The following is a 57,671-nucleotide window of genomic DNA, read 5'->3' as shown; positions in this document are numbered from 1 at the left end:
TTATTGGCACGCATCAGCTGGTCAATAAAGCGGTAAAATTTAAAGATCTTGGATTGCTGGTCGTGGATGAAGAACAGAAATTTGGTGTAGCCGTAAAAGATAAACTGAAGACGATCAGGGAAAATGTAGATACGCTTACGCTTACCGCGACACCAATTCCGCGTACGCTTCAGTTCAGTTTGATGGCAGCACGAGATCTTTCAACTATTACTACTCCCCCGCCAAACCGATATCCCATCGAATCGCATGTCATCAGGTTTTCAGAAGAGACTATAAGAGATGCTATCTCTTATGAAATTCAGCGTGGCGGCCAGATCTTCTTTATTCACAATCGGGTTGAAAACATCAGGGAAGTTGCCGGGATGATCCAGCGACTGGTTCCGGATGCCAAGATTGGCGTGGGCCACGGACAAATGGAAGGTAAGAAATTGGAGAATTTAATGCTCAGTTTTATAAATGGAGAATTCGATGTGCTGGTTTCCACCACTATCGTGGAGAGCGGCCTGGATGTGACCAATGCGAATACCATTTTCATCAATAACGCCAATAATTTCGGACTTTCTGACCTTCATCAAATGCGCGGAAGGGTGGGAAGAAGTAATAAAAAGGCTTTCTGTTATTTTATCACTCCGCCTTTTTCGGCTATGACCGAAGATGCCAGAAAACGTATTACTGCGCTGGAACAATTTTCAGAACTCGGCAGCGGTTTCAATATCGCCATGAAAGACCTTGAAATTCGCGGTGCCGGAGACCTGCTCGGCGGCGAACAAAGCGGATTTATCAATGAGATAGGATTTGATACTTATCAGAAAATATTGAATGAGGCGATTGAAGAGCTGAAAGAGAACGAATTCCGGGATCTTTACAGTGGGCAGGAAGATCTTGAAACCAAAGAATTTGTGAAAGAAACGCAGATAGATACCGATTTCGAACTTCTATTCCCCGACGATTATATCAATAATATCACCGAAAGGCTGAATCTTTATACCAAGCTCAATGATCTGAAAACCGAAGAAGAACTTGAAAAATTTGAGGCAGAACTTGTAGACCGATTTGGAGAATTGCCTACTCAGGCTGTGGATCTGTTGAACAGTGTGCGCATCAAATGGATCGCTTCCCATATTGGTCTGGAAAGAGTGGTGATGAAAAAAGGAAAATTTGTAGGATATTTCATTGCTGACCAGAAATCAAGATTTTATCAAACAAATAATTTCACAAAGATCCTTCAGTATGTGCAAACTCATGCAAATACCTGCAAGATGAAGGAAAAGGAAACCAGAAACGGACTACGGCTGTTGCTCACTTTTGAAAGGATCACTTCCGTGGAAAAAGCCCTGAAAGTATTGCAGCCGCTGGATTTCAGAAAAAAGGAAGAGGTAGAAACCTAGCTCTTCTGTAGGCTCAAGCCAAAAAATTCATAGAATCAAAAGCTCCTCTCCTTTTAGGAGAGGTGTCCGCTTATTGCGGACGGAGAGGTCAGTTAACTCTTAAAACTGGCTTTTATTCTCTCTAAAACTTCGGGAAGATTCTCGAAAACCATTCTGTTTTCAAACCTAATAACTTTAATTCCAAGTTGATTTAATTTTTCCGTGCGTATTTTATCACTTTCCGTGGCAATTTCATTAAAGTGTACCTGTCCGTCCAATTCTATACCAAGCATTTCTTCATAACAGAAAAAATCAAGAATAAAATTCTCGACGCTGTGCTGCCTTCTAACCTTTCTTCCCTCAAGCTTTTTATTCTGAAGCTGCTTCCATAGAAAAGCTTCTGCCGGAGTAAGAGATTTTCTAAGCTTTTTTCTATAAGGTTCTAAATATTTTCGGCTGTGAATTCTGTTCTGCATACATATTTTTTTTGATCCTTCTGTCCGCCCAAGGCAGACGTCTTCAAAAAGGGAAGAATAAAGAGCCTTTTTGTTAATTTCCAGTGATTCTAATATTATCCAGATCATAGGTCGTGCTTTTATCAGGATCGGCGCCGAGATACTGGAATCCGATCCAGACCTTTCCTTCCATACAGGAAATATCGATTTTAGAAGATTTAAAAATCGTTGCAGAAGTATTTGAAGGCCCTAATGGGATATTTGCATCCAATAAGGTCCAGGCTGTAGTCTTTGGATTCCCGGTAAAATTATTGGTTATAAATGCTTTAATGATCATACTATTATCATAGGAAGCGCGCAGGTCAAAACTTAGAACTTCCTCAGTCGAAGTATCCAGATTAACAGGCGGGGTAACCAGCCAAACTTCTACGGGGCTTTCATGAGTATTATAGGCCGATACCCTTAAAATACGATTCCCACTTGCCAGCGTGGGCTTAAATTTGGTCTCGCCTCCGCTCACATTCACATTCGTCCAGTGTCTAGAATTAAGAGTGGTCTGGGAAGTAACCCCGTCAAAATTTTCATCGAAAAGAAGCCTGGAACCCATTGCTGTATTCTCACCACAAGCCAGATATTGTGGATCACAACGCCCACCATTTAACTGTAATTTTTCTGGAGAATTAAGGACAATAACATAGTTTTCATCATAAAAATCGCGGGTAAGCACACCTTCCACACTCCCCGAGCCCTGGGGTAATAGCAGCATTTTAAAATTTGAAAAAGTACTTGTACTTAAAATTAAAGTTTCACCGGTTTCGCAACTTAGCATCTGTCGGGCGCCATCATATTGATCTACTGAATTTGAAGCAAACGAAAAAAGATCATTATCACGCACCAGGCTTTTTTCAAATTGAACATGATCTATCTTTACATACAAATTAGAATGTTCCGGAGAAAAATCAGCGATTTTGAGTGGTAGAGGCCTGATCTCTAAAGTACTTTCGGAACGTACCACATGATCATCAATCAGTGATTTTGGAACTGCCACGATATCGCCCCGGTTCTGGATCCCCAATTGCAAAACACCATTATTAAAGCCAAGGCTTAGACCATCGAGTTTTATAAATACCTTTCTTCCGAAATTATAGGTTTCAAAAAGAGAATTATCGTCCAATAAAATCTGAATTCCCGCTGTAGGATTTTCCGGCTTATCCTGCAAAACCAGTTTCTTGTAAAAATTCCCGGCAGCGTCGCTGGAAATCACATACCCCGTAAACCAGGTATTGGTTTCCTCGAAATTGTAAATTTCACCGGTAGAAAAATCGAAATTCCCTTTTACAGCGGCAATACTGGTCAGGTTTCCATCTATTTCAACGGAAGGATTCTTTAATTCCGGTGTCTCGAATTCATCCGAAACACAGCCACCCAAAAGAATGGGCATCAAACCTATAATTAAAAATTTCACCTTCATAGTCTTAAAATCGTAAGTTGAGATTGATAAAAAAGCTGGTTCCCTGACCGTACCAGTATTTAGCGGGGAAAAGTGGATATTCCCTATCTGTGTCCTCTTCCAGTTCCCGATAATTCGAGTTTCTTGCCTGCTCATAGCCGCCCGATTTATATAGCGTATTCAAAATATTATTCAGGCTGGCGAAAAGGCCCAGATATTTATCTTTTATCCTCCAGGATTTACCCCCTATCGCATTCCAAATAAAATAATCATCGAATTTTTCCTGTTTTAGTAATTCGGAAGCTATCTCCGGATCGTAATCAAGCAAAGGCTGATTATCAAAATCTATTTGAAAATTCGCCGTTCTGCTCAGCGGATTGATATCTATAAAAGCATTGGCAAAATAATTCAGACTTGTTCCAAACCACCAGAAATCGGGATCGCGATATTCTAAGCCTAACTGCGTAGCGGTTTGCGGTCCCCCCGGCAAACGATAATTTTTCAGGTAGGTCTTTCCATAATCCAGAACTCCTTCAAAAGCGGCAGAGGTGAGCATCAAATTGGGATTATTTGAATAAAAATATTCTCCGAGGCCAGCGGCAGATTTAATTTTGATGGTGGAGCTAAGCTGATATTCGGCACCGAACTCCAGGCCGTAATAGCGCTTATCCATACCGCTCAAAACCTCCTGAACAAAAGCAGTGGTAGTCTCCCGTTCCAGGCCGGAAAGGCCTTCAGCATAATAATAGGAGATTTCTGTAATGTCTTTGATATTTGTATAAAAGCCGGTGATCCTGGTATTGAAAGCCGAAGATCGATAACGATAGCTGAGATCTGATGAAAGAATTTTTTCCGAAGTAAATCGGGGAACTGTAAAATTGTTCTGCCGCGGATTGACGAAGGCATTCTTAAAGCCCGGAGTTTTGGTAAAATAACCAGCATTAAATTCAATATTCTGTCGGTCGGAGATCTTATAAACTGCGCCAGATTTCATTCCAAAATCGGTAAGGCCGAGCTTTTTACTCCAGTCCAGGGAGGTTTCAGGATAAAGTCCGTTTTGATAATTGCCAAAACGCTGGTAAGAAGTTTGAGCAATTTTACCGGAAATAAATAATTCCCATTTCCGATTTTCATATTGAAGCTGAGAAAAAAATTCAGAGTTAACCGATTCCACTTCATAATCATATTTATAGTGTTCGCCTTCAGAAACAAGACGATTAAAATGATTAAGATCGCTTTGATTTGGAATACCCGAGCCGTCATTATTGGCAAAAACATCTATGTCGAGAAAATATTTTCCTCCTAAAAGGTCCTTTATTCTGCCAAAATTCTCAGTTTTCAGTTTATAAAAACTTAAAGAAGAATTCAGTTTTAAATGATCATTTATGACATATTCGAAGATCGAATTTGCCCCCAGTCTATGATCATAATTTACATCTTCAGCCAAAGCATAGATAGAATTCATGCCGTTTTCACCGGCCTGCGCATTCGCTGAATAAAGTGCATTCCAATCTAAGCGCCCCTTCTCCATTATATCTTTCTGTGCTCTCCAGGCCACTTCGTATTTTGGATTATCGCTAAAGCGCAAAAAATAGGAGGGTAATTTTTGGTAATAGGTCGGATCAGGGTTTTCACCGGAAGCGGTATAGCTAACCTGGTTGTTGAATTCAACCGCTGATGCTCCTAAATAATCGATGCGGGAATTGGAAATTTCACCAAACTGGTACATCAAATTGGTATTCAAACTTGCTTTCTCGCCTAATTTCAAAAAATGATTCAACTGGAAGAACGGCTGATTGATCTCACGCATTCGTGAATTTCTGATTTCGTTATCCTGGTAACCCCAATAGGGATTATATTTTCGGCCCTTAAGATCGAAAACCTCCTGAGTCAGGGCTGCCGTTTTTCCTCTTCGGTTTGGGGTATATACGACGGAAAGATTGAGGGAATGATTGTCATTAATTTTCTTTTCAACTGAAACAAAAATTGAATTCGCATCGTAAACGGTGCCCTCCACATATCCTTCTTCAGCATAACGTCTGCTTGCGGAAAACACATAATACCAGCCATTTTTTTCTTCGCCGGAAGCGTAAGTAGCCATCAGCCTGCCGGTATAGCTCCGGTTAGATGCGGAGGCAGAAATGCGGCCGCCTTTTTGATATTTTGAGGCACGCATGATGATATTTGTGGTTCCGCCGAGGCCGCCAAATTGAAAATCATTTTCGGTAATTCCGGGATTGAAGATCTGATTACGCTGAACGTCGTTAAGTCCGCCCCAGGAATTCCATTGCGGCCTGCCATCAAAAGCCTGGTTCATTTCGATACCGTTAATAAGGACTTTTCCATATTCGGAACCCAGCCCGCGGGGACGATAGAATGTCTGGCCAAAATCGAAAGCCGCGGCATTGAAATAGACATCACGGCTGGATTGAAGAATTCCGGAGATATTATCGAATTCAGTTTCCTCTGAAAGCAGTTCGGCATCAGAAAGCGAAATGGTAGCATTCTGATTTTGCTCAAAAGAAAGATCAGCTTGCAATTGAACAACGGCAAGGGATCTTTTTTCCGGTGAAGACCGAATTGGAATCCGCTTAAGAAGATATCCCGGTTTTTCTATTTTCAGAATATATTCACCGGAAGGAACTTCTTCAAGTTCCAGATGAAAAAAACCATCGGAATCGGAAAAAACTTCGCTAACAAAACCTTCAATTGAAACTTTTACCTGTGGTAAGGGCACTTCGGTAAAGGCATCAGCAAAACGACCTTCGATGTCGATCTGCTGGCCGTTCACAAACATGCACAAGGGCATGGCTGCGAATACCAGAATATGCTTTATGTTCATTAATGTGCCCCAATTATATTTTTTAAATTTTTTTAAGAATCAAATATATAACAAACTTAAATTCAGTAATTTAAAATTTTGAAAATAATTTTTTATACGTGAACGTTAAAATTATAAAGCTCAGTAAATTCAGGATATTTTCAATAATAATTTTTTTATGGTTCCATTTTTATTCGCAGGAAAAAAAGAGTTTTGAGATCGAAACTATCGCTTTTTATAACCTGGAAAATTTATTTGATACCATAAATAATCCTGAAACCTTCGATGACGATCGTACACCTTTGGGAAAAGATGTTTGGAATGGGGAAAAATACAGGCGAAAACTTGAAAATATGAGCCGGGTCCTCGCTGATATCGGCAGGGATCAAAATTCCAAACCCCCTGTGCTTATTGGAGTTTGTGAGATTGAAAACCGGCAGGTGCTGGAAGATCTGGTGGCAGATGAAAAGCTTGCTCCTTTTCATTACGGGATTGTTCATTACGACTCACCCGATGAAAGAGGAATCGATGTGGCTTTACTATTCCAAAAAAGGTATTTTAGGGTTTTGAGTTCACAGCCTAGAAAACTGGTGATCTATGAACCTGATCAGCCTTCAAAAAGGGATTATACCCGCGACCAGTTGGTAGTTACAGGTTTACTGAACGATGAAGAAATAAATTTGATCATCAATCACTGGCCCTCCAGGGGAGGCGGAGAATTAAAAAGTTCCTATAAAAGAGAAAAAGCAGCGGCCCTGAACAAACGTATCATTGATTCGCTGCGGAATATCAATCCAAAGGCGAAGATCATCGCAATGGGTGATTTCAATGACGATCCTACCAGTAAAAGCTTTAAAAGAGTACTCCAAACGAAGGCTTCAAAAAAAGATTTATCTGTCACAGACCTATACAACCCAATGGAAAATATGCTTAAAGAGGGGAAAGGCAGTCTTGCCTATCGCGACAGTTGGAATTTGTTCGACCAGATCTATATGTCTTCAAATCTGATAACTTCTGATCATGGATATACTTTTTATAAAGCCGGGATTTTCAACAAACCATATTTGATCACCCAAAACGGACAATTCAAAGGCTATCCCTTTAGGACATATGGCTATGCTGGCTATGAAGGCGGGTATAGTGATCACTTTCCGGCATATATCTATTTGATAAGACCTTCAGAATAAAAAAAGTCCGGCAGAAAAACCGGACTTTATAAATATTTCATTTTAAAACCATGCGCTCCAGGGAATCCTGGAAAGGACCACTACCAGTGCCAGCCCATAGTAAATAGCGAGGGTTTTAAATTTAGGTTTAGAAGTAAGTTTCTTTTTATGTTTGGAATATCCCATCGTTATGAGGATAACGGCAACGATCATCATAAAAGGATGCTCCACATTGTATAAACGCAGCGTGGAATCGGCCATCACACCTCCTACACCTTCTTCGCCCCACATTTTGAAATAAGGAGCGCTGAAATAAAGCACGATCCCAATCAGCAACTGAATATGGGTTACGATAAGCGTAAAAAGGGCAATCCTGAAATTAGTGGCTGAATACTCCTTATTCAGAGCAAAGCCAATAATGGCGTTGAAACTCGCGATCAGGATCATGAAAAGCACTATATACGCCCACCAGGAATGTATAAATTGAACTGTTTGGTACATAAATTATTATTTAGGATTGCTAAAATACAAAACAATTTATTGCCAACGATTTTGAGCGGGTTCTCCTCCCCAAATTAATGTTGCCAGGTAAGGATTATCAATAAAAGGGTTTCGATTCCCCTGGGCGCCTTCAATCACATTATTTCGCTGAATTTCGAATTCTGAAACAGGATCTTCACGGTTCCATTTAAGAAATAGATCTTTCGAGCCTACTTCATCAAAACTATCGCCATAAGCCAGATTTACATACATTACCATTCGGGCAACATCTCCACGCCAGTCGTCACCGGGAAACCATTTGTTCCCATCTACTAATTTATAAGTACCGGTACCGTCGGTAAAAGGATAATAAGACCTTTCGGAATTTACATCTATATCGGCCACCCGCATGTGATGCAAATCATTTGCAGCCTCATCATGATCTAATTTGGACTGTGGATAGATATGTTCTGTATTAAAAGTTTCTCCCCTGAGAGGTGGTTCATGCAATTGATATTGATCGTCTGGTCTGCTTTCGCCAGAGTACATTAAGATAACCTTACTTGGATCAGCAGGATCGGCATCAGCATCATATAAATAGTCATGACGATCGGTATATTCCAGATGGGTGGTATGCATAGCGTTGGTGAAATCTGAAAGTAGTTGATAAGCGATCGTACCTCCCCCCTTAGCAAATATCGCATCTCCATAATAATATTCCAGATCTGCCGGAATATTAAATCCGTATGATTCAACAACCGAAACTGTAACCGTAGCAGTAGAACAAAATTGATCTACATCATCGTCACAAATTGTGTACGTAAAGGTGTCATCGCCAGAAAAACCTGCCTGAGGCTCAAAGGTGACAGTCCCGTCTTCATTAAGAGTAGCGGTGCCATTTCCTGTCGATTCTACCGAAGTGATCACAGCATCATCAATAAGATCATCGTTGTCTAAAAGATTTTTAAAAGTTGTCTCAGTAGTTCCAGAGGCAATAATTACAGAATCATCTTCAGCTTTTGGAGAACCTTCATCAACCACGGTCATAGTAATAGTGGCTGTTGAACAATTTGGAGTTTCATCATCGTCGCAGATCGTGTAAGTGAAAGTGTCTTCTCCAGAAAAATGCTCATTAGGAACATATCTAATTGAGCCGTCTTCTTGAAGTGTAACAGTGGCATTTCCGCTTTCGCTCAATACATCAGTTACCGTTGCGTTATCTTTAAGATCATCATTATTAAGGTAATTCCTGATAGTATAGCTCTCATTTTCATTAATTTGATAGGAATCATCAATCGCCACTGGATCACCTGCATCGCCAACACTAATAGTCACGGTAGCAGTAGAGCAACGATTAGAATCTCCAGGTACACATAGTGTATAATCAAAAGTATCATCACCTTTAAAATCTGCAGGAGGAGTATACGTGTAAGTTCCATCACGATTATCGGTAATTGAGCCACCTGCGGTAGTCTCATTATCAAAATCTTTAATGCGCGCATTGTCTACTATTTCATCGTTTTCCAAAAGGATGGATGATTGAAATGTATATTCTTCATTTTCAACAGCACTAAGTTTATCGGCTTTTGCAACTGGATCTGGATCCGGGGTTGGCTTAGGTTGGCCTGGAGTATCCTCGCTACTGCAAGCCATTAAAAAAAATAATAATTGAAAAGCGACTAAAAATCCTTTTACCATTCCTTTTTTCATACCTCCAAAATATTAATTATGAGAAAATAAAACCTCCTGTAAAAATACAGGAGGTTTTGTATAATTTCAATAGAACAGGGTATTAATTATAAACCCAGGTTCCATCTTCAGCTTTAATAACACTCTTGGTTTCGATAGAGTAACCTCCAGCATAAATAGTATAACTTACCTGATATTTCTGTCCCACTTCTGCACCGGGATCCAGATTATCAAGAACTACATTTATAGCATCAAGCATCATTTCATCATTCCAACTTGTACTGCCCCCGGTTCTATTAAAGTTGCCGAAAGATAATAAATTTGATGCCGCATCTGGATAAACATCTTTTAATTCAACTGCAACAAAATTATAATCTGCTGTGGTAAATGTATATTGAATAGTGTTATCTGGCACCCAGGTACTACCATCATAACCAAATTGCAGTGATTTTTCTTTAACAGCAGGAATGTACTGGAATGCTCCGTCTTCAAATATAAAGTTAGCATACCGCGTTCTTAATCCTCCAGAATAATAATCAAAAGCTACCGCTACCATATCACCAGGCTCTGCATAAGGATATTTTTTATTTAAGAAAATCCCAATTTTATAAGCCGCATCATCCATATTATCAAAATCTGGATAATTTAAGCCCATATCATAATAATCCTGTTTTTCTAAAGTAAGAGGTTCATTCCAGGTTCCGTTGGTGTAGGCAAATACATTCGTTTCTTCAGTAATAGAAATGGAGGTTGCAGGCTCATAAGAATTGCCATTTTTCACAAGCGTTAAAGTTTCGGTATTAGAAGCACCGTAAGTATCAAATTCAATTTCAAAAACTTTCCCATCTGCTGCATCTGGAAAATGTTCATTTAGAACCACACTAGCAGCATCTATCAGCATTTCATCAGTCCAGTAACTACTATTATCTGTGTATTTTCGATAAAAATTTCCATGGTCAGCAAGATTAGATGCTGCTGTGGGATATTCATCAGCAAGCTCTGTAGCGACCAACGAATAATCGCTTTGAGTATATTGATAATATTCACCATCTGGGGTGGAATTAAATTTGCTGAATTCATTTCCGTCATACCTAAAGGTCATCGTTTGGAAGACATGCTCATAATTATCATTAAAAGTGTCATAGGTAACAGCATATAACTCCCCTTCGGAGGCATCATCAATTCGATCGTTTAAAACGACAAGAATGGCTTCTGCAATCATATCATCTGTCCAATAAGAACTTTTACCTGTTCTTTTATCGAAATCATTGTTGTATGCAGCACTAGATGCGGCATCCGAATATTGACTTGCCAATTCAGTTCCAATCAAATCATAATCATCATTTGTAAGGGTATCCTGGATAGGAGTAGCTATAGCATTATATGTCAACTTTACATAATCTCCTTCCTTTGCCTGGGGATATTTAAATTTAAGAATATCCTGAATATCAGAAATTTCAGTTACATAATCCGTAGAAAGACCTGCTTCATTATAATCAGAATCGGTTACAGTATACTCTTTTATAGAGATAGGATCATAAATGTTAAAGGTAACTTTGGCCAATGAATTCGCGGTGAAAGCCGGATACTTTTTCTTTAATAAGGCGGGAATTAGTGCCTTTGCTTCATCTATTGAGCTAAAATTACTGTGGGAAAGATCCAGACTTGAATAATCATCATCGGTTAAAGTATAATCTACCGTCCCTTCAACTTTCAATGAAGTATCGATTTCATCATAGATATCATCCATAGGATTACATCCTACTGCGGATAATAGCCCGACTACTCCTATTAAAATTAATAACTTTTTCATTATCTATTTTTTTAAAATTTAAGTTTAAGACTTACGCTGTAAGTTCTTCCTGGTCCATAATACACCAGTGCATTATGAAACCCATTTCCCTGGTCATTAGCATCAGAAACATATTCAGTGTTAAGGGCATTATTGATCCTTCCATATAATGAGGCATCAAAGGGTCCAAAATCGAAATCATGTCTAATACCAAGATCTAACAGGCCATAAGCAGGCGCTTTCCAGGTATTTCCTAAACCAGGTTCAGTTCTTCCACTAACATAGTAAGAAGCATACATATCACCCGCGTAATTATAATCTACATAAATAGTAGAGGTCTCAGCAAATTTATAACTAGCACCTAAAGCGAAAGTAGTTTGAGCTGCATCCCCAACTTTAAGTCCTTCAGAATATACATCTACAGTCATTGGCTGGGTTTTTGTTCCAGGATCTAAATAAAGGGGCTCGCCATTCTCATCTTTAAGAATTGCCGAAACATTATTGGTCCAGGTCCAATCTCCAAGAGATAACATTCCACTAAATTTGAAATCGTTTGTTAGATTATACGAGAAGTTTAATTCAACTCCCTGGTGTAATGCATTTACTCCTAAGATATTATAAAAAAGTCTAACATCACGATTTGTTGGATTTGAATAGCTTCCGGTGATTGCTTTATCGATCCATGTGGTGCGATAAACATTGATGTCAGCTTTTAAATTGGAATTTCTAAACCCGTATCCAATTTCAGCACTAAATACTTTCTCATTCTGGGCATCTTTATTGGCCTCTGTAGAACCAGTGGTATTTAAAAATACATTGTTCAAAAACGGAGCTTTTGAGAAATATCCCACGTTAGCAAAAATATTGCTGCGGTTACTTAAATTGTAATTGGCTCCCCCTTTAATTCCATAGCCCAGAAAGTCAACCTTATCAGATTTTCTTTCAGGATCACCAGGTGCATATTTCATAAAGTTTTCTACACTATAGGTAGTATTGGAAATATCAGCGGCTACAAATACATTTAGATCTTCGTTCACATCATATTCTGCCTGACCAAATAAACCACCTCTAAGAACCGTGCCGTCATAATCCTTTCCAAATTTATCACCAACTCCTAAGGCCTGACCTCCATTGAGATCACTTGAAGATTCGTTTAGCCAGTAATCACCACCAAGCAAATCGGTAATCTCATACCAGTGGGAACCAACATAATATCTGCCGTCTATACCTCCTGAAAGAGTTAGTTTATTGGAGGTACGGTTTTTAAAAGTGGATAAAATCCCATACCACTGATGGGAATTAAAAGATGCATATATCATATCTGAAGCGCCAAGTGGGCTTCTTGCAATATTTTCATCAACAATTTTATCAAAATCTATGGGCTGATCAAAACCTCCTAATCTATATTCATCACTTCCCAATTTATCCCCACGTGTTCTTCTTCCACCTCCAGAGCCAAAGGATGCATATAGTGCAGTAGAGATATCGGTTTTTTCATTTACTCTCCAATAATGGTTTAAAGACATTTGAGGTTTATGATAGAAGTTATAAGAGGTATGATAAACCTGTCCATTTTTATAACCCCAGTCGGCATTAAATCTTTTTGGCCCGGCTTCGGTTCTTTTATACTCCTCAATGGTTTGACGAGTATAGTGCTGGCCATGCTCCTGTTGTGCTCCAAATGCATTAAAAGCAATGGTATGATTGGAATTTATTTCTTTTGATAAGTTTACAAAATAATTATATCCCTCAAACTCAGTCCCGTCTACATAACCATCTCCCTGGATTTTAGAAGCTGAAACAGTTGCAGCAAATCCATTATCAGAAAGGCCGGTTGAATAAGTCATTCCGTATTTAAAATACCCATCGTTACCAATTGCAGCACTTACATTTCCTCCTTCTTCAGCATCTGTAGATTTAGTAACGATATTAATTGTTCCTCCAATAGAAGGAACAGCAACTTTAGAAGCACCTAATCCTCTTTGAACCTGCATCCTTGAAGTTACATCACCCAATCCAGCCCAGTTACTCCAATAAACTGCACCGTTTTCCATATCGTTTACAGGAATCCCATTGATCAAAACCGCAACGTTTTCAGATTCAAAACCTCGAATGTTTACTCGGGAATCTCCATAACCACCTCCCTGTCTTGTAGCATAAATTCCCGGAGTTGTTTTTAAAATTTCGGGAAATTCCTGGGTTCCTAATTTAAGAGCGATATCACTGGCTTTAATATTAGAAACCGCCACTGGGGTTTTCCTATCAATCGCAAGCGAGTATGCTGTAACAAGGATCTCATCCAAAGCTCCCGCATCGGGATCCAACATAATTTTGCCAAGGTCCTGCGTACCTCCGCTTACAGAAAAATCTATTGTTTTGGTTTTGTATCCAACAAAACTGATTTCAATTTTGCCTGAAACTTGATTTACATTCAGACTAAATTTTCCGTCAAAATCGGTTATCGCACCAGTATTCGTGCCTACCACTTTAACGTTGGCGCCGGGAAGAGGGCTGTCTAATCCAGAATCGATTACCGTTCCGGTAACCGTCCCTTGAGCAAAAATGGTAGCAGATGCAAGAAACATCGCTAACAGTAATAATTTCCTCATGTTTTAATAGTTTGTGTTTGATTAAATTTTCGTGGCAAAAAAAGTGTTTTCCCCAACATCTGAGTTTATCCAAATGTTAAGATTTTTAACTTTAACAATTTGCCATTCCAAAGCTATCAAAAAAAAGAAAGTGCCTGATTACAGGCACTTTAAAACTACTAACAGGTTTTTAACAAATTTTGTTAATTACTTTAAATACAACTCCAGTAAAGTTTTAGTAGAAGAATCATGATTTTCAACATTTTTACTTGCGAAATCCGCAAGGATTTTGCTTGCCAGTTGCTTACCTAATTCCACGCCCCACTGGTCGTAACTGAAAATATTCCAGATCACTCCCTGCACAAAGATCTTATGCTCGTATAAAGCGATCAATTTGCCCAGGCTTTCCGGAGTTAATTTCTCAACCAGTAAGGTATTGGTGGGCTTATTTCCATCAAATATTTTGAAAGCTTTCAGCCTCTCAATTTCGTCCTGCGATAACTTTTTAAATTTCAGTTCTTCTTCTACTTCTTCCGAAGTTTTCCCATTCATCAGAGCTTCAGTCTGAGCAAAGAAATTGGCCATTAGCTTATCCTGATGATCCTTATCTCCAAACAATGATCTTTTGAACCCGATGAAGTCAGCAGGAATAAGTTTGGTTCCCTGGTGTATCAGCTGAAAAAAGGCATGCTGCGAATTTGTTCCGGGTTCTCCCCAAATTATCGTTCCCGTTTGGTAATCAACCTTATTGCCATTCCTATCGGTACTTTTCCCATTGCTCTCCATTATGGCTTGCTGCAAATAGGTTGGGAATAATTCTAAATATTGGCTATAAGGAATTACGGCCTCGGTTTCGGCTTTAAAGAAATTATTGTACCAGATACTGATCATTGCCAGATGCACCGGCATATTTTCTTCAAAACGGGTATTTCTGAAATGCTTATCCATTTTTCCGGCTCCACGTAGTAAAGCCTCAAAATTATCATAACCAATTCCCAGGCAGATAGAAAGTCCAACGGCGCTCCACAATGAAAAACGACCTCCAACCCAATCCCACATCGGGAAAACATTTTTAGGGTCCATACCAAATTCCTCCACCCTTTCTAAACTGGTAGAAACGGCAACAAAATGTTTGGAAACCTCTTCTTTTGGCGCCGATCTTTTGAACCATTCGCGTGCAGTGGTAGCATTGCTAAGGGTTTCCATAGTGGTAAAGGTTTTGGAAACCACCAGAAATAAAGTTGTTTCAGGATTGAGGTTTTCAAGAGTTTCATGAACATGATCCCCATCGACATTCGAGATGAAATGCATCTTCAAATGATTTTTATAAAATCGGAGACTATGAGTTACCATTACCGGCCCAAGATCTGAACCTCCAATCCCGATATTCACCACATCGGTAAAGGCTTTTCCTGTATATCCTTTTCTGTCGCCGCTAATTACATCATCACTAAACTCTTTCATTCGCTGAAGCACTTCCTGAACCTCAGGAACTACATTTTCTCCTTCAGCATCTATTTCAGCAGATTTTGCAGCGCGAAGTGCTGTGTGCAGTACAGGCCTGTTTTCAGTCTTATTAATGGCTTCGCCTGTAAAATAGCTTTCAATCGCTTCTTTTAATTTACATTCTTCAGCAAGTTCGAGCAGGAGTGCACGCGTATCTTCGGTTATCCTGTTCTTGCTGAAATCGAGATAAAAATCCTCCCATGCAATGCTGAACTTTTCAGCCCTTTCAGGATCTTCTTTAAAAAGATCACGCATTTGCACAGCTTCATTCGATTTAAAATGTTCTCTTAACTTCTTCCAGGCGGTCGTTTGCGTAGGATTAATATTTTGCATTTAGAAATGTTTATATGGAATTTCGTCTAATTCTTCTTTTAAGGGTTTGATATGGGCGAAGTATTCATCTTTAAGCGAATCTTCTATTTTTTTAGCTGAAGGAAGATCCTGTCGGTATGGATCCCTCTGTACACCATTTACCCAGAAACGATAGCACACATGAGGGCCTGTAGCCAGCCCGGTACTTCCAACATACCCAATGACCTGCCCCTGCCTTACATACTCTCCTTTTTTTACAGCCCTTTTGCTCATATGCAAATATTGGGTGGTATATTTACTGTTATGACGTACTTTTACATAATTTCCGTTTCCGGAAGTATAACTGGAGGCGATCACTGTTCCGTTAGCCGTACTCATGATAGGCGTTCCTGTAGGCGCTGCGTAATCGGTTCCTAAATGTGCTTTCCATCTTTTCTGAACAGGATGAAAACGTCTCTTCGTGTACCTTGAAGAGATGCGTGTATAATTAAGCGGAGCTTTCAGGAAAAAACTCTGAAGCGCCTTTGCCTCATCATCATAAAAACTGGGTTTTTTAGTAACCGTGTCAGCCATATACCTGAAGGCATAAAAAGGTTTCCCTGAATGTTTGAAAACTGCGGCATCAACTTTTTCAATTCCGGCAAAAATAGTATCATCAATATATTTTTCGTGATAAACCATTTTAAACTGATCTCCCTTTTGAAGTTTAAAGAAATCAATGCTCCACTGGTAAATATTTGAAAGTTCATAGACCAGAAGGTTGCTAAGTCCCTGCTCCTGCATAGCTTCGGAAAGTGAAGAGGTCACCACTCCAGAAATCTCCCTTTTTTTGATAGTAACAGGACGTTTTCTGGAAGCAACATATATACTATCGTCCAGAGCTAATACGGTATAGTCAATTTTATTATTCTCGTAAATAAAAAATTTGGGGGTTTTTGCAGAGTCTTTCGCCCGGAGGATCATATATTTTTTACCAGCCGTGATCCTGGCTGGATTAAAACTATCTTTTACTTTTTCAACAATTTCGTAGACTTTTCCGGGCTGAACTCCATTTTTGTCCATAATTGAGCCGAAGAAATCACCTTTTTTGATGGTATCCCGAACTACATCATAATTATTGAGTATAAAGCCATATTCTTTTTCGACCGAAGGTAGTTTTTCCTTTTTTGGGGTGGTTACAGCCTGTTCTTTTTCATCATTCTTACAGGCAGTAAATGCCAGCATCATCATTAATAACAGTGTGCCTAATTTCTTCAATGTTCTTCTTTTTGATTTTCAGTATTAAAAGTATTCTTAACCCATTCTTTGCCCCACTCTGAATGTTCTTTTTCACTCCACAAATTCGGGAAAAATGAAATCTTTTGAAAACCTGGCGGTAAAAATTCTTTCCAGTTAGTACCTCCGGTCGCTTTTATGGTTTCCTTCTCTTTATTCAAATACCGGAATGCAGCTCCCATATGCATCAGTAACCAGTTGATATTCACATTCACATCAAAATCTCTCAAAGCCTTTCTCAGCGCTTTATTATTCTGTTCTTCTTCAGTAAGAGACAGGTAGCGATGATAGATGGTTTTTTTCTTCACCTCATTAGCTATTCGCAAAAACCGCGGCGTGTACCGATATTCAAATTGTTTTAATGTAAGCGTCTTTTCACCGGTTTTTAGATCGATCCCGCCTTTTTTCCAGTAGATATGCTCGTAAAGTTCTTCCGGGTCACTTTCTTCTGAAAAATTTTCACGAATTTCAGCCGAAACCAAATTTTTCATGGGGGTGGAATAAAATTCGATCATTCTAAATTGTGCCGATTGAAATCCACTGGCAGGCAAAAGCGCCATTCGGAATTTCAGGAATTGTTCCCTCTCCATCCCTTTAATCATCACATCAAAAGAATCGATGAGAATACGAATATAACGATTCATCCTTCGAAGCTTTTCCGTAAAAAAATCAACGGTAAGATCGGGGTTTTCAATGATCTGTTTCTGCTCGTGAATTATGAGCTTAAAATAAAGTTCGGTAATTTGGTGATAGGTAATGAAAATTTTTTCGTCGGGAAAATGAGTGTTTGTCTTCTGAAGGCTCAGCAAGGTATCCAGGCTGATATAATCCCAGTACGACAGGTAGCGATCATACAAAAGACCGTCTAAATAAGAGCCCATATCTTGGCCCGAATTGCGGAATTTTTCCTCTAGTTTTAAAATGCGTTCAGCGATTTCCGGCTTTATATCCATATCAATCCATTATAATCCGGAACTGGTTCTTAAGCCCTTTATAAGCATCCAGATCGGCATCGAGCGAACCTACGGCAAGATCGGCTTTTATTTTAAGCGGAATTTTATTTTTATCATCGCTCACCCAAAAGGTAAGACTTTCTTTTTCCTTAAATACCCTTCCTGCCATAACATAAGGACGGAATTTCAAACTTGCCACTTTCCCAAATTTCGTCTTTATTACTTCCCTTCCGAGGAAAACCAGTTTAAAATCCATGTTTTCGTCATCGATAAACATATTTAACCTAATTTCCTTCCCCGGCTCCAGTTCATCATTTCCAATTTGGTTGCGAATATAATAAAATGCCGATAACATATCATGTACATTCTTCGGGACGCTGTATGTTTTAATGTTATTGGTTTTTCGGTTTAAAACCTCGGCACTCCCGGCATTATGGTTAAAATCGATCACCAGGTTTTTGGTATATCCGCCTTCGTCAATATTTCTTATAAATTTATGCGGAAGGCCGGTTTCTTTATCAATAAAAGTTTGATAATCGTCTTCTACCTTAAAAAAAAGACCAAGTAAACCTGTAGATTTACCCCGTCCCTGCACATGGTAGACCGGTTCATTATCAAGCTTGGTTTCATTCACTTCAAGCGTTGCGTAGCTGGCATTGAAAAGGCCGTAATGAATGCGAAACCGAAACCACTCCCCATCTTTAAAAGCCTTCTGGGAAAACAATGAAGTGGCGGTAAAAAAAATTGTAAAGAAGGTAATTGTAAACAGTCTTTTCATAGCATTAATTAACTGAAGTAATAGATTTTAGGAACTTAAATTTATTTTACAATTACTATTCCAAAAGTATTAAAACAAAAACCCCCACCAAATTAATGATGGGGATTTTTGTCTTATTAACCAACTAAAACTTAAATTATGAAAAATTTCTACATTCCTGGTAACCACTCCAAAAATGCGGATGCAAAACTCCTATATTTCTACCTTCTGCGCAATGCAAATTTCAACTTTAACGCAAAAATTAGGCGATTATCAGAAATTTATTATTCATAATTAAATTTCAGCAATTATTTAAATTTAATTTAATGTTCCCCGCAATTCCTGCTCTCTTTCTATGGCCTCAAAAAGAGCTTTAAAGTTCCCTTTCCCAAAAGATTGGGCGCCTTTACGCTGAATAATCTCAAAGAACATGGTTGGCCTGTCCAGAACCGGTTTTGTAAATATTTGAAGCAAATAGCCTTCATCATCGCGGTCTACCAGCACACCGAGTTCTTTTAATGGTTCGAGTTTTTCATCAATTTCACCCACCCGATCAAGCAGATCATCATAATAGGTTTCAGGGACATGTAAAAACTCAACACCTCTGTCGCGAAGCGCCGAAACTGTTTCAATAATATTATCGGTGGCCAGGGCAATATGTTGTACTCCCGCTCCATTATAGAAATCTATATACTCTTCAATTTGTGATTTCTTTTTCCCTTCGGCCGGTTCATTAATGGGAAATTTTATTCTTCCGTTACCGTTACTCATCACCTTACTCATCAAAGCAGTATAATCGGTAGAAATATCTTTATCGTCAAAAGAGACAAGCTGGGCAAAACCCATTACACGGGCATAGAAATCTACCCATTTATTCATCTCGTTCCAGCCAACATTTCCCACCATATGGTCTATATACTGAAGACCTGTATCATCTGCACTGGCTTTGGTTTTCCATTCGCGGTAACCGGGTAAAAAGGGCCCATTATAATCTCCTCTTTCCACAAACAGGTGAATGGTTTCTCCATAAGTATGGATTCCGGAAATTACGGCCTTACCATTTTTGTCTTCCATGACATAAGGTTCAGCATATGATTTAGCCCCTCTTTTTGTGGTTTCCTCGTAGCTTTTTCGGGCATCATCGACCCATAGCGCCACGAATTTTACCCCGTCGCCATGTTTATCTATATGGCGATTAATATCGCCACCGGGTTTTAAGGGAGAGGTTAACACCAGTCTTATTTTTCCCTGCTGTAATACATAGGAAACGCTGTTCTTATTTCCGGTTTCCATCCCTGAAAAGGCAACAGGCTGAAAACCCCAGGCATGCTGGTAATAAAAAGCGGCCTGCTTGGCATTACCTACATAAAGTTCTACAAAATCGGTCCCGAGAATTGGCAGAAAATCTTCTGCATCGGGTACCACTTTTTTTAGTTTTAAGGATGTGCTATCTGTTGTCATTTTAATTTTTAATTAGATGATTAGTCAATGAGAAAATCAGAAAATGGAATTTAAGATCTCATTGAAGAACCAATTATTTTATTTAAAATTTTAATTATTACTTCCAAATCAGTGATTAAATGATCGCATTTCGGATATCCCGAAGAAGCATTGCATAAAAACAACCAATATTCAGTTTCATCGGCTTCTTTTATGGCAATTTTCATTTTATGAATGAAATCTTTCTTACTTTCTCCATTTTGAGCTTCTTTGATATTTGCTCCTATTGATGTTCCTGACCTTAGTAACTGATTGGATAGTATAAATTTCCTTTCCTCATTTAATAATTCTGCATATTCAATAATTTTTTTAGCGAACTCGAAACTTTTAATCAGAATAAGATTATCCTTATAACGTTCATTAAAAGTTATCATTTTCTAAAAATCTAATTTTCTGATTATCTAATTATCTCATCATCTGATCATAGGATCACCAGATCAATGATTCTCTTCCAGCCAGGATTTATGATAACTTTCATCGGCTATTTCCATGGCATCTTCGGTAAGCTTTAAGGGTTTGAAAGTATCTACCATCACTGCGAGTTCTTCGGTTTCGGTCTGGCCGATGCTTCTCTCCACTGCCCCGGGATGCGGACCGTGTGGAATTCCTGCCGGATGAAGGGAAATATGTCCGGCCTCGATATCGTTTCGGCTCATAAAATCACCATCTACATAATATAAAACCTCATCGCTGTCTATATTGCTATGACTGTATGGCGCCGGAATACTTTGAGGATGATAATCATATTTTCGCGGACAAAAACTGCACACCACAAAGGCATCAGTTTCAAAGGTTTGATGTACCGGTGGCGGCTGGTGAATTCGTCCCGTAATCGGTTCAAAATCGTGAATTGAAAAGGCATAGGGATAATTATATCCGTCGTAGCCCACCACGTCAAAAGGATGAGTAGCATAGATCATATCAAATATCTCTCCCTGTTTCTTGATCTTGATAAGAAATTCTCCTTTTTCGTCATTTGTTTCCAGTTCGTAAGGCTGACGAAGATCACGCTCGCAAAATGGAGAATGTTCCAATAATTGTCCAAACCAGTTTCGGTATTTCTTCGGAGTATAAATGGGCCTTCTCGACTCGACTATAAACAAACGGTTATCTTCATCGTCAAAATCGATCTTATAAATGGTTCCTCTGGGAATGAGCAAATAGTCGCCATATTTAAAATCAAGATTTCCGAGGTTAGTTCTCAATTTCCCGGAACCTTTATGAATAAAGATCAGCTCGTCACTATCAGCATTTTTATAAAAATAATCGGTAGTTGATCCCTGAGGCGAAGCAAGGACAATATCCACATCGGCATTGGTTAAAACCGGTTTTCTGCTCTTCAGGAAATCGGGATGCGGAGTTACCTGGAATCCTCTGAAACGGTATGATTTCAGGTTGTTTTCCACGGCTATTTTAGGCTTAACATCATAGCTCCCTTTGATCTCTTTTACCTGAGTGGGGCGATGTTCATGATATAAGTTTGAATACATTCCGTCAAAACCTATGGTCCCGAAAAGCTGCTCATAATAAAGGCTTCCGTCAGGTTTTTTGAAAATGGTATGACGCTTATGAGGAATTTTACCAAGTTTATGATAAAAAGGCATAATTGCTAAGTTTTAATTTTGATCAGATTTTTTTAGAAAATCCTGAATTTTTAAGAAAAAAACAGGCTTTTATTCCGATTACTACAAATATCAGGATTTTTAAGCGGAATATTCTTAAATCAAGGCTAAAAAATGGACTGGGGTTTTTTTGTGATTTTTAACACACAAAGAATTTTCTTTTCCTGCGTTTTAATTCGATTTCCATAAACCTTTTTTAAAAATGGGAAGTATTCTTTTCTGATGTTTTACCATAGCAATAATTCCAAAGGCCAGGTAAACCCAGGAGCCATAATTCAAAATTTTTAAACTCATCGCGTTATCGTGTTGATAAATGAATCCAAGAACCAGTTGAGTTAGAAAAAGGATCATCAAAATAATTGAATCCCTCACGTGAAGTTTTCGGTTTAAGATAAGACTTACTGCGAAAACTGATTGTGCTGAAGTTAGAAATAACTGTTGCCCCTGCATCTCGCTAAGCGGCAAGGCGGCAATTTTTCCTGCAGCGATTGAAAAAGCCAAAGGGATCATTCCTATTAAAAGCGTCCACTGATTCACTTTTGAAGTGATAAGCGTACCCAGGGAAGTTTCCGGTCGACCATTGATAACGAACATGATCGCAATTATTATCTCAGGAGATTCACTGGCGATCGGGGCCAGCCACTGCACTATTAAATACCGATTGATTCCCAAAGCTTTTCCGGTTGTTACCAGGGATTCTGAAAAAGGTTCGGCAAGGCTTAGCAATCCGGCTATTGCAGTTATGCCTAAAAGTATAATTATCCAAATTTGTTTATTTTTAGACTGCTCAACAATAATTTTCGCGGGGCCAATTTCCTCTTCCTCCCCTTCTTCCTTTTTATACTTGTTAAGCCGGTAGATATAGGCTGCATAAAGACCGAAAAGAACGCCCATATCCAGTAAACTGATGGTTTTCTTCAGAATGATCACGAATGAATAAAGAGTGGCCAATGCAAGAAAAATCAATTCTACCGAATTCGCCTTCTTTAGCTTCACGGCTTTCTTTTTATTATGGATCCAATAAAGCAGCCCTATCAACGACCATCCAATTCCTATAAGCAATCTATTTGAACCGGTCATGTTTGCAGTGGCCAATTGCGTATATTTCCCTTCCGGATGGAGTCCCGCCATATAAGAATAGTAAATATCCACGGCATATTCGGGCAATACTACTATAAGTCCAAGAATAGCCACGGTGATCCCATGAGATATAAAATTTTTTGTCACTTCTGCGGCCCAGGTGAGCATAAAACCAATGGCTACAAATGCGAGTCCATAAACAGAAGTCAGTACATAGGAAGATGGCTCAATTTTAAGAAACCTTATTAGCATCGCGGTTAATACCGCCAGAAAAGAGGGAACCAGGTAAAAAAGAAGCTTCTTCATAGATCTAAATTCCTAAAAAAATATTAAGATATAGGAATCAGTCTTTTAGAAAATAAGCCTTAAAAAAAATTTAAGAATAAAATTAAAACCAGAAACCTAGGCTAAAGAACCAGAAACTTTCTTTGAGCTCTGGCGAATAGGAGTATTTCACTTCCAGCGGACCCACAAAACTGTCAATCCCGTAACCCAATGCATATCCTGAATAATCGGGCCAGCTAAACCAGTTTCCGGTACTGTATAATTTATTCTCTACATTGGCAATATTGGCACTTGCAATTAAATGGTTCTTATGGAAGATCTCATAATCTAACTCCAACAAAGCCTTTATGTAACTATCACCTGAAAGGCTGATAAAATCATAGCCATAGAAAGGAATAAAATTATTGATAAGATTGTTCCCGTAACCTCCAAGGAAAAAGTCCAGTACATTGATGTTATCGTTTCCTATCTTAAAACCTGTTTCAGTAGAAAGTCGACCCACGAAATTCGGAGAGAAACTATGGACCACTCCAACTTCTCCTTTGGCGATTGAGAACTGAGAAAAATCGGGATTTTCAGGAGCAAATAAATAAAGATGAAAATCCCCGTTAAAGAAAATTCCTTTTGTGGGAAAGTATTTATTATCAAGCGAATCGTATTTTAAATAACCAAATGTGCTGTAGTAGTGACTGTTTTCGAATACATTATTGATACTTTCAGAGCCAGTTCCATCTATAGTTGAAGAAGTGATCTTGAGGTATTTGTGCTCGGCGCCAATCCCAAAAGAAAAAACCTGCTTGAAAAGGGTCTGTAAATAGATGCGGTTGGTAAAATCTTTATAATCTACCTGGATTTCCCTGAGCCCTCCAAGGTTTTCGAGATCGGCATTTTCTTTGGCTAAATTAAAGCTCACCGGCTGTTCAAAATTATTATACCTGGAGCTCAGCCCAATACTCCAGTAGTATCCCTTGTCTATATAATAGTCAAAATTATATCGAAATTTGTCCCCAAGGATCAAATCCAGCGACATCACATCATTGGTGAGCAGTAAACTTTTACGGGTAAGATTTATGAGCGCCGCACTATGATAAAGTTCATCATAATGTAAACCTAAACGCAGATAGGTTTTGCTGGGACTTTCTTCAATTTGCATGGCAAGCGTATAATCACCTTCTTTCTCGTTTGGAATTAGCTGGTAATTGATCTTGTCGAAATTGCCTGTTGCCGAAAGGTTATTGATACCGATACTCAAATCGTCAAAATCATAAGGCTGATTGTATTTCAGCTTCAGTTTCCCCAGGATATAAGAACGGGGATAGTCATTATTCCCTTCGAGGGTCAATCCACTAATGTTGAATTCTGAAATTTTATCTACCTCTTCTCTTTTTTCCTTTTCCTGAATAGCTGCAACCGCTTTAAGAGCTTCCATTTTCTTTCGGGCGGCTTCTTCTCCGGCTTTTATGATCTCTTCTCCTTTATCAAAAGAAAGTATGGAAAATTCAGAAATATCAGGCTTGATATAAATATCGGTAAGCGGAATTTTATCCTTCATATCAGAGATCGTACGAAAATTGCTTATTTGGGTAAGAATATCAAATACACTTTTCAAATTTTCCCGGGACGCAAGGCTATCCTGAACGTCCACGCCAATAACAATATCAGCACCGCGTTTTCTAAGTTCTTCCACCGGATAGTTGTTGGCGACGCCACCATCTGTCAGCAATTTATCGTCAATCCTGACCGGGCTGAAAACACTGGGAATAGCGCCACTAGCCGAAACTGCTTTAGCGAGTGAACCACTGTCGAGAATCACTTCTTCACCGGTTTCCACATTAGCAGCGGTACAAAAGAATGGAATGGGGAGCTTATCAAAATCATGCACCTCGGTGACGTGCATGGTCAGGCGCGACATTAAATTATAGATGTTCTGCCCTTTTGAAAGTCCGCTGGGTAAATTAATTTTAAAATTGTCAAAAGGAAGTGTGAGCGCATATTTTTCGGTATCTTCTTTTTCATAGAAGGTTTTGGCGCTTCGCGGAAGATCATCCTGAATAAGTATATTGAAATTGGTGGCATGAAAGATCGAATCCAGCTCATCTGCCGAATATCCCGCGGCGTACAAACCACCAACGATAGCTCCCATACTGCTTCCGCCTATATAATCTATTTGCACACCGGCCTCTTCGAGTACCTTTAGAACTCCTATATGAGCGAGACCTTTCGCCCCTCCTCCGCTCAAAACCAAGCCGATCTTGGGATCCTTTTCTTGTGAAAATCCCAAAAGGACAGTAAAAAGCAATAGCAAAAGCAGGTATTTTCGCATTTTAGGCCGAATGATAATGATTATGTACAATGCCGGCTTTGGAAGCGCCTATTACCTCAGCAAGCTCCTTCTTCGAGGCGTCCTTAACTCTCTTTAAAGATCGGAAATGTTTTAGTAACTCCACTACGGTTTTCTCTCCAATTCCCGGAATTGACTCCAGCTCTGTATTAAGCGCGGTTTTACTGCGTTTATTGCGATGAAATGTAATTCCGAATCGATGCGCCTCATTTCGCAGCTGCTGAATGATCTTAAGGGTTTCCGATTTTTTGTCGAGATACAGCGGTACAGGATCTTCCGGATAAAAGATCTCCTCCAGGCGTTTTGCAATGCCGATAATGGCAATTTTGCCTCTTAAATTTAAACTTTCAAGGGCTTTTATCGCACTGGATAACTGGCCTTTTCCTCCATCCACGATGATCAGCTGAGGCAATTCTCCCTCTTCATTGAGCAACCTTCTATACCTTCTGAAAACCACTTCTTCCATGGAAGCAAAATCGTTGGGCCCTTCCACGGTTTTGATATTGAATTTGCGGTAATCTTTTTTGCTGGGTTTTCCGTTCTTAAAAACCACACAAGCCGCCACGGGATTACTTCCCTGTATATTTGAATTATCGAAACATTCAATATGCCGGGGTTCTTCGCTCAGGCGCAAATCTTCCTTCATTTGTGCCATCACGCGGTTCACATGCCGATCTGGATCAACGATCTTCATTTGTTTAAAGCGTTCCTGCCGGTAATATTTAGCATTTCGCTGTGATAATTCCACAATCTGCTTTTTATCTCCTAGCTTCGGAACGGTGACCTTTATTTCCTCGCCGGCCTCCACTTTAAAAGGCACATAGATTTCTTTGGAATTAGAATTAAAGCGTTGCCTGATCTCAATAATGGCCAGTTCCAGTAACTCCTTGTCGCTCTCATCCAGCTTTTTCTTCATTTCGATAGTATGGGAACGAATGATCGCCCCATGCGATAGCTGAAGGAAATTCACATAACCATAGCCTTCATCGGTTACTATGGAAAATACGTCAACATTATTGATCCTCGGATTTACCACTGTAGATTTTGACTGGTAATTTTCCAGGATCTCAATTTTATTCTTAATGCGCTGGGCATCTTCAAATTCCATTCTTTCGGCGTGTTCTTTCATCTGCGCCCGAAATCGATGCAAAGAATCTTTAAAATTTCCTTTTACGATCTGCCGAATAGCTTCTATATTTTTGTTGTAATCTTCTTCCGGCTGAAACCCCTCGCAGGGACCTTCACAATTACCCAGATGGTACTCGAGACAAACCTTGTATTTTCCATTTCTGATCTTATCTTCCGCCAGGTCATAATTACAGGTGCGAAGCTTATAAAGGCCTTTGATAAGATCTAAAAGAGTATTTACAGTTTTAAAACTGGTAAAAGGTCCATAATATTCACTCCCGTCTTTGATGAGTCTCCGGGTTGGAAAAACTCTTGGGAATCGTTCATTTTTAATGCATATCCACGGATAGGTCTTATCATCTTTCAGCATCACATTAAAACGCGGCTGATGTTTTTTGATAAGATTGTTTTCCAGCAGCAGCGCATCAGTTTCTGAAACCACAACGATATGCCTGATCTCATGGATCTTTTTCACCATCACGCTGGTGCGATGACTCTCGTGTTTTTTGGTAAAATAAGAAGTAACCCTTTTTTTCAGGTTTTTGGCTTTCCCCACATACAGGATCTTCCCATTTTTATCAAAATACTGATATACACCCGGACTGTTGGGGAGCGTCTTTATTTGAACTTCGAGCGAAGGCTTTTCCATTACTCCAAATTTAAAACATAATTAAAAAACAGTTTAAATTTTCCAGACTTCTCTTATGAAATTTGCTGGCATCCGTCATTTATATTTAATCTTTCCTTTAATTTGCAGCCTCTTGATTTAAAAGCCTTTTTAGTATATTGCATTATGGAGAAAATCGTGATAGGCAGGTTTGACAAGGCCGACTTTCCAGTATTGAACCTAAACGATGTCGCCGTGAAAATTGATACCGGTGCCTATACCTCCTCTATTCACTGTGATCATATTATTGAAGATGACGACGGCATTCACTGCACCTTTCTCGATGAAGAACATCCCATGTATAACGGAAAGAAATTTTCTTTCAGGGAATATGATATCGTGTTTGTAAGAAGCAGCAACGGAATCATTCAGAAAAGATATCAGGTACAAACAAAGATCAAAATCTTTGGAAAAGTCTTTAAAATCTCACTATCACTTTCAGACAGGCAGGAAATGAGATATCCGGTTCTTCTGGGAAGAAAATTTTTAACAAAAAAATTTATCGTTGACACCGAACTTAGCGATGTGTCTTACAATCAAAAATTAAATGAAAATAAAAGTTCTATCTAGAAATAGCAGACTTTATTCCACAAGAAGGCTTGTAGAGGCTGCCAGGAAAAGAAACCATGAAGTAGAGGTGATAGATCCCATAAAATGCGATCTCATTATTGAGAAGCGAAAACCTTCAATTTATTATAAAAATCACTTTTTGCAGGATACCGATGCGGTAATTCCAAGAATCGGGGCTTCTATTACTTTCTACGGAACCGCTGTAGTAAGACAGTTTGAAATGATGGGCGTGTTTACCACAACCGAATCTCAGGCACTGGTTAGAAGCCGGGATAAACTCAGAAGCCTACAGATTCTTTCCAGAGCCCGACTGGGTTTGCCAAAAACAGTATTTACCAATTATTCAAAAGATGTTTCGGAGATCATCGAGCATGTTGGTGGCGCACCGGTGATCATAAAATTACTGGAAGGTACCCAGGGACTTGGAGTTGTTCTGGCAGAAACCCAAAACGCAGCCGAATCGGTTATTGAAGCCTTTAACGGGTTACAGGCCCGTGTGATCGTTCAGGAATTCATCAAAGAAGCTAAAGGAGCCGATATTCGGGCTTTTGTAGTAGATGGCCAGGTTGTTGGCGCAATGAAGCGGCAGGGAAAAGAAGGGGAATTCCGCTCCAATCTGCATAGAGGCGGCACCGCTGAAGTCATTCAGTTAAGTGATGAAGAAGAAAACGCTGCCATCAAGGCTGCAAAAGCCATGGCACTTGGAGTTGCCGGTGTGGACCTGCTTCAGAGTAGTCGGGGGCCATTGATCCTCGAAGTAAATAGTTCTCCCGGACTCGAAGGTATTGAAGCCGCTACCGGAAAAGATATCGCCAAGACAATTATCAGATATATTGAAAGAAACGTATAATCTATGCCCAAAATAGACAAGAACAACGTTCTTGAAATCCTTGGAGAAAAAGTACCTCCTGGAAAAGGAGCGACCATTAATTTTAATATGGCCAAGCTCTATACAACCACTTCGGTAGAAGTTCCGGTGATCATAGAGCGTTCCAAAAAACCGGGGCCGGTGGTTTTGCTTACCGCAGGCATTCACGGCGATGAGATCAACGGAGTTGAGATCGTTCGCCAGATCATTTCCAAAGGAATCAACAAGCCGCGAATAGGTACCATTATTTGTATTCCCATTGTCAATATTTTCGGATTTTTGAATATGGCACGGGAATTCCCGGATGGAAGGGATCTCAACAGGGTTTTTCCCGGAACGAAACACGGTTCCCTGGCCAGCAGGTTCGCCTTTCAATTTGTAAAAAAGATACTTCCTATCGCCGATTTCTGCCTCGATTTTCATACCGGCGGCGCGGCACGCTTCAATGCTCCGCAGATTCGGGTAAAAAGAGGTGACGAACAAAGCCTGAAATATGCGCGAATCTTTAATGCACCTTTTACCATTCATTCTAAAACCATTACAAAATCATACCGGGAAACCTGTTCAAAACTGGGCATTCCCGTACTGCTTTTTGAAGGCGGAAAATCCCTGGACAGCAATAAGGAAATCGCTAAAAATGGAGTTGATGGGGCCATGCGAATCCTTAGCCATCTGGAAATGCTGGGGCCGAAATTTGAATATCCCGATGTTCATAAAGAAACCGTAATTATCGAAAACAGTACCTGGCTTCGAGCAAAATACAGCGGCCTCCTTCATATGAAAATTCCCTGCGGAAAACATGTGGAAAAAGGGGAATATATCGCTACCATTACCGATCCTTACGGGAAATTCCGTCACAAAATAAAGGCTTCTAATGAAGGTTATATTATCAATATTAATGAATCTCCAATAGTTTACCAGGGCGATGCTATTTTTCATATTTCGGTTCAATTAAAAGGCGAGAATAATGAAGAAGAGTGAACTCCGTAAGAAATACAAAGAACTTAGGCTTCAGTTAAGCGATGAGGAGATAGAGGATAAAAGTATTCAAATTGCCAATAAGGCCCTGGAGCTACCAATCTGGAATTATAAATTTTATCATTTATTCCTCAGCATTACTTCCCAAAAGGAGGTAAATACCGAATATCTTTTGCAGGTTTTACAGGGAAAAGATAAGAACGTGGTAATTCCAAAAACCGACTTTAAAACGGGAAAGCTTTTTCATTATTTACTTACCGATCAGACCCTTATTAAGACTAACCGTTGGAATATTCCTGAGCCACAGGAAGGAATAGAAATCTCAACCGAAAAACTCGATGTTGTATTTATTCCACTGCTGGCTTTTGATCAAAAAGGCCATCGCGTGGGTTACGGAAAAGGCTTTTATGATCGCTTTCTTGCCGGCTGCCGCCCCGATATTGTAAAAATTGGTGTATCTTTCTTTGGCCCTGTAAAAGAAATAAAGGAGGTTTATGCCAGTGATATCCCATTAAGTTACTGTGTGACACCCGAGAAAATCTATAAATTCGGTCATTAAATATTTATTTGTAATGAATGGGTTATTCCATTATTTTTAACCTCACAAATCACTTTGATGCTCAGCGACCTGCAGTTAAATAGCATTCTGGAAGATTTTGATATCGCCTACTGGAAAATCAACCTCTTTTCGAAGGAGATCATATGGTCTGAGCACTTCAATTCCCTTGTCGGCAAGCCTGAAATCCGGGAAGACCGCTTTGAATATTTCATTAATCATATTCTGCACGCCGACTACCGTTACGATTTCAGAATCCATTTTGAGGAACTTATTAAAAAGAATGAACCTTTTAGTTTTGAGATCAAATTAAAGCTCGGCAACGGTAAATATCGCTGGTTTGAATGTCGGAATTTGAAGAATAAAGGGCAAAATGTTCGGGAAACGGCTGTACTCCTTTTTGTGAATATCCATCAGAGCAAGCGCGACCAGTACACCATCGAGGAAAATTTCTTCTATTATCGCGAAACTGCCGAAATGACCTCCACCGGGGGCTGGTATGTAGACACGCTGAACAAACATATTTACTGGGACGAAGTTTCAAAAAAGATCCTTGATTGTCCGCGCGATTTTCAACCGGCCTATGAAGATCACATGAAATTCTATGCCGCTGAACATCACAACCGAATGCGTAATGCATTTGAAAAATGTGAGAAATATGGTATCCCTTTTAAACTGGAACTGAAAATGGTTTCTTTTCAGCAGAAGGAATTTTGGGTGCGCCTCACCGGGAAGCCGGTTTACAATGAAGACCAGGAAGTTATTGGCATTCGCGGCGTACTTCAAAATATTGATGATAATAAAAATAACGAAATCAACCTTCAGAATTCTCTGGATATCATAGCCACACAAAATTCAAGGCTATTCAATTTTGCACATATCGTCTCCCATCATTTAAGATCTCACAGCAGTAATCTGAGCCTGATCGTGGAACTGCTTCGGGAAGCAAAAACCGATACGGACAAACTGGACCTTCTGGCAAATGTTGAAGACGTTTCCGAAAATCTCGATACTGCAATTTCAAGGCTGAATGATATTGTAAGCATTCAAACTTCACTTCGCAAAGAAAGGGTGTGGATTAAATTTGAAGAAGCACTTGAAGTGGTTTTGGCTTCCATCTCTTCCTTGATTAATCGAGAAAATGCAAAAATCGTCGCTGAATTTCACGATTTAAAAGAAATTCGCTATATCCCTGAATATCTTGAAAGTATTTTACTAAATTTAATCACCAATGCGATCCGGTACAAACAACCGGGCCGGAAACCGGTGATTTTTATACAGACCTATACCGAGCATGATAAGGAATATCTGGAGGTAAGTGATAATGGTATGGGAATCGATCTGGAAGAGTACGGAGAAAAAATGTTTGGCATGTACAAAACTTTCAACCAGAACAATCCGGAGGCAAAAGGAATCGGTTTATTCATTACAAAAAACCAGGTGGAAGCCCTGGGGGGAAATATTTCAGTTAGTAGTACCGTTGAAATCGGAACTACCTTTAAAATAAAATTCTAGATCTATTTGAAATGGGGCAAAAAGTAGAACTGGCGTGTATCATTGATGACGACAAGATATACGTAAATCTGGTTAAGAAAATCATTGAGATTAAAAAACTCTCAGAAAATCTTCTTATTTATAAAAACGGCAAAGAGGCTTTGGACTATTTTACCAATATAATGGAAAATGCCACCGACGAAAACAAGCTTCCCGATATTATATTCCTTGATTTAAACATGCCGGTGATGGATGGCTGGGAATTTTTAAATGAGTTCATCAAAGTGAAGAATAATCTGAATAAGAAGATTACCCTGTATGTTGTGAGTTCGTCAATAGATCCGCGCGATCTGGAAAGGGCAAAGTCTTTCAACCTTGTGACCGATTACCTGATCAAACCTATCGAGCTGAAAAAATTTGAGAAGATCTTTGATCGCCCAGCTGCTTAATTATTATTCTATTTCTTTTTCCTGATGCTTTGGAAATGCTTTCTTATTAAAGATAAGCAGGATAGCGACTCCTACGCTGATAGCCGAATCTGCAATATTAAAAACAGGCTCGAAAAACGTAAAATAATTGCCACCCCATAAGGGAATCCACGTGGGCAGGTAGCCTTTCCATAAAGGAAAATAAAGCATATCAACCACCTTTCCGTGGAAAATTGAACTGTAACCGCCGCCCTCAGGCAAGAAGGTCGCAACATGGCCATAACTGTCAGAAAAAAGTACTCCGTAGAAAACAGAATCTATAATATTTCCGAAGGCGCCGGCAAAAATAAGAGCGATGGAAATAATTAAAATCCTGGAACCTCCTTTTTTAACCGAATCCCATAGCCACCAGCCAATTCCCAGAATAGCGAAAAGCCTGAAAAGCGTAAGAATAAGTTTCCCGTGTTCCCCGGGTATCTTTGTACCCCAGGCCATACCTTCATTTTCAACGAACAAGATCCTGAACCAGTCGAAAACTTCAATTTCTTCTCCTAAAGCGAAGTGGGTTTTAATATATAATTTAACGATCTGGTCAATAAGTAATACCAGAACGATGATGATTCCTGCTTTTTTCAGAGACATTGATTGAGTTTTGTTGAAAACGGCTCAAAAATACTAATATTATTTAGTTTTTAGACAGGTTAATAAAGGCGTCTTCTCTCCAGCCCTCATTTTTCTTAATTCAGCCAATTCGGGATTACCAATATCCCATTTTCTATTTATTCTTCAGAAAATATTTTGCCACTTTTTCTGCTTATGAGGCACTTTGCCCGTAACCATCTCTTCAAAATGATCGTCATAAAGATAATTATCAATCAAAATCGTAAAAATGAAAACAATCATCAATTCAGGTATCATGTTGTTCCTAAGCATATCTCTATTTGCTCAGGACATTAATCGAAAGAAAATAGATAGCCTATTTTCTATCATTGATCAAAACAACAAGGGGATGGGTAGTGTATCCATCTTTAAAAACGGAAAAGAAACCTACCACAACAGCATTGGTTATGCAGATTATAAAAACAGGAAAAAGGCTAATGTCGAAACAAAATACCGTATAGGTTCTATTTCAAAAACTTTTACGGCCGCTCTGGTTATGCAGCTTATCGAGGAAGGAAAGTTACAGTTGGACACGAAGTTATCTCTATTCTATCCTCAAATCCCAAATTCTGATAAAATCAAAATCGAAGATTTGTTGAGACATCAAAGCGGGTTGTACAATTTCACCAATTCAGAAGATTTTGAGCAGTGGAAAGGTCAAAAACAAAGCAGGGAGCAGCTTTTGAAAAGGTTTACACAAAACCCGATCGTTTTTGAACCGGGAGAAAAAACACAATATTCAAATACAAATTATGTGCTCCTGTCTTTTATCGTAGAAGATATCGAAAAAACAGAATTTGCGGAGGTGCTTATTAAAAAGATCCTTAAACCGCTGCACCTTGAGAATACCTATTTCGGAAGCGAACTTGATCCTGCCAAAGGAGAGGCGTTGGCTTATCAGCAATCTGGAGATTGGACCCCTGTAGAAGAAACCGATATGAGTATAGTACTGGGGGCAGGCGGAATTATTTCAACCCCTTCCGATCTCAATAAGTTTTACACGGCTCTTTTCAATGGAGAAATCGTGAAACCCGAAAGCCTGTCCAAAATGATAAAGACGCAGGAAGATGTTGGAATGGGAATTCTTAAAATACCACTATTAGGAAGGACTTTTTACGGTCATACCGGCGGAATAGACGGTTTTAACAGTGTCGTGGTATTTCTTCCAGAAGAAAAAACCTCCATAGCATTTTGTTCAAATGCCCGCGATATGGCTCCTGCTCAAATTCTTGAAGGAGTGGCAAGTATCTATTTTGGAGAGGAGTATGATTTGCCTTCTTTTGAAAGCCTTGAACTTACCACCGCACAACTCAAACAATTTGAAGGTAAATACAGTGCAGAAGGATTTCCTCTAATTCTGGAAATTTTTGAGAAGGATGGCCAACTTATGGGGCAGGCAGAGGGTCAGCCATCTTTTCCGCTTGAAGCTTATGAAACCAACAAATTCAAATTTGAGAGATTGGGACTAAAGCTGGAATTCAATACCGCCGAAAATATTATGATTTTCAGGCAGGGAAAAAATGAACACGAGCTAAAAAGAGCTTTATAAATTTCTAAAAACCACGGCCGATTATACCTGATTGGCCGTCGTTTTTCCATTTAGTTCAGAGACCAATAATCTGTCTATATACCTGGAAAAATTATAAATTTTTGGAAGCGAAGCACACTTAGTTCATAAGCACCTTAATATTTCCGTCTATACTGGTAAGTTTAAGAAGATTTCTCCCCGCAAGGAAATCTGGGGTTTCCACCTTACCGTGCCGCGAACTGGCTTCTATGGTTCCCGTATTAGTTTTTACTAAAATATCGCCGTCATAAGTGTTGACAGCGGCTGCTCCTGAAAAATCCAGCAAATGGCAGTAGCCCTGTTTCAAATTGGCATAAACAGCCTTAAAATTTCCTTCGGCAACCAGGGAAGCTATATTCGAAGTAACATTCAGTTCCATATTTTCAGGAATTTCCATTTCTATCTCGAGAGAAAATACCTTATGCGCGCTCAGTTTGTCGTAACCACCGGATAATATTTCAGGATATTCACTGCTAAGAACAAGCTCGCCATTAATTACTTTCGAATTCAGAAGAATATTATCAAAATATTCCCCTTCTGAATGAGTCCTGATAGAAATTTCAGAAACCGGTGCCGTTTTTACCGAAACCAGGAAAACCTCATCACTTTCAATACGAATGCTACTAATATTTGAAGCATCAAGTTTTTCCTGCGTATTTCGCTGGGCTATGGCGGCATTTCCCAGAAACAGTAAAAAGATGAAGAAGAATTTTTTCATGAATTAAACAAAACGCCCTTACCGGGCTGGTAAGGGCGTTTATTATAATTGAAATTTATTTCTAACGCTGCATATTTTTGGCCTCGATGCTCAAAGTGGCATGAGGAACCAGCTTCAGCCTTTCTTTTGCAATAAGCTTGCCAGTAACACGGCAAACACCATAGGTCTTGTTTTCAATACGCATCAAAGCGTTTTTAAGATCACGAATAAATTTCTCCTGACGAATCGCCAGTTGTGAATTCGCTTCCTTGCTCATGGTCTCACTACCCTCCTCGAAAGCCTTGAATGTTGGAGAAGTATCGTCGGTACCATTATTACCATCATTCTTGTAGGCATTTTGATAGATCTCAAGTTGCTCCTGTGCCTTTTCAATTTTCTGTTTGATAAGGGCTTTAAACTCGGCCAGTTCGGCATCACTGTAACGTTCTTTTACTTCTGTTGACATGGCTTAATGTTTTTTAATAAACAATCTCGTGGTAACATCGTCAAATTCAATTTCGGCACCTTCATCTACCACCTCTGCAAATTCGAGCTTCGCAGTTAATGTTTCGTTCTTAATATAGGTTATATTCTCGTTCACGGCATCCTCGACAATACCGTCTTTTTGTAGGGTCACATCTATGGTATCGGTAACTTCAAAACCAGAATCCTTACGAAGATTTTGTATCCTGTTTACAAGCTCTCTGGCTACGCCTTCCTTCTTAAGTTCTGGAGTGATACTAACGTCAAGGGCAACAGTTAAATTGCCACTGCTGGCAACGAGCCAGCCTTCAATATCCTGAGAAGTTATCTCCACTTCTTCGGAAGACAAATTAACCAAATTTCCGTTAATTTCAACTTTAATACTACCTTCCTTCTCAATAGTAGCGATATCTTCAGCATTAAACTGATTTATCTTACTGACAATCAGTTTCATATCTTTCCCAAACCTCGGGCCTAAAACTCTGAAGTTAGGTTTAATTTGCTTTACAAGAATTCCTGAAGCATCATCGATAAGTTCCAGTTCCTTTACATTCACCTCTGATTTAATAAGATCTTCCACCGCTCTGATCTCTTCCTTCTGTTCTTCATCAAGTACCGGGATCATTACCTTTTGGAGTGGTTGACGCACCTTGATCATCTCTTTCTTCCTGAGCGACAGGACTAAAGAAGAAATGGTTTGGGCTTTTTCCATTTTATGCTCCAGGGATTTATCAACAAATTCCGGTTTATAAATTGGAAAATCAGCAGTGTGAACCGAATCTGAGGTATCTTTTCCTGTTGCCGCATTCAAATCTTTGAACAGGCGATCCATAAAGAAGGGTGCAACCGGCGCTCCAAGTTTGGCTACCGTTTCCAAACAGCTGTAAAGCGTTTGATAGGCCGAAATCTTGTCTTTTTCATAATCGCCCTTCCAGAACCTTCTTCGGCTTAAGCGCACATACCAGTTGGAAAGATTTTCCTGAACAAATTCTGAAATCGCCCGTGTCGCCTTTGTAGGCTCATAATCGGCATAGAACTTATCTACTTTTTCAATAAGCGTATGCAATTCTGAAAGGATCCAGCGATCGATCTCCGGTCTTTCGGCAAGCGGAATATCTTCTTCGGAATAAGTGAATTCATCAATATTAGCGTACAGTGTAAAGAATGAATAGGTATTATAAAGTGTTCCGAAGAATTTGCGCTGCACTTCGCCAATTCCCTCTATATCAAATTTCAGATTGTCCCAGGGATTGGCGTTGGAGATCATGTACCAGCGGGTCGCATCTGCCCCATATACAGCAAGTGTTTCAAAAGGATCTACGGCATTGCCAAGACGCTTGGACATCTTTTGCCCGTTCTTGTCAAGTACGAGCCCGTTAGAAACCACATTTTTATAGGCCACATCATCAAAGATCATGGTAGCGATCGCATGCAGCGTGTAGAACCAGCCTCGGGTTTGATCAACACCTTCGGCAATGAAATCGGCTTTGCGCCATTTCTTTTCTACTTTTTCCTTGTTTTCAAACGGATAATGCCACTGCGAATAAGGCATGGAGCCTGAATCGAACCAAACGTCGATCAGATCAGCCTCGCGCTTCATTGGTTTTCCCGAGTCGGAAACCAGGGTGATCTCATCCACCACATTTTTATGAAGATCTACCTTGTCGTAGTTCTCATCGCTCATATCGGAAGGATCGAAATCGGCAAAAATATCTTTGTCCATAAAGCCGGCTTCCACCGACTTTTTCATTTCTTCTTTCAACTCAGCGATAGAACCGATTACTTTCGCTTCCTTCCCGTCTTCAGTTCTCCATATAGGCAAGGGAATTCCCCAGTAACGGCTTCGGCTAAGGTTCCAGTCGTTGGCGTTGGCAAGCCAGTTTCCAAATCTACCTTCCCCGGTCGATTTAGGTTTCCAGTTAATGCCTTTATTCAATTCATACATCCTGTCCTTGAAGTCGGTCACCTTTATGAACCATGAATCCAGCGGATAATATAGAATAGGTTTATCGGTTCTCCAGCAATTAGGATAGCTGTGAACGTATTTTTCAACTTTAAAAGCGCGGTTTTCTTCCTTCAGCTTGATCGCCAGCTCAACATCTACCGACTTTTCCGGAGCTTCGCCATCGTCATAATATTCATTTTTGACATATTTCCCGGCGTGTTCGCCCATTTCCGGCCTGAACCTTCCCTGAAGATCAACGAGAGGAACAAGATTTCCGTTCTCGTCTTTTACCAGTAAAGGCGGAACTTCGGGAGTCGCATTCTTAGCAGCCATGGCATCGTCGGCACCAAAGGTCGGCGAAGTATGCACTATTCCGGTCCCATCTTCAGTGGTTACGAAATCACCAGAGATCACTCTAAAGGCATTTTCAGGATGCTCAAATGGCTGCGCATATGGCAACAACTGCTCATATTTGATCCCTACAAGATCTTTTCCTAAAAAGCTTTCTTCAGATATTAAATATGGAATCTTTCCTGCCTTGCCGGCAGGCAGGTTATCTCCTTCAGAATAAGACTGAAGATCTTCTAAAGATTCAGCTTTTCTGAATTTTTTATCAAATTGCTTCGCAGCCAGCTCTTTTGCCACCACAATGGTGATAGGCTCAAAAGTATACTGATTGTAAGTTTTTACAGTAACGTATTCAATCTTCGGCCCTACCGTAAGCGCGGTGTTGGAAGGCAGCGTCCATGGCGTCGTCGTCCAGGCGATGAAAAAAGCCCCCTCTAAATCTCGCCCAATGGGAGAGGCAGAAGCATCAGTTACCTTAAACATCGCAGTAACTGTGGTATCGGTTACATCCTGGTAAGTTCCAGGCTGATTCAGCTCATGAGAACTCAAACCTGTCCCTGCCTTTGGCGAATATGGTTGAATGGTATAACCTTTATAGATCAGGTCTTTTTTGTAAATCTCGGAAAGTAGCCACCAGACCGTTTCCATATATTTTGATTTGTAGGTGATATAGGGATCATCCATATCTACCCAATAACCCATTTTGCGGGTAAGATCGTTCCACACATCGGTATAACGCATCACCGCATTTTTACAGGCTTCGTTATACTCCTCTACACTGATCTTTTTACCGATATCTTCCTTGGTGATGCCGAGTTCTTTCTCTACACCCAACTCTACAGGCAAACCATGCGTATCCCAGCCAGCCTTACGTTTTACCTGAAAACCTTTTTGAGTCTTATATCTACAGAAAATATCTTTGATGGCACGCGCCATTACGTGATGAATTCCCGGTAAGCCATTAGCAGAAGGCGGACCTTCAAAAAAGATGAAAGGTTCCTTTCCTTCGCGGGTAGTCACACTTTTTTTGAAAATATCATTCTCTTCCCAATAGTTTAAGATTTCCTCCGCCACTTTTGGCAAGTCAAGTCCTTTATATTCAGGAAACTTTTTGCTCATTCTCTCCATTTTTCAAAATGATGTGCGAAAATAATGATTTTTAACAAAAGAGCAGAGGTTTAAACTGTAAAATGCGAATATAGACCGTCTATTTTCGTTTTATAATTAACTGAATCTTAACATTCTTACAGGAATTTCCTAAAATGAATATGAAAGGGCGATAATGAGATTACGCCCGGCGGCAGCAATACCTGAAGAATAAGTGCGATATCTCTGGTCGGTAATATTTTCTACGGAAACAGTCGCCAGCCAGTTGGAATTCATACGGTATTGTCCGGTTAAATTCAGCGTGTACCAGGAAGGGGAATAAGGGTTTCCATTTTCATCCAAAGCGTACAAATAAGGCTTATCCTGTTCACCCGGTGCCAGGTCTTCAAAGTCAAATTGACCGTTGTATTCGGTAAAAATATCGAATTTGAATTTGCGTTTTTGCCAGATCAAATGCGCATTCCCAAATAAGGGCGCGGCATGCCTTAAAGGCACATATTCGCCACCTTCTTCCTCCCTTCCATAGGTGTATGAAAACTGGGAATTCAGCTGAAGATTTTCGGTGACATTAGCTTCCAGGCCGGCTTCAATACCATAGACATAGGCATGAGATACATTCTGTATCGCCTGAATCCGGCTTGGTTCTCCCTGGTAATCGATGAATGTTTTTCCGTCGAGGGAAAAATCCCTTCGAACCATCGCATTATCGAGATACGTATAATAGCCGCTAAGCGTCAATTTTATCTTTTCGTTAAAATTTAGGTCGGCCCCAATTTCACCATTATAAGCATATTCCGGTTTCAGGTCGGGATTTGGCACCACCACCGATCCCGGTTCCGAATCGAAGATCTTCCCGATATCATCGATATTTGGCGCACGAAAAGCTGTGGAAGCAGCTGCCCGTAATCTTAAAAAATCGCTTTGCTTCCAGTTAATTCCGAGACTTCCGGTTAAGGCACCGGTATTGATATCGGCATTTTCAAAAGGAAAATCATAGAATTGATCCTCAAAACTGGCATTTACGAGCACCTGATTGTACCTCAATCCTGACTGCAGCGAAAGATCATTCTGAAGACGCCACTGATGGCCCACATAAATAGCCATCGATTGCCAACTGGAACCATCGGGATATCTGCTAGCTGTAGCTCCGGTTTCTTCAGTTTCGATATTTCGGAAATTTCCTTCAGAATTGATAGTATTTATTACATATTCGAATCCGTAAAACAATTTGGAATCTGAAAAATCCTTTTCATAGTCGAGAGTTGCCGACCAGGCATTGACCTTCTCTTCCGTGGAAAAAAGAATTGGGTCACCAAAAGCCCGGTCGTGCCGGCTTTCCGCGAAAAACTGGTAGGCAGCCGTGAATTTCGCCTTATCATATAATGCAGAATTACCGGAATGACCAATATTGATGTCTCCCAAAAGCCATTTCTGCGGACCATAATACCATTCAGCTGACCGAAAAACGCCGTCTCTTTTTCGATAAAGTCGGTCATAACGAGGAATATCAGAGGTTTCAGAATAGATTAGTCCAAGGTCAAAATTCCAGTCTCCCGATGGTTTATAATTTATTTTTTGAAGCAGATTAAGCTGATTGTAACCTGTGGGTTTCTGCACTTCCGAATCTTCATTTTCAACCATCACATCCTCTCCATTTTCACGAGTAGCGTAGTCGGGACGCAGGTAATCATCGGGGCCGTGGCTTCCCATTTTCAGGTCGCCGAAATCGGAATAGGTAACGGCCGACATAAATGCCCATTTCTCCCTGCCTATATTCAAATGCGTATGTACCGTATTTTCATTATTAACGGTGGCGAAACGCGAATAAATATTTCCCGAAAAAGAAGTGTTCTCGTCAATGCTAAAATTCGGCTCCAGGGTATAGAAATTCATCACACCACCAATCGCGTCACTACCGTAAACTACCGAACCGGGACCGAGAATAATTTCGGCCTTATCAATAAAAAGCGGATCTATGGAAATCACATTTTGAAGATTTCCGCTACGAAAAATAGCCGTATTCATACGAACGCCATCGACGGTGATCAGTAAACGATTCGTTGCGAAGCCGCGAATCATGGGGCTCCCTCCACCAAGCTGACTCTTCTGCACATACACCTGGCCGGTACTTTCAAGAAGATCAGCTGAAGTCTGGGGAGCCGCCAGTTGAACTTCGGAAGGTGAAATACTTACTATTTTTTGAGGAATTTCGTCCCTTTGAAGTTTAAAACGCGCCACCGAAATCACCACCTGGTCCAGCTCATTTTCATCAAGGGGTATAAGTACAACGCCGTTATTTTGTAAAATTTCCTTTTTGGTGAGAAAGAGATCCAGATGGCTTACCGAGCTGAAGGTAAGAACTTCGTAAGCAGTGAATTTTGATAAATCGGCAACCCCAAGGCTATCGGTAACCGCAAATTCAGACTTGTTTTTATTAAAAATTGCCACATTAGAAAGCGGCTGTTTGGTATCTTTTTCAAGCACTTTTATTTCCTGGGCTTCACAAATAGAAAAAAGAAGGGAAAAGAATACAAAGAGTCGGGATCTCATCAATTAAAAAATTTCATTCAGCACGGCCAGCGATTTTGGTTTTCTGAAACTCTCGATATGCAGCTCGTAATAAAGCAGCAGCATATTAAGAAACTCATTGCGGCGCGACTGGTTTAACCTGATTTCCTGCAAAGAAAAGAAATCTGCGTTAAGAAAAAGCTTCAACAAGTCTGCGTTTGCTCCTTCAATACAATAATCATTGGTGGGAATTTCCTGGAAAACGCCTTCCAGCAAGTTGAAAACAGGAAAATCGCTGTTTCTGTTTTCAGGGTAAAATCCCAAATAACGAGTGAGCTTCAGCAGAAAGAACAGGTGGAAATTGGCCATTTTAGAGGTATGATCGAGAAATTCAAAAGATTTTTCCAGGAATCCGAAGAGTTCAGGATTCGCTTCCTCTTCTTTGATGGTGTTCTTTAGCATTTCTGAAAGGAACATCACCATAGCCGATTTCACCGGATTGGTGTGCAGGCTCGCATAAGCACCCTCCACCCTGGCCTCTTTCAGATATTCCAGTTTCCCGGTATTGCGATGATTTGCCACGATCTCCAGTTTCGTCAGGGCCTGAAACATGGAAGCCTTGAATTTTCCTTTTTTCGACTTCAAAACTCCGCGAAGCATATAAGTCCGCAGCCCGTCAGAAAGTGTGTAAAGCTTCACAATAAGATCAGCCTCTCCATATTTCAGGGCACTTATGACTATGGCTTTGGTAGAAACGAGCATTCAGAAAGTTTGGATTGAATTTATAAAAAAAGCCGCTTTTTCAAGCGGCTCTTCAGTGTATATCTCTTAATTTTTATACAAGTCCCTGGGCAAGCATCGCATCGGCAACTTTTACAAAACCGGCAATGTTTGCACCTTTAACATAATCTACATGACCGTCTTTCTGGGTTCCATATTCCACACATTTCTCATGGATATTATTCATGATCTCATGTAGTTTTTTATCAACTTCTTCAGCAGTCCAGCTGTAACGGATGGAGTTCTGTGACATTTCAAGCCCTGAAGTGGCCACACCACCGGCGTTAGAAGCTTTACCCGGAGAGAAAAGGATCTTCGCTTTATGGAACACTTCGATAGCCTCTGGCGTACATGGCATATTGGCTCCTTCTCCAACACACATACAACCGTTATCTACAAGGGTTTTCGCGTCATCTTCATGTAACTCGTTCTGAGTAGCACAAGGAAGGGCGATATCACATTTGATTTCCCACGGAGTTTTTCCATCGTAGTATTTTGCTGAAGAATATTCATCAACATATTCGCTGATCCTTCCGCGTTTCTCATTTTTCAATTCCATAATGAACTGAAGTTTTTCGGCATCGATTCCTTCAGAATCATGGATGAATCCGCCTGAATCAGACATGGTAACTACTTTCGCACCAAGCTGAATTGCTTTTTCGGCAGCGTATTGCGCCACGTTTCCGGCTCCGGAGATCACCACGGTTTTACCCTCGATCTTTTCACCTCTCGTCTTGAGCATATTTTGAGTGAAATACACGTTACCGTAGCCGGTAGCCTCTGGACGAATAAGAGAACCTCCGTAAGAAAGGCCTTTTCCGGTTAAAATCCCCGTGAATTCGTTTCGAATTCGTTTGTACTGACCAAAAAGATAACCAATTTCGCGGCCTCCAACGCCAATATCCCCGGCAGGAACATCGGTATCAGCACCAATATGTTTTGAAAGTTCGGTCATAAAACTCTGGCAGAACTTCATTACTTCGTTATCAGATTTTCCTTTAGGATCGAAATCTGAACCACCTTTACCACCTCCCATAGGAAGGGTTGTAAGGCTGTTTTTGAAAACCTGCTCGAAAGCCAGGAATTTCAATATGCTAAGGTTTACAGAAGGGTGAAAACGAAGTCCGCCCTTGTAAGGTCCAATAGCCGAATTCATTTGAATACGGAATCCGCGGTTAACCTGAATATTCCCTTTATCGTCCAGCCATGGCACACGGAACATGAAAACCCTTTCAGGCTCTACCATTCGCTCCAAAAGCATGGCGTTTTGATATTTTTTATTCTCAGCTATAAAAGGAATTACGGTTTCAGCAACCTCATGAACCGCCTGCATGAATTCTGGTTCGTTCTGGTTTCGGGCAGACACCTTATCCAGAAATTCTTTGATGTTTTTGTCCATAATGAATGGCAGTATTATTAAATTATAAAAAATTTGTCCATTTTGCATGGCAAATATAAATATTCTCTAACGATTAAATGTTTCATTTTGGGTTTTGATATAAAATTAACTTTTAGGCCTGAAATAAGTATTTATACGATATTAAGCTAAAATTGCGTTAATGTAGTTTTGCTATATTTGCTTTACTCCAAGCCTGTCATCATGATTAAACCCAGGGCAATTTTTGTACTCCTACTTCTCATTGCGCTTTGGCCGGGGAAGGGTTTTGCCCAATTTCATATTTCAAATGAAGTTGGGGTACTGGCCGGTCCTGCCGCTTTTTTTACTGATTATGGCGAACGTTTCAATTTGCGGAATAACCTCGATAATGAAGGTTTTGGAGTCGGGCTTGTACATTATATGGATTTCGCCTACCGCGCTGAATGTACCTGTAAACGCCGGGAATGGTTTTTCAGCAAACATTTTAGAATTCGAAACGAAATTGATTATTTTCATTCCAAATTAGAACATTATGGTCCCGTCGCGCAAGGCAATGATGAAAGCGGACGGATGCTACGGGCCATGCATGGAAAAACCGCCCTGTGGCAGGTGGGAACTTCCCTTGAATATCATTTTTACGGAATAAAGGAATTCAGAGATTTTTCAGTATTATTCGGGCCCTATATAAGCCTGGGAGTTCAATTTGTTAACTATCATCCCGGTGCATATTCCGACCTTGGCCCCATAGACAGCCCAAAAGTTTTGTTCCGGACTTTCCAGGGTGGTTTAAATCTGGAAAGTGGAAATACTTTCGCTATTATAGGCAGCGGCGGATTTCGCTATCATTATACCCGAAGAAGTGATATTGTAATAGAAGGCCGATGGATGTATTATGATACCGATTTTATTGAAGGATTATCTCCGGTGGGCCTTCAAAACAAATTTAACGACTTTGCTTTCTGGATAAACATCGGGTATATCTATGTGCTGAATTTCTAGGATTTTATTTCAGAAGATGAGATGATCCTTCCGCCTTTTACAAGAATATCTTCCTTTGCTTTTTTAAAATTTTCCTCATCCAGAGCTCGTGTAGCGTCTTCGATCAAAGTAACATTGAAACCTTCGGTTAACGCATCTTTTACAGAAAAATAAACGCAATAATCTCCGGCAAGACCAGCGAAAAACAGTTCTTTAGCTCCTTTTTCCTTTAAATAACCCGCCAAACCGGTCGATTTCAGATGTGCGTTATCATAAAAGCCGCTGTAACTGTCGATTTTCGGGTTGGTACCTTTCCGGAAAATGGCTTCTATTCTGGATGTTTTTAGGTCGGGATGAAACTCGGCACCTTTTGAATTCTGTACACAATGATCTGGCCACAGCACCTGATCAATTCCATCCAGATCAATTTGATCAAACGGCTCTTTGCCTTCATGGCCCGAAGCAAAACTGGCGTGCCCCTGCGGATGCCAGTCCTGGGTTGCGATCACAAGATCAAATTTTTCCTGAAGTTTATTAATCAGCGGCGCTATTTCATCTCCACCGGGAACTGCCAGTGCTCCGCCGGGAATAAAATCATTTTGAACATCGATGATCACAAGTGTTTTCATACTATGTGTTTTTATAATGACGGATGAGTTTGTCGCGCTCTTCCCGCAATTTTTCACTGATCCCGATTTTATAGATATGTGGATTATTAAACCGCTTAAACTCGATAGGGAGCTCAGAAAGTCTTTTTAAACTATAAGCGGCAATCTCTTCCAGGGACCTTTTTTCGTGTAAAACCTCCCCGCCTTCCATCACGGGATGCAGCAAAGGCTCCTGTTCAAATTGGCCTAATTGTAAAGATTTATAGGGTTCAAACGGATGGAACATTTCTTCTACCCTTTCCTCATTTTCCAATGCAACGGCATCAGCGCCGATACATTTCCCGTTGGAATCTTTAATTCTGAAGACTTGTTTTTTATGTGGAAGCGTTACTTTCACGATACTTTCTGAAATTTTAATCCGGGGTTCACCTCCCGACCAGGAAAGCTTATAAACGCCATCCAAAGCGGCATCGGGAGCGCCAGTTACGAGGTTGGTTCCCACGCCGAAAACATCAATGGGCGCCTGCTGTTCGAGTAAACTTTTAATCACATATTCATCAAGCTGATTGGAAGCTGCAATTTTTACATAGTCCAGACCTGCCTCGTCGAGCATTCTTCTGCTTTCTTTGGCAAAATAAGAAAGGTCACCGCTATCCAGTCTCACGGCCAGTAGTTTTTGCCCCCTTTCTTCCATTTCTTTTGCCACTTTTATGGCGTTGGGAATACCGCTTTTTAGCGTATTGTAGGTATCTACCAGCAAAACACAGTTTTCGGGTCTGCTTTCGGCGAAATCACGAAAAGCTTTAAGTTCGTCGTCATAGCTTTGGATAAAAGAATGAGCCATGGTACCCGAAACGGGAATATCATAATCCCTGGCAGCAATTACATTGCTGGTACCATCAAAGCCGCCGATGATGGCAGCACGCGATGCAAAATAACCTCCCGTAGCCTGGGCCCTTCTCAAGCCAAAATCAAGAAGTTTGGAATCTCCCGCCACCAGTCTTATCCGACTCGCCTTGCTGGCGATAAGGGTTTGGAAATTAAGATGGTTGAGCAACAGCGTTTCAATGATCTGCGCTTCAATAATATTTGCCTCTACCTGCAAAACAGGCCTGGTAGGAAAGACAATATCGCCTTCTTTTACAGAACGTATATTGCCGCGGAATTGGAAGTTATGCAGGTACTTCAGAAAATCTTTTTTAAAGCCCTGTTCCTGTAAAAAAAGAAGATCCCGCTCTTCAAATCGTAATTCCTGGATGATTCCGAGTAATTCTTCAAGACCTGCAAAAACGGCATAGCCGCCTTTAAAAGGAAGTTTTCTGAAAAAATAATCAAAAACGGCTTTGTGGTCTCGATGCCCTTTATTGAAATAGACCTGGGCCATCGCTAATTGATACTGGTCTGTATACGTAGCTGAAAAATTGTGCATTAAAGATGTGTTAACCAACCGAAATCTCTTTCAGTTTATTTTCATAAAGATGAAGGTCTTCTTCACCAAACAACACAAATTTAATTCTTTTAAGGTGTTTTAGGTTAGGTAGTTCACTTAAAACCGTATTAAAAACTACCTTTACAGCCTCCTCTGGAGGATATCCAAAAATTCCTGTTGAAATAGCGGGGAAGGCTATTGAGCTAATTTTGCTTTCTTCTGCCAGAGAAAATGCCTTCCGGTAACAGGAAGAGAGGTATTGATCTTCAGGTTTGTCTTTTCCATAAACGGGCCCCAGAACATGAATAACAAATTTATTAGGAAGATCATATGCCCTGGTAATCACAGCCTGCCCGGGTTTTATGGGAGCCAACTTGCGGCATTCTTCGTAAAGTTTCGGGCCTGCTCCAGAGTGAATGGCGCCTGCAACGCCTCCGCCCGGTGCCAATTCGGCGTTAGCAGCATTGACAACGGCATCAATCCCTGGTTGATTTGCGATATCGCCCTGTGCGACTTCTATTTCTATTTGCTGAAGAACGATTTTCATAACACAGTTTTAAAATGTGTATTTAATATATTGAAAAACATTCAAAATTCAGAATATGGTCAGGAAAAGAAAAAGCCACTCATTTGAGCGGCTTTTTAATTAAAAAATAGTCTAAAACCTATACTTTCTTATAACTCGCATTGTATTCCTGAAGGAGATTCATGATCCCGTTCACCAGGTCTTTGGATTCAAGCAGAATATTGAAATACAAAGTAGTATTTTTTGGACTTGATTCTTCAGTTCTTGTCCTGCTGATCTGCTTTTCCTGTTTTTCTGAAAGTCTGGCCAGGACCACTTCTTTATGAGCGATGATATTTTCTATCTTATCAAATTTACGTTCATTAAAGACCTCTTCGATCTCCTCAAGTAACTTTTTCAAGACCTCATCGATCTCTTTTAGATCATTGATCTGGTTATAGCGAAGGGGTTTATGATTATTGTTCACATGCTTGTAGCTCTTTTTCGAAATGAATTCAAGCGATTGAGCAACATCAGTAAGATAGGCCAGAATGGTGATATAGAAGCTGCTTCCGCGTACGCTTTTTTCATCAAGGCTTTTTATAAAAAAGAAGATATGATCCCGAAGTTCCTCGATTTCAGCATCGAGTTTGGCAACACCTTTTTTACTCTTTTTAAGCTTCGACTTCTCCTGTTTTGCAAGGCCTTCGATCACATCAGAATAGATCTTATTGGTGCGCCTAATCACATCTGAAATGTTATCGGCACTTTCGGAAATTATTCCCTGAACAGTTTTACTTTCCGATTTTTTAAGTCCGGAAGTATCGGTTTTAGCAGATTGGTTTTTCTTGTGCACCAGGTAATTTCTGAAAAGCAATCCTATGGCAATTATCAAAAGAATAGCTATTGCAGGGCCTCTTCCGAGGAAAATAATATAGGTAAGGACTCCAGCTGCCACAAAAGCGCTGAAAGCAGTAAAAAACCACCCGCCAATTACATTAAGAACGCCGGCAACGCGATAAACCGCACTCTCTCTTCCCCAGGCACGATCGGCCAGCGAAGTCCCCATCGCCACCATAAAAGTAACATAGGTTGTGGAAAGCGGAAGTTTATATGAGGTTGCTATCGAGATCAGGACACCTGCAATGGTAAGGTTTACCGAGGCCCGAATAAGGTCAAAAGCAGGCTTGTCTTTATCAAGTGCGACAGCCACATCTTCTTCAGGTTTTTCAAAACTTTTACTTATTCGCTGCTTGGTTCCCACAGGCACGGTGGCTCTTAAAAAAGAAACCAAACGCGTGCTTCCGCTAACCAGCGAACGGGAAAGAATATTCGGATTGAACTTCTCAGAACCGTGTCCCTGCCGGGAAAGATTGATTTCGGTTTCGGCAACACTTCTGGCTTTTTTTGAGAACCACAGGGTGAGCACCATAACGCCACCTGCGATGAAAAGCAATAATGGCTCAGCAGGTACTTTTTCCTGTAACACATTCATAGAAAAACTGCTTGCCGGTTGTCCCGAAGCAATCCACGCTTCATAAGAGTGATATCCGGCCATAGGAACCCCAATGAAGTTTACCAGGTCGTTTCCAGAGAAAGCCAGCGCAAGTCCAAAAGTTCCCACGGCAATCACCACAGTAAGAATACTTTTATTGAAAATCTTTTGAAAAAGATAGGAGAAAAGCGTCCAGAACACGAAGCCTACCCCTAAAATAAGGTAAACCTGATCTGTAATAAATCCTTTGAAATCATCATAATAAGGAGTGCCTTTCAGACCTTTAAAAATAATGAAATGGCCAATGGCAGTAAGACAAATCCCTCCGAATATTGCACCGAAATTCTTTACTTTCTTTTCATATTCAAAAGTAAAAACCAGCCGTGAAAGCCATTGCACGATGGCTCCCACAGTAAAGGCAACGATCACTGAAAGAAAGATGCCTGAAATGATTTCCAAAGCCTTATCGGTATTTATATATTTTAAAACATCGGTAAAAGATTCAGTATCATTGGCACTTACTTTAATAAGAGCCATTATCACTGCCGCTCCTAATAATTCAAAAACTATGGAAACCGTTGTGGAGGTGGGCAGCCCAATGGTGTTAAAGAAGTCGAGCAACAAAATATCGGTGATCATGACCGCTATAAAAATGATCATGATCTCATCGAAATAAAATTCCCCGGGCACAAAGATTCCTTTTCTGGCAACTTCCATCATTCCGCTAGAGAAAACAGCGCCAATGAAAATCCCCAGGCTGGCAACGATCATGATGCTTTTAAAGGAGATGCCTTTAGAGCCAATAGCAGAATTGAGGAAGTTAACAGCGTCATTGCTAACCCCAACAACCAGGTCAACCACCGCAAGAACGGCAAGTGCGACCAATATCAATAAATAAAAATTTTCCATTTTTTATAATTAAACAGGGTATTTCCCCTTTTTTATTTCATTTAAAAATGAAGGTCAAAACCTAATCTCCAGCTAATTTCATCTTGTATACCGCCAAGAGTATCATAATTAAAATCAGTCTGCACTTTTAGTTTATGCCCTACAATATATTTAGATAATCCTAAAGTATACTCATTTCTATCGGCTTCGCCTGTAACATTGGCATAGCTGTTTTCTGTGTAACGCGCAGCAATTTGATAATTGCTGGGGAACACATAGCCGGCCTGGATATTGAAAGCATTTCCTTCCAAAACAATATCGCCTGTAGGAGTACTTTCTCCCTGCTGCATGGCCACCGGTTCTTTGGCATTTCTATGAGCATATTCTGTCATTAGGGAAAATCCCTCATATTTGAACATAGCGTCCAGAAACGTAGTGGTAATATCGGTTTGATAAAGGTCATTATTGGATAAAAACATATAAGACCCCTGATTTCCACGCGTTTTTACTGCATTATCATTGAAATCATAAGTAAAACCCATCATAAGTTTTGGAGTTTCTTCCCGCACCAGGTCGGCAGAAGAATAATCTCCTCCATGCTCAAATTCTCCAAATGGAAGTAATTCCAACCTTCCTGTATATTCAAATCCGCCAAGATTACCGGTTGTTATATTTCTTCCTTCGCCCTGGGAGAAAGCAAATTTTTCACGGGTGTAGAAATCTCCTCCCCAGTGGATAAGATGTCGCAGTTGGAAGCCAACATCGCGGTCCAGGTTAAAATGGCTGTTGAGAATAGAACGGTCAATAAACTCCAGGTTTCCAGAAGAAATCACCCTTTCTATATTTCCGGGCAATTTTGTTTGGCCCACCCAGAGTTCAAAATTTTCATAGAAATTCCACATGACCACCGCATCAAGAATGAATCTTGGCGCATTGCCGGTGAATTGATTTGCGCCTGAGATGTCCCTGTTAGACAATCCTAATTCTATTTTATATTGTAATTTAGGTGAATACGCAAAACCTTTAAATTTTAAGCGAGCTCGCCTTATAAGAAAATTCTGTTCAGGGTTCCCAAAATTTTCGCCGTCATAATTCCAGGTTGTCATAGACCTAAATTGTATACGCGGTGCGAAATTTACACTGAAGGAACTATCTTTAGCAGTAAAATTGAACATTCCTTTTCCAAATTTCGTGTCACTGATTTCCTGAGAGAATACATTAACTGATAGGAAGGTAAAGGCCATTAAGACCCCAATACGTAATTTCATTTTAAAATCGTTTCTAAGTTTTTGTCGGGCACAAAGAAACAGAAGTAATGTTAAGTTAATGTTTTCCCAGTATTAACTATTTTAGATCATTTAAAAAAAGGGCTGTCCGAAAATAGGACAGCCCACACACTCGAATCCAGTCGACAAAAACTTAACGATTTTAAAGTGTGTGTCTAAAAGACTAGGCAAATAAAGAAAACTGATATGACCCAGGTATTACCGGTTTATTAAATAATATTTAAGAGATGGGAAAGTAAGGGAGTGATCGTGTGATGGAGTGATCGTGTGATGGAGTGATGAAGTGATGGAGGAGTGCCCTGAAATGAATTGTAAAAAATTCACAACTTTCTCACTTTAATTATATCTAAATGATTCATTTTCAAACATTTAATTTTTATATTGCAAAATAATCTTACTTGAAAAGGAACAAAAAATAAAGGCGATGAAAAAAATCAGCTTAAGTTTCCTATTGATTTTCTGTATCAATATTGGTATAAGCCAGATTATAGATGTGCACCTGCATTCGTATACTGATGAAGATTATTATGGAGGTCGCCCCTATCCGTTAGGAAATATATCCTCCCCCGCTACGGCTAAAGGGCATCTCAAACGAACGATAGAATTAATGGATTCTTTACATATTGAATACGCGGTTATTAGCAACAGTTTAAAAGCTAATGAAAAATGGATGGAAGCTGATGATAGATTTATTCCCGGCTATAGTGCCGGTACAGATTTGATTCCGGTAGATGAATTTGAGCAGTTAATTAAAAATGGGAAAATTAAAGTTTTTGGAGAGGTAGGCTCAGTCTATGACGGTACTACATTAACCAATCCTATTTACAAACCCTATATAGAAATATGCGAGAAATACGGGATACCGGTAATGTATCACACAGGTCCTCCCGCTCCACATTCCGAAAGTAAAGCAAAAAGAATTTTTAAAGGTGACCCTGCATTAATTGAAGATATTATTGCCACCTATCCTAATATTAAAATTTGTTTACAACATGCCGGCGCGATCTTTTGGGAAAATGCAGTAATATTAATGGCATATTACCCAAATGTATATTCCGATTTAGGGGTTTTGTTTTGGGCCAGCCCAATATCAGAAGAGATAGCTGTTAATTTTCTTAAAAAGTGTAAAAACTACGGCGTTCTTAACAAAGTAATGTACGGTACAGATCAAATGGTATGGCCGGAAAGCATGGTAGTTTCAATAGACAAATTTAACGCCCTCGGTTTTTTAACGGAAAAAGAGAAACAGATGATCCTTTACGATAATGCCAAAGAATTCCTGGGTTTAGTTGATGCTCCCAATCATAAATAATAGCAGAGTATATTTTTAAAAACTTTCAGATTAAAAATAAATATATGCAGAGGCTGGTTAAGGTAAGCCCCCGATTTTCATTTAAATTTTTCCAATATGAAAATTGATAAATTACTTTCGGTACTAAGGTGGATTTTTACTCTCCTATTTTTACTTATTGGCTTAAAATCTTTACTGGTAATTGCGAGTTTTTTGCCTGGTTCAGAATATCCGGGCAGTCCGGCAGTAAAAGCCTTTGCTGAGGCTATTTTCTCAAAAGGCTTTATTAGTCCGGTGATGTCAATTACTTACGTTGCTTCAGGAATTCTCATAATTATTAAACGAACCGCACCATTAGGACTAGTGTTGTTAGCACCCTTCATCATTCCATTTTGCTGACACATTTGATGTTTGAACCTAATCCCATTCTTGGAATTGTAATAGCCTTTTTTTGGCTGCTTTTTGTATGGCGTTTCCGAAAAGCATACCAGCCCATGTGGAACTACCCGGATTCTTTAAATAGAATTCGAAAAAAAATAGTAGAGAAACTGAATAAGTCGGGTAGTTTCAAATAAGAACTTAAGTCGCAATCGAAAATGTCAGGTTTCACAAAAAAGAGCTAAATTAGTTTGAAATGAAAAATTTAAATTGCTTTCCGCATGAAAGGCAGGCCTTTTCCAGTTATTACTGTGGCAATTTTATTTATTCTTGCTGGATCTTTGGGTTTAATATATCATATTCAGGAATTTTTCAAATCTCATATAACAGATTGGTATGAATCAGTTTGGGTTTTAATCTTAAGAGTTTTAGCGATAGTTTGTGGCGTGCTGTTACTTTTTAGGATCAAGTGGGCAAGATGGTTAGCGATTCTCTGGATGAGTTATCACATTGCTATTAGTGCACTACACTCGGTTGTTGAGATGTTTACACATATCGTACTTTTAATTATTATCTCAATATTGCTATTTTTACCAATCTCCAATAAATTTTTTCAAAAGAAATAAGAATACAGAAAAGCTGTCAACGGCGCTATCGAAAATGCCGGGTTTCATAGAAAAGAGCTAAATTGGTTACCTTAAGAAACCAGATATTAAATCAAATAATATTTATGACTCCATAATATATGGGCTTACCCGAATCTTCTAACCGTTATTTTCAATTCTCTTATCTGAAAAATATGAAATTCTTAAAATCAAGTTTATTTGCGTGGAGTATAGTGCTTTTGTGTTTCGGAAGCATTACCAACTCATTTTCACAATCGGCTCTTTTTAGCTATCAAAAATATGTAAGCGCTGAAGGTGATACCTTAAATTATAGAATGCTTGTATCAGATTATAACCCTACAAGTAAATATCCACTAGTAATTTTTTTACACGGTTCGGGAGAACGAGGCGATGACAATGAAGCTCAATTAAAATGGGGAGTTTTGAATTTTGCTTCAGACCAAAATATGAAAATGCATCATCCTATTGTTATTGCCCCTCAGTGCCCAAAAGATATGAGTTGGGCCAATTTCTCTGAGGAAGATATGGCTCTTAAACCTTCACCAACGCGGCCTATGGAACTTCTAAGGGAATTAATTAACGAAGCTGTATTAAAGTTGCCGGTTGACACCAATCGAATATACATAACCGGACTCTCAATGGGAGGTTTTGGCACGTATGATGCAATTACGCGTTATCCAGAGCTATTCGCCGCTGCAGTTCCGGTTTGCGGAGGAGGTGATGTTTCAAAAGCAGAAACTATTGCAAATATTCCAATCTGGATCTTTCATGGAGCATTAGACGGAACTGTAGATCCCGTTTTATCACAGAATATGGTAGAAGCCTTAACCAAAGCAGGTGCTCATCCAGGATATACTCAATATCCCGAAACTAGTCATTTTTCATGGATAGCTGCTTACAGCGACCCAATGCTGATGGATTGGTTATTCAGCCAACAAAAGTGATGTTTTATTAAAACATTTGCCTCCTCTGCCTGCGGCAACAGGTTTTCGCGCAAACCGAAATAGAAAAAGCCAACCTTTTGGCTGGCTTTTAGCAGTTCTTTTAAAGAAAATCATTTTTAAGGAGCCAAAAAGTTTTTGCCTTCCTAGTTGAATTTGTTAATCGTTTTCACTTTCATGCTCGTCTTCACTTTCTCCATTTCCGTCTTCCGAAGAAACAAAATTCCCCTCCTGATCAAATTTTAATTCAACACCATTATTCAGGGTAATTTCATAAGCTTCTTCATCCATCTCGGCTTCGATTATGGTATTATCAGGATAATTATCGGTTATATAATCCTTTATTACCTGAGGCAGATCATTTGGACTAAGATCTTCGTGATCTTCTCCCTGGTCGTCATTATTTTCATCCTGGCCCTGGCCTAAGAAATTACCATGCCCATCAAAAATTAGTTCAAGGTCATTTTCCAGTTTGATTTCATAATTTCCATTATTCTCCATTTCGGCCTTTTCAATATTGATATTAGGATAATTAGTATGAATGAAATCCAGGATATTTTGAGGTAAAGCGGAAGCTTGTATATGTTCATCACCAAAATCATCCTCATTATCATCATCGATACCAAGAAATTCCCCCTGGGCATTAAATATAAGTTCGGTATCATCACTCAGCGTGATCTCATAATTTTCATTATCCTCAACCTCAGCCTTAATAATTGTGAGTTCAGGATAGTTAACTGTTATATAATCCAAAATACTTTGGGGAAGAGTTGAAGTTCTTACATGTGCATCGGCTGAAAAAGCCACCGCATTCAAATCTGGCGCAACCGTATTATCATTTTCTGAACACGATTGAAATAACACAGCGAAAAGTAAAATTCCCGGTAAAAATTTATTGATTTTCATATCGCACGATTTTAATAAACATTTAAACATAAAATAGACATAGATAACGGCCATTATTTTTTTATAGTATATGCCATGTTCAAGTGATAAATTCAACTGGCCAGGTTGGTTTTTATCACCTGAACATGGATTTATCCGTTTTTTAAAAAATCTCTGAAATTATTTCTATTGATAATCGTTACCTTCGCATCATATGTTTCTGAAAACTTCTTAGGTACTTTTACTTTTCTATTTTGATTCCACTTAATTTCAAAGCCTTTTAATATTCCCGCTTCTTCTTCGATATAATCAATTTCCTGTTGTTTCACGGTTCTCCAAAAATACCCTTTAGCAAGGGAATTATTGTAGGCCCTGTTCTTTAGACGTTCAGCTATCAAAAAGTTTTCCCATAAATTACCTTTATCCTGTCTATTTTCCCAAGGCGTTAAATCACCGATTACCATATTTCTGACGCCAGTATCATAAAAGAATATTTTATGATTAGTTTTTATTTCGTTTCGTAAATTTCTACTGAAGCTTGGAAGTTTGAATATTACAAACGCCTGGCAAAGGAGGTCAATGTAGGCTGCTACTGTCTTTTTATCAATTCCTAATAACTGGGATAATTCATTATAACTCACTTCACAGCCAATTTGAAAGGCAAGGGCCCGTAATAATTTTTCAAGGACCTCTGGTTTCCGAATTCCGCCATAACTCAAAATATCCTTATATAAGTAGCTATCCGTTAGTTGTTTTAGAATATCCTTTTCTTCGCCGAAATTATTTATCACATCAGGATACATCCCATATATTATTCGTAATTCTAACTGTTGCTCCGCCTTAAGAAATCCCATATGTGATTCAAATTCATTCCAGGAAATAGGATAGAGCTGATATTCCCATTTTCTGCCTGTCAACGGTTCTTGAGTCTGGTTGTTCAATTCGAAGGCTGACGAACCGCTGACTAAAAGTTGAACTGATTTCATTTGATCAGTAATTAATTTGAGGGTAAGCCCAATATTTTCTATACGTTGGGCTTCATCTATAAAAACTATTTTATGAGTCCCTATTATATTTCTGAGTTGTTCTAAATTAGGGTTGGATAATAATTTTCTTACCGTTGGGTCATCTCCATTTAAAAAAAGGAATTCTTTCCCTTCTAATAATTTATTGAAAAGGGTAGTTTTACCTACCTGCCTTGGACCAATTAAAAGAATGGCCTTCCCAGTTCCAAATCGATTTTCTATTTTCTTTTCTAATATTCTTTTAATCATATTCAGGGATTATATTCCCCAAATATACCATTTTTCGGGGATCATATTCCCTAAATATACCTATATCTTGTTTTTCGAATTAAAATTTGATTTTCCAAACTATTTTATATGGAAATATTTCTAAAGATCACTGAAAATGCCAAGTCCCGCACTGAAGTGTTAAAAAAGTAAATGAAAATTTGTTGTACCTATGTTGTACCCAAAAAAAAGAAAAGCCTTCCGATTTCTCGAAAGGCTTCTTATTTACTGGCTCCTCCTCTTTGGGCTCCCTTCGACGGGGCTCAGGATAAACCCTTCGATGGCGCTCAGGATAAACCCTTCGACGGCGCTCAGGATAAACTTCTCGCCCAAACTGAAATAGAAAAAGCCAACCTTCCGGCTGGCTTTGTTTGCTCCTCCTCTTGGGCTCGAACCAAGGACCCTCTGATTAACAGTCAGATGCTCTAACCAACTGAGCTAAGGAGGAATGTTTTGCTTTAAAAGCGGTTGCAAATATAAATCAATTTTTAAATGCTGTCAAAACAAAATTTAAATTTTTTGAATGAAATTTTTTGCCTTTTTGATACTATTCAAATAACCAGCGATATATATCATTTCCGTTAGCATAAAGTACCAAAGCGATAAGAATAAAGAAGCCTACCATCTGTGCAATTTCCATAAATTTATCGTTCGGTTTTCTGCCGGTGATCATCTCATAAAGCAGGAACATTACATGCCCCCCATCTAAAGCCGGAATAGGCAAAATATTCATAAAAGCAAGGATGATAGAAAGTAAAGCTGTGGTATGCCAAAAGCCCATCCAGTTCCAGGTATCGGGAAATAAACCGCCAATAGCTCCAAAACCTCCTAACTGGCTGGCTCCTTTTTTGGTAAATACATATTTGAACTGGTAAACATAGTCCCGAAGGGTCCAGTAACCATAATCAAAACCTTTGCTGATGCTTTGAAGGAATCCGTAGGTCTTTCTTTTAATTTTGATATTGGTAAGCGGACCAATTCCCAACTTACCTTCTTCGTCGGGTTCGATATTACGGCTGAGGATCTCCCCGTCCCTTTCAAAAACCACTTCGATCTCCTTCTGTTTATTTTCCACAGAAATTGGCGCGATTTCATGCCAGTATCCAATATCATGTTTATTAAGTGAAATAATGCTGTCACCCTTCTGTAGACCGGCTTTTGCCGCCGCCATATTAGCCGCTACCGTATCTATTACCGGGTGATTAATGGGCACAAAAGGTTGCATGATTCCTTCATGAAACATTTTAATGCCTATCTCATCAGGAATCGAAATAGTCTCTTCCTCCCCATTTTGATGTTCAACCGTAATGCTTCGAACATCCCTCAAAAAAAGATGTTTATTAATGTCGAGGCTATTTTCAAAATCCTTTCCGTTTACCTTCAGGATCCTGTCTCCGTCTTCAAATCCATATTGTTTAAAAGTATCAGCAATTGCAAAACCTTCAGACATTTGTTCGGGCCCCACTAT

The 57,671-nt window shown here is 39.6% G+C and carries 46 protein-coding genes and 1 tRNA gene (2 of these 47 only partly in view); 14 read left to right on the top strand and 33 right to left on the bottom strand.

Annotated elements, in window-relative coordinates:
- Nucleotides 1-1,388 carry the 3' end of a transcription-repair coupling factor gene (mfd, locus tag C7S20_RS06630; RefSeq protein WP_107011748.1) on the top strand. It extends 1,978 nt beyond the left edge of the window, so the window shows 1,388 of its 3,366 coding nt (coding positions 1,979-3,366); its start codon lies off the left edge, out of view; its stop codon occupies nucleotides 1,386-1,388.
- 92 nt (nucleotides 1,389-1,480) lie between these two features.
- On the opposite strand, the gene C7S20_RS06625 is transcribed toward mfd, so the two are convergent.
- The 3 genes from C7S20_RS06625 to C7S20_RS06615 all read right to left on the bottom strand — a co-directional run bounded on the left by C7S20_RS06625 (nucleotide 1,481) and on the right by C7S20_RS06615 (nucleotide 6,114).
- Nucleotides 1,481-1,843, bottom strand: a complete 363-nt coding sequence (locus C7S20_RS06625) for an endonuclease domain-containing protein (RefSeq protein WP_107014121.1) — start codon at nucleotides 1,841-1,843, stop codon at nucleotides 1,481-1,483.
- A 73-nt stretch (nucleotides 1,844-1,916) separates the two neighbouring features.
- Nucleotides 1,917-3,287: a DUF5689 domain-containing protein gene (locus C7S20_RS06620; RefSeq protein WP_423738330.1), complete on the bottom strand. Its 1,371-nt coding sequence runs from the start codon at nucleotides 3,285-3,287 to the stop codon at nucleotides 1,917-1,919.
- Nucleotides 3,288-3,297: 10 nt separating this feature from the next.
- Nucleotides 3,298-6,114 (bottom strand): TonB-dependent receptor, encoded by a 2,817-nt coding sequence (locus tag C7S20_RS06615; RefSeq protein WP_107011746.1) that lies wholly within the window; start codon nucleotides 6,112-6,114, stop codon nucleotides 3,298-3,300.
- Nucleotides 6,115-6,212: 98 nt separating this feature from the next.
- On the opposite strand from C7S20_RS06615, the gene C7S20_RS06610 reads away from it, so the two are divergent.
- Nucleotides 6,213-7,280 (top strand): endonuclease/exonuclease/phosphatase family protein, encoded by a 1,068-nt coding sequence (locus C7S20_RS06610; RefSeq protein WP_227009116.1) that lies wholly within the window; start codon nucleotides 6,213-6,215, stop codon nucleotides 7,278-7,280.
- Nucleotides 7,281-7,322: 42 nt separating this feature from the next.
- Here the strand turns inward: C7S20_RS06610 and C7S20_RS06605 are convergent, their stop codons facing one another.
- The 14 genes from C7S20_RS06605 to uvrC all read right to left on the bottom strand — a co-directional run bounded on the left by C7S20_RS06605 (nucleotide 7,323) and on the right by uvrC (nucleotide 27,216).
- Nucleotides 7,323-7,760, bottom strand: a complete 438-nt coding sequence (locus tag C7S20_RS06605) for a hypothetical protein (protein WP_107011745.1) — start codon at nucleotides 7,758-7,760, stop codon at nucleotides 7,323-7,325.
- Between the two features lie 36 nt (nucleotides 7,761-7,796).
- Nucleotides 7,797-9,449, bottom strand: coding sequence for an Ig-like domain-containing protein (locus tag C7S20_RS06600; RefSeq protein WP_227009115.1), 1,653 nt, complete (start codon nucleotides 9,447-9,449; stop codon nucleotides 7,797-7,799).
- An 82-nt stretch (nucleotides 9,450-9,531) separates the two neighbouring features.
- A complete protein-coding gene (locus tag C7S20_RS06595) occupies nucleotides 9,532-11,241 on the bottom strand; it encodes a hypothetical protein (protein WP_107011744.1) in 1,710 nt (569 codons plus the stop codon).
- A gap of 11 nt (nucleotides 11,242-11,252) precedes the next feature.
- Nucleotides 11,253-13,829, bottom strand: coding sequence for a TonB-dependent receptor (locus C7S20_RS06590; RefSeq protein WP_107011743.1), 2,577 nt, complete (start codon nucleotides 13,827-13,829; stop codon nucleotides 11,253-11,255).
- Nucleotides 13,830-14,015: 186 nt separating this feature from the next.
- The gene (gene pgi, locus C7S20_RS06585) at nucleotides 14,016-15,647 is read right to left on the bottom strand and encodes a glucose-6-phosphate isomerase (protein ID WP_107011742.1); all 1,632 of its coding nucleotides are present in this window, start codon (nucleotides 15,645-15,647) and stop codon (nucleotides 14,016-14,018) included.
- Nucleotides 15,648-16,883, bottom strand: coding sequence for a peptidoglycan DD-metalloendopeptidase family protein (locus tag C7S20_RS06580; RefSeq protein ID WP_193510796.1), 1,236 nt, complete (start codon nucleotides 16,881-16,883; stop codon nucleotides 15,648-15,650).
- The gene (locus tag C7S20_RS06575; protein ID WP_107011741.1) at nucleotides 16,880-17,854 is read right to left on the bottom strand and encodes a tryptophan 2,3-dioxygenase family protein; all 975 of its coding nucleotides are present in this window, start codon (nucleotides 17,852-17,854) and stop codon (nucleotides 16,880-16,882) included. Before C7S20_RS06575 ends, C7S20_RS06580 begins: the two co-directional genes overlap by 4 nt.
- 1 nt (nucleotide 17,855) lies before the next feature.
- Nucleotides 17,856-18,632: a DUF3108 domain-containing protein gene (locus C7S20_RS06570; protein WP_107011740.1), complete on the bottom strand. Its 777-nt coding sequence runs from the start codon at nucleotides 18,630-18,632 to the stop codon at nucleotides 17,856-17,858.
- A gap of 297 nt (nucleotides 18,633-18,929) precedes the next feature.
- Nucleotides 18,930-20,072: a 4-hydroxyphenylpyruvate dioxygenase gene (gene hppD, locus C7S20_RS06565; protein WP_107011739.1), complete on the bottom strand. Its 1,143-nt coding sequence runs from the start codon at nucleotides 20,070-20,072 to the stop codon at nucleotides 18,930-18,932.
- A gap of 50 nt (nucleotides 20,073-20,122) precedes the next feature.
- On the bottom strand, nucleotides 20,123-20,485 hold the full coding sequence (locus C7S20_RS06560) for a four helix bundle protein (RefSeq protein ID WP_107011738.1): 363 nt from the start codon (nucleotides 20,483-20,485) through the stop codon (nucleotides 20,123-20,125).
- A 63-nt stretch (nucleotides 20,486-20,548) separates the two neighbouring features.
- Nucleotides 20,549-21,715, bottom strand: a complete 1,167-nt coding sequence (locus C7S20_RS06555) for a homogentisate 1,2-dioxygenase (protein WP_107011737.1) — start codon at nucleotides 21,713-21,715, stop codon at nucleotides 20,549-20,551.
- Between the two features lie 189 nt (nucleotides 21,716-21,904).
- Nucleotides 21,905-23,119: a sodium:proton exchanger gene (locus C7S20_RS06550; RefSeq protein ID WP_107011736.1), complete on the bottom strand. Its 1,215-nt coding sequence runs from the start codon at nucleotides 23,117-23,119 to the stop codon at nucleotides 21,905-21,907.
- A gap of 82 nt (nucleotides 23,120-23,201) precedes the next feature.
- Nucleotides 23,202-25,421: a patatin-like phospholipase family protein gene (locus C7S20_RS06545; protein ID WP_107011735.1), complete on the bottom strand. Its 2,220-nt coding sequence runs from the start codon at nucleotides 25,419-25,421 to the stop codon at nucleotides 23,202-23,204.
- Between the two features lies 1 nt (nucleotide 25,422).
- Complete coding sequence (gene uvrC, locus C7S20_RS06540) at nucleotides 25,423-27,216, bottom strand: excinuclease ABC subunit UvrC (RefSeq protein WP_107011734.1); 1,794 nt, start codon at nucleotides 27,214-27,216, stop codon at nucleotides 25,423-25,425.
- 144 nt (nucleotides 27,217-27,360) lie between these two features.
- Here uvrC and C7S20_RS06535 point away from each other — a divergent pair, with 144 nt between their 5' ends.
- The 6 genes from C7S20_RS06535 to C7S20_RS06510 are packed head-to-tail and all read left to right on the top strand — an operon-like array spanning nucleotide 27,361 to nucleotide 32,149.
- Nucleotides 27,361-27,804, top strand: coding sequence for an ATP-dependent zinc protease family protein (locus C7S20_RS06535; protein ID WP_107011733.1), 444 nt, complete (start codon nucleotides 27,361-27,363; stop codon nucleotides 27,802-27,804).
- On the top strand, nucleotides 27,782-28,654 hold the full coding sequence (rimK, locus tag C7S20_RS06530; protein WP_107011732.1) for a 30S ribosomal protein S6--L-glutamate ligase: 873 nt from the start codon (nucleotides 27,782-27,784) through the stop codon (nucleotides 28,652-28,654). Before C7S20_RS06535 ends, rimK begins: the two co-directional genes overlap by 23 nt.
- Before the next feature lie 3 nt (nucleotides 28,655-28,657).
- Nucleotides 28,658-29,653 (top strand): succinylglutamate desuccinylase/aspartoacylase family protein, encoded by a 996-nt coding sequence (locus C7S20_RS06525; RefSeq protein ID WP_107011731.1) that lies wholly within the window; start codon nucleotides 28,658-28,660, stop codon nucleotides 29,651-29,653.
- The gene (locus tag C7S20_RS06520; RefSeq protein ID WP_107011730.1) at nucleotides 29,640-30,209 is read left to right on the top strand and encodes a 5-formyltetrahydrofolate cyclo-ligase; all 570 of its coding nucleotides are present in this window, start codon (nucleotides 29,640-29,642) and stop codon (nucleotides 30,207-30,209) included. The genes C7S20_RS06525 and C7S20_RS06520 overlap by 14 nt, the downstream gene beginning before the upstream one ends.
- Before the next feature lie 57 nt (nucleotides 30,210-30,266).
- The gene (locus C7S20_RS06515; protein WP_107011729.1) at nucleotides 30,267-31,721 is read left to right on the top strand and encodes a sensor histidine kinase; all 1,455 of its coding nucleotides are present in this window, start codon (nucleotides 30,267-30,269) and stop codon (nucleotides 31,719-31,721) included.
- A gap of 11 nt (nucleotides 31,722-31,732) precedes the next feature.
- Nucleotides 31,733-32,149: a response regulator gene (locus C7S20_RS06510; RefSeq protein WP_107011728.1), complete on the top strand. Its 417-nt coding sequence runs from the start codon at nucleotides 31,733-31,735 to the stop codon at nucleotides 32,147-32,149.
- A 3-nt stretch (nucleotides 32,150-32,152) separates the two neighbouring features.
- On the opposite strand, the gene C7S20_RS06505 is transcribed toward C7S20_RS06510, so the two are convergent.
- Nucleotides 32,153-32,770: a lipoprotein signal peptidase gene (locus tag C7S20_RS06505; protein WP_107011727.1), complete on the bottom strand. Its 618-nt coding sequence runs from the start codon at nucleotides 32,768-32,770 to the stop codon at nucleotides 32,153-32,155.
- Between the two features lie 247 nt (nucleotides 32,771-33,017).
- Between C7S20_RS06505 and C7S20_RS06500 the strand changes: the two genes are divergently transcribed.
- Entirely contained in the window at nucleotides 33,018-34,337 is a 1,320-nt protein-coding gene (locus C7S20_RS06500) for a serine hydrolase domain-containing protein (RefSeq protein ID WP_107011726.1), read from the top strand.
- Between the two features lie 118 nt (nucleotides 34,338-34,455).
- On the opposite strand, the gene C7S20_RS06495 is transcribed toward C7S20_RS06500, so the two are convergent.
- The 6 genes from C7S20_RS06495 to gdhA form a co-directional block, all read right to left on the bottom strand.
- On the bottom strand, nucleotides 34,456-35,073 hold the full coding sequence (locus C7S20_RS06495; protein WP_107011725.1) for a hypothetical protein: 618 nt from the start codon (nucleotides 35,071-35,073) through the stop codon (nucleotides 34,456-34,458).
- A 61-nt stretch (nucleotides 35,074-35,134) separates the two neighbouring features.
- Nucleotides 35,135-35,518: a TraR/DksA family transcriptional regulator gene (locus C7S20_RS06490; protein ID WP_107011724.1), complete on the bottom strand. Its 384-nt coding sequence runs from the start codon at nucleotides 35,516-35,518 to the stop codon at nucleotides 35,135-35,137.
- Between the two features lie 3 nt (nucleotides 35,519-35,521).
- Nucleotides 35,522-38,947, bottom strand: a complete 3,426-nt coding sequence (ileS, locus tag C7S20_RS06485; protein WP_107011723.1) for an isoleucine--tRNA ligase — start codon at nucleotides 38,945-38,947, stop codon at nucleotides 35,522-35,524.
- Between the two features lie 138 nt (nucleotides 38,948-39,085).
- Nucleotides 39,086-41,485 (bottom strand): TonB-dependent receptor, encoded by a 2,400-nt coding sequence (locus tag C7S20_RS06480; RefSeq protein WP_107011722.1) that lies wholly within the window; start codon nucleotides 41,483-41,485, stop codon nucleotides 39,086-39,088.
- Nucleotides 41,486-41,488: 3 nt separating this feature from the next.
- Nucleotides 41,489-42,205 (bottom strand): DNA repair protein RecO, encoded by a 717-nt coding sequence (recO, locus tag C7S20_RS06475; RefSeq protein ID WP_107011721.1) that lies wholly within the window; start codon nucleotides 42,203-42,205, stop codon nucleotides 41,489-41,491.
- Between the two features lie 73 nt (nucleotides 42,206-42,278).
- On the bottom strand, nucleotides 42,279-43,622 hold the full coding sequence (gene gdhA, locus C7S20_RS06470) for an NADP-specific glutamate dehydrogenase (protein ID WP_107011720.1): 1,344 nt from the start codon (nucleotides 43,620-43,622) through the stop codon (nucleotides 42,279-42,281).
- A 201-nt stretch (nucleotides 43,623-43,823) separates the two neighbouring features.
- On the opposite strand from gdhA, the gene C7S20_RS06465 reads away from it, so the two are divergent.
- A complete protein-coding gene (locus C7S20_RS06465; RefSeq protein ID WP_107011719.1) occupies nucleotides 43,824-44,600 on the top strand; it encodes a THC0290_0291 family protein in 777 nt (258 codons plus the stop codon).
- On the opposite strand, the gene pncA is transcribed toward C7S20_RS06465, so the two are convergent.
- From pncA to C7S20_RS06440, 5 genes are all read right to left on the bottom strand, one after another.
- Nucleotides 44,597-45,208 carry a bifunctional nicotinamidase/pyrazinamidase gene (gene pncA, locus C7S20_RS06460; RefSeq protein ID WP_107011718.1) on the bottom strand — a complete coding sequence of 204 codons (612 nt, stop codon included), beginning with the start codon at nucleotides 45,206-45,208 and terminating at the stop codon, nucleotides 44,597-44,599. The two genes, C7S20_RS06465 and pncA, sit on opposite strands and share 4 nt — an antisense overlap.
- 1 nt (nucleotide 45,209) lies before the next feature.
- Entirely contained in the window at nucleotides 45,210-46,616 is a 1,407-nt protein-coding gene (locus C7S20_RS06455; RefSeq protein WP_107011717.1) for a nicotinate phosphoribosyltransferase, read from the bottom strand.
- A 10-nt stretch (nucleotides 46,617-46,626) separates the two neighbouring features.
- Complete coding sequence (locus C7S20_RS06450) at nucleotides 46,627-47,163, bottom strand: macro domain-containing protein (protein WP_107011716.1); 537 nt, start codon at nucleotides 47,161-47,163, stop codon at nucleotides 46,627-46,629.
- Nucleotides 47,164-47,281: 118 nt separating this feature from the next.
- Nucleotides 47,282-49,525, bottom strand: a complete 2,244-nt coding sequence (locus C7S20_RS06445) for an inorganic phosphate transporter (RefSeq protein ID WP_107011715.1) — start codon at nucleotides 49,523-49,525, stop codon at nucleotides 47,282-47,284.
- A 41-nt stretch (nucleotides 49,526-49,566) separates the two neighbouring features.
- Nucleotides 49,567-50,772: a porin gene (locus tag C7S20_RS06440; protein ID WP_107011714.1), complete on the bottom strand. Its 1,206-nt coding sequence runs from the start codon at nucleotides 50,770-50,772 to the stop codon at nucleotides 49,567-49,569.
- A gap of 442 nt (nucleotides 50,773-51,214) precedes the next feature.
- Here C7S20_RS06440 and C7S20_RS06435 point away from each other — a divergent pair, with 442 nt between their 5' ends.
- From C7S20_RS06435 to C7S20_RS06420, 4 genes are all read left to right on the top strand, one after another.
- On the top strand, nucleotides 51,215-52,102 hold the full coding sequence (locus tag C7S20_RS06435; RefSeq protein WP_107011713.1) for an amidohydrolase family protein: 888 nt from the start codon (nucleotides 51,215-51,217) through the stop codon (nucleotides 52,100-52,102).
- 96 nt (nucleotides 52,103-52,198) lie between these two features.
- Complete coding sequence (locus tag C7S20_RS06430) at nucleotides 52,199-52,480, top strand: hypothetical protein (RefSeq protein WP_107011712.1); 282 nt, start codon at nucleotides 52,199-52,201, stop codon at nucleotides 52,478-52,480.
- A 260-nt stretch (nucleotides 52,481-52,740) separates the two neighbouring features.
- Nucleotides 52,741-53,085 (top strand): hypothetical protein, encoded by a 345-nt coding sequence (locus C7S20_RS06425; RefSeq protein ID WP_107011711.1) that lies wholly within the window; start codon nucleotides 52,741-52,743, stop codon nucleotides 53,083-53,085.
- 173 nt (nucleotides 53,086-53,258) lie between these two features.
- Nucleotides 53,259-54,029: a carboxylesterase family protein gene (locus tag C7S20_RS06420; RefSeq protein ID WP_159039886.1), complete on the top strand. Its 771-nt coding sequence runs from the start codon at nucleotides 53,259-53,261 to the stop codon at nucleotides 54,027-54,029.
- Nucleotides 54,030-54,185: 156 nt separating this feature from the next.
- Here the strand turns inward: C7S20_RS06420 and C7S20_RS06415 are convergent, their stop codons facing one another.
- From C7S20_RS06415 to rseP, 4 genes are all read right to left on the bottom strand, one after another.
- Entirely contained in the window at nucleotides 54,186-54,932 is a 747-nt protein-coding gene (locus C7S20_RS06415; protein WP_159039885.1) for a PepSY-like domain-containing protein, read from the bottom strand.
- 131 nt (nucleotides 54,933-55,063) lie between these two features.
- A complete protein-coding gene (locus C7S20_RS06410; RefSeq protein WP_107011708.1) occupies nucleotides 55,064-56,185 on the bottom strand; it encodes an ATP-binding protein in 1,122 nt (373 codons plus the stop codon).
- Nucleotides 56,186-56,577: 392 nt separating this feature from the next.
- Nucleotides 56,578-56,651 (bottom strand) — tRNA-Asn (locus C7S20_RS06405).
- A gap of 99 nt (nucleotides 56,652-56,750) precedes the next feature.
- Nucleotides 56,751-57,671, bottom strand: partial view of an RIP metalloprotease RseP gene (gene rseP, locus C7S20_RS06400; protein WP_107011707.1) — the 3' portion only. 396 nt of this gene lie beyond the right edge of the window; only the last 921 of its 1,317 coding nucleotides appear in the window; the start codon falls outside the window, past its right edge — the gene reads right to left on this strand; the stop codon is at nucleotides 56,751-56,753.

It is taken from the genome of Christiangramia fulva, assembly GCF_003024155.1.
GTDB lineage: Bacteria > Bacteroidota > Bacteroidia > Flavobacteriales > Flavobacteriaceae > Christiangramia > Christiangramia fulva.
The sequence above is the reverse complement of the archived record's forward strand: the minus strand, read 5'-3'. Positions and strand labels throughout refer to the sequence as shown.

Excerpts from the sequence above, each read along its gene's own strand:
- C7S20_RS06625 (WP_107014121.1), bottom strand. The coding sequence starts at position 1,843 with ATGCAGAACAGAATTCACAGCCGAAAATATTTAGAACCTTATAGAAAA.
- C7S20_RS06615 (WP_107011746.1), bottom strand. The coding sequence starts at position 6,114 with ATGAACATAAAGCATATTCTGGTATTCGCAGCCATGCCCTTGTGCATG.
- C7S20_RS06605 (WP_107011745.1), bottom strand. The coding sequence starts at position 7,760 with ATGTACCAAACAGTTCAATTTATACATTCCTGGTGGGCGTATATAGTG.
- C7S20_RS06600 (WP_227009115.1), bottom strand. The coding sequence starts at position 9,449 with ATGAAAAAAGGAATGGTAAAAGGATTTTTAGTCGCTTTTCAATTATTA.
- C7S20_RS06595 (WP_107011744.1), bottom strand. The coding sequence starts at position 11,241 with ATGAAAAAGTTATTAATTTTAATAGGAGTAGTCGGGCTATTATCCGCA.
- C7S20_RS06590 (WP_107011743.1), bottom strand. The coding sequence starts at position 13,829 with ATGAGGAAATTATTACTGTTAGCGATGTTTCTTGCATCTGCTACCATT.
- pgi (WP_107011742.1), bottom strand. The coding sequence starts at position 15,647 with ATGCAAAATATTAATCCTACGCAAACGACCGCCTGGAAGAAGTTAAGA.
- C7S20_RS06575 (WP_107011741.1), bottom strand. The coding sequence starts at position 17,854 with ATGGATATAAAGCCGGAAATCGCTGAACGCATTTTAAAACTAGAGGAA.
- C7S20_RS06570 (WP_107011740.1), bottom strand. The coding sequence starts at position 18,632 with ATGAAAAGACTGTTTACAATTACCTTCTTTACAATTTTTTTTACCGCC.
- hppD (WP_107011739.1), bottom strand. The coding sequence starts at position 20,072 with ATGACAACAGATAGCACATCCTTAAAACTAAAAAAAGTGGTACCCGAT.
- C7S20_RS06560 (WP_107011738.1), bottom strand. The coding sequence starts at position 20,485 with ATGATAACTTTTAATGAACGTTATAAGGATAATCTTATTCTGATTAAA.
- C7S20_RS06555 (WP_107011737.1), bottom strand. The coding sequence starts at position 21,715 with ATGCCTTTTTATCATAAACTTGGTAAAATTCCTCATAAGCGTCATACC.
- C7S20_RS06550 (WP_107011736.1), bottom strand. The coding sequence starts at position 23,119 with ATGAAGAAGCTTCTTTTTTACCTGGTTCCCTCTTTTCTGGCGGTATTA.
- C7S20_RS06545 (WP_107011735.1), bottom strand. The coding sequence starts at position 25,421 with ATGCGAAAATACCTGCTTTTGCTATTGCTTTTTACTGTCCTTTTGGGA.
- uvrC (WP_107011734.1), bottom strand. The coding sequence starts at position 27,216 with ATGGAAAAGCCTTCGCTCGAAGTTCAAATAAAGACGCTCCCCAACAGT.
- C7S20_RS06535 (WP_107011733.1), top strand. The coding sequence starts at position 27,361 with ATGGAGAAAATCGTGATAGGCAGGTTTGACAAGGCCGACTTTCCAGTA.
- rimK (WP_107011732.1), top strand. The coding sequence starts at position 27,782 with ATGAAAATAAAAGTTCTATCTAGAAATAGCAGACTTTATTCCACAAGA.
- C7S20_RS06525 (WP_107011731.1), top strand. The coding sequence starts at position 28,658 with ATGCCCAAAATAGACAAGAACAACGTTCTTGAAATCCTTGGAGAAAAA.
- C7S20_RS06520 (WP_107011730.1), top strand. The coding sequence starts at position 29,640 with ATGAAGAAGAGTGAACTCCGTAAGAAATACAAAGAACTTAGGCTTCAG.
- C7S20_RS06515 (WP_107011729.1), top strand. The coding sequence starts at position 30,267 with ATGCTCAGCGACCTGCAGTTAAATAGCATTCTGGAAGATTTTGATATC.
- C7S20_RS06510 (WP_107011728.1), top strand. The coding sequence starts at position 31,733 with ATGGGGCAAAAAGTAGAACTGGCGTGTATCATTGATGACGACAAGATA.
- C7S20_RS06505 (WP_107011727.1), bottom strand. The coding sequence starts at position 32,770 with ATGTCTCTGAAAAAAGCAGGAATCATCATCGTTCTGGTATTACTTATT.
- C7S20_RS06500 (WP_107011726.1), top strand. The coding sequence starts at position 33,018 with ATGAAAACAATCATCAATTCAGGTATCATGTTGTTCCTAAGCATATCT.
- C7S20_RS06495 (WP_107011725.1), bottom strand. The coding sequence starts at position 35,073 with ATGAAAAAATTCTTCTTCATCTTTTTACTGTTTCTGGGAAATGCCGCC.
- C7S20_RS06490 (WP_107011724.1), bottom strand. The coding sequence starts at position 35,518 with ATGTCAACAGAAGTAAAAGAACGTTACAGTGATGCCGAACTGGCCGAG.
- ileS (WP_107011723.1), bottom strand. The coding sequence starts at position 38,947 with ATGAGCAAAAAGTTTCCTGAATATAAAGGACTTGACTTGCCAAAAGTG.
- C7S20_RS06480 (WP_107011722.1), bottom strand. The coding sequence starts at position 41,485 with ATGAGATCCCGACTCTTTGTATTCTTTTCCCTTCTTTTTTCTATTTGT.
- recO (WP_107011721.1), bottom strand. The coding sequence starts at position 42,205 with ATGCTCGTTTCTACCAAAGCCATAGTCATAAGTGCCCTGAAATATGGA.
- gdhA (WP_107011720.1), bottom strand. The coding sequence starts at position 43,622 with ATGGACAAAAACATCAAAGAATTTCTGGATAAGGTGTCTGCCCGAAAC.
- C7S20_RS06465 (WP_107011719.1), top strand. The coding sequence starts at position 43,824 with ATGATTAAACCCAGGGCAATTTTTGTACTCCTACTTCTCATTGCGCTT.
- pncA (WP_107011718.1), bottom strand. The coding sequence starts at position 45,208 with ATGAAAACACTTGTGATCATCGATGTTCAAAATGATTTTATTCCCGGC.
- C7S20_RS06455 (WP_107011717.1), bottom strand. The coding sequence starts at position 46,616 with ATGCACAATTTTTCAGCTACGTATACAGACCAGTATCAATTAGCGATG.
- C7S20_RS06450 (WP_107011716.1), bottom strand. The coding sequence starts at position 47,163 with ATGAAAATCGTTCTTCAGCAAATAGAAATAGAAGTCGCACAGGGCGAT.
- C7S20_RS06445 (WP_107011715.1), bottom strand. The coding sequence starts at position 49,525 with ATGGAAAATTTTTATTTATTGATATTGGTCGCACTTGCCGTTCTTGCG.
- C7S20_RS06440 (WP_107011714.1), bottom strand. The coding sequence starts at position 50,772 with ATGAAATTACGTATTGGGGTCTTAATGGCCTTTACCTTCCTATCAGTT.
- C7S20_RS06435 (WP_107011713.1), top strand. The coding sequence starts at position 51,215 with ATGAAAAAAATCAGCTTAAGTTTCCTATTGATTTTCTGTATCAATATT.
- C7S20_RS06430 (WP_107011712.1), top strand. The coding sequence starts at position 52,199 with ATGAAAATTGATAAATTACTTTCGGTACTAAGGTGGATTTTTACTCTC.
- C7S20_RS06425 (WP_107011711.1), top strand. The coding sequence starts at position 52,741 with ATGAAAGGCAGGCCTTTTCCAGTTATTACTGTGGCAATTTTATTTATT.
- C7S20_RS06420 (WP_159039886.1), top strand. The coding sequence starts at position 53,259 with ATGAAATTCTTAAAATCAAGTTTATTTGCGTGGAGTATAGTGCTTTTG.
- C7S20_RS06415 (WP_159039885.1), bottom strand. The coding sequence starts at position 54,932 with ATGAAAATCAATAAATTTTTACCGGGAATTTTACTTTTCGCTGTGTTA.
- C7S20_RS06410 (WP_107011708.1), bottom strand. The coding sequence starts at position 56,185 with ATGATTAAAAGAATATTAGAAAAGAAAATAGAAAATCGATTTGGAACT.